This window comes from Parasaccharibacter apium (assembly GCF_002917995.1).
In the GTDB taxonomy this organism is placed as follows: Bacteria; Pseudomonadota; Alphaproteobacteria; order Acetobacterales; family Acetobacteraceae; genus Bombella; species Bombella apis.
In genome coordinates, this window is the sequence record NZ_LMYH01000009.1 from 1 (window position 1) to 57,205 (window position 57,205).

At 61.2% G+C, this 57,205-nt stretch carries 48 protein-coding genes and 1 pseudogene (1 of these 49 cut by a window edge); 26 read left to right on the top strand and 23 right to left on the bottom strand.

What is annotated here, in order from left to right; all coding sequences use genetic code 11:
- From ASO19_RS09225 to ASO19_RS03875, 7 genes and pseudogenes are all read right to left on the bottom strand, one after another.
- Positions 1-285 (bottom strand): annotated as a pseudogene (locus tag ASO19_RS09225) (Tim44 domain-containing protein); the annotation flags it as partial.
- 7 nt (positions 286-292) lie between these two features.
- Positions 293-1,642: a TldD/PmbA family protein gene (locus ASO19_RS03850; RefSeq protein ID WP_103765438.1), complete on the bottom strand. Its 1,350-nt coding sequence runs from the start codon at positions 1,640-1,642 to the stop codon at positions 293-295.
- A complete protein-coding gene (locus ASO19_RS03855; RefSeq protein ID WP_086431190.1) occupies positions 1,639-2,907 on the bottom strand; it encodes a M16 family metallopeptidase in 1,269 nt (422 codons plus the stop codon). Before ASO19_RS03855 ends, ASO19_RS03850 begins: the two co-directional genes overlap by 4 nt.
- A gap of 163 nt (positions 2,908-3,070) precedes the next feature.
- Positions 3,071-4,468 (bottom strand): threonine synthase, encoded by a 1,398-nt coding sequence (gene thrC, locus ASO19_RS03860; RefSeq protein ID WP_043560577.1) that lies wholly within the window; start codon positions 4,466-4,468, stop codon positions 3,071-3,073.
- Positions 4,469-4,494: 26 nt separating this feature from the next.
- Positions 4,495-5,532, bottom strand: a complete 1,038-nt coding sequence (locus ASO19_RS03865) for a hypothetical protein (protein WP_081563035.1) — start codon at positions 5,530-5,532, stop codon at positions 4,495-4,497.
- Entirely contained in the window at positions 5,529-5,849 is a 321-nt protein-coding gene (locus ASO19_RS03870; RefSeq protein WP_103765439.1) for a hypothetical protein, read from the bottom strand. The genes ASO19_RS03865 and ASO19_RS03870 overlap by 4 nt, the downstream gene beginning before the upstream one ends.
- A complete protein-coding gene (locus ASO19_RS03875; protein ID WP_181005194.1) occupies positions 5,846-7,300 on the bottom strand; it encodes a PepSY-associated TM helix domain-containing protein in 1,455 nt (484 codons plus the stop codon). Before ASO19_RS03875 ends, ASO19_RS03870 begins: the two co-directional genes overlap by 4 nt.
- A 205-nt stretch (positions 7,301-7,505) precedes the next feature.
- Between ASO19_RS03875 and ASO19_RS03880 the strand changes: the two genes are divergently transcribed.
- Entirely contained in the window at positions 7,506-9,767 is a 2,262-nt protein-coding gene (locus ASO19_RS03880; RefSeq protein WP_103765441.1) for a TonB-dependent receptor, read from the top strand.
- 46 nt (positions 9,768-9,813) lie between these two features.
- On the opposite strand, the gene ASO19_RS03885 is transcribed toward ASO19_RS03880, so the two are convergent.
- Together ASO19_RS03885 and mutS are read right to left on the bottom strand one after the other, a co-directional pair.
- Positions 9,814-12,690, bottom strand: a complete 2,877-nt coding sequence (locus ASO19_RS03885) for a [protein-PII] uridylyltransferase (RefSeq protein ID WP_103765442.1) — start codon at positions 12,688-12,690, stop codon at positions 9,814-9,816.
- Positions 12,680-15,397, bottom strand: coding sequence for a DNA mismatch repair protein MutS (mutS, locus tag ASO19_RS03890; protein WP_258036071.1), 2,718 nt, complete (start codon positions 15,395-15,397; stop codon positions 12,680-12,682). The genes ASO19_RS03885 and mutS overlap by 11 nt, the downstream gene beginning before the upstream one ends.
- Positions 15,398-15,582: 185 nt before the next feature.
- On the opposite strand from mutS, the gene ASO19_RS03895 reads away from it, so the two are divergent.
- Positions 15,583-16,050, top strand: coding sequence for a GAF domain-containing protein (locus ASO19_RS03895; RefSeq protein ID WP_081563459.1), 468 nt, complete (start codon positions 15,583-15,585; stop codon positions 16,048-16,050).
- A gap of 18 nt (positions 16,051-16,068) precedes the next feature.
- Here ASO19_RS03895 and murJ read toward each other — a convergent pair whose 3' ends face one another.
- The 4 genes from murJ to tsaD are packed head-to-tail and all read right to left on the bottom strand — an operon-like array spanning position 16,069 to position 20,230.
- Positions 16,069-17,625 carry a murein biosynthesis integral membrane protein MurJ gene (gene murJ / locus ASO19_RS03900; RefSeq protein ID WP_043560565.1) on the bottom strand — a complete coding sequence of 519 codons (1,557 nt, stop codon included), beginning with the start codon at positions 17,623-17,625 and terminating at the stop codon, positions 16,069-16,071.
- 3 nt (positions 17,626-17,628) lie between these two features.
- Positions 17,629-18,126, bottom strand: coding sequence for a glutathione peroxidase (locus ASO19_RS03905; RefSeq protein ID WP_103765443.1), 498 nt, complete (start codon positions 18,124-18,126; stop codon positions 17,629-17,631).
- Positions 18,127-18,134: 8 nt separating this feature from the next.
- Positions 18,135-19,106 carry an NAD(P)H-dependent glycerol-3-phosphate dehydrogenase gene (locus tag ASO19_RS03910; RefSeq protein ID WP_043560562.1) on the bottom strand — a complete coding sequence of 324 codons (972 nt, stop codon included), beginning with the start codon at positions 19,104-19,106 and terminating at the stop codon, positions 18,135-18,137.
- On the bottom strand, positions 19,103-20,230 hold the full coding sequence (gene tsaD / locus ASO19_RS03915; RefSeq protein WP_103765444.1) for a tRNA (adenosine(37)-N6)-threonylcarbamoyltransferase complex transferase subunit TsaD: 1,128 nt from the start codon (positions 20,228-20,230) through the stop codon (positions 19,103-19,105). The genes ASO19_RS03910 and tsaD overlap by 4 nt, the downstream gene beginning before the upstream one ends.
- A gap of 69 nt (positions 20,231-20,299) precedes the next feature.
- Between tsaD and hemC the strand changes: the two genes are divergently transcribed.
- Positions 20,300-21,349: a hydroxymethylbilane synthase gene (gene hemC / locus ASO19_RS03920; RefSeq protein ID WP_043560559.1), complete on the top strand. Its 1,050-nt coding sequence runs from the start codon at positions 20,300-20,302 to the stop codon at positions 21,347-21,349.
- A 5-nt stretch (positions 21,350-21,354) separates the two neighbouring features.
- A complete protein-coding gene (locus tag ASO19_RS03925) occupies positions 21,355-22,035 on the top strand; it encodes a uroporphyrinogen-III synthase (protein WP_103765445.1) in 681 nt (226 codons plus the stop codon).
- Between the two features lie 69 nt (positions 22,036-22,104).
- Here the strand turns inward: ASO19_RS03925 and secB are convergent, their stop codons facing one another.
- Complete coding sequence (secB, locus tag ASO19_RS03930; RefSeq protein ID WP_043560554.1) at positions 22,105-22,623, bottom strand: protein-export chaperone SecB; 519 nt, start codon at positions 22,621-22,623, stop codon at positions 22,105-22,107.
- 276 nt (positions 22,624-22,899) lie between these two features.
- Between secB and ASO19_RS03935 the strand changes: the two genes are divergently transcribed.
- The 8 genes from ASO19_RS03935 to galE all read left to right on the top strand — a co-directional run bounded on the left by ASO19_RS03935 (position 22,900) and on the right by galE (position 30,649).
- A complete protein-coding gene (locus ASO19_RS03935; protein ID WP_103765446.1) occupies positions 22,900-23,595 on the top strand; it encodes a Tim44/TimA family putative adaptor protein in 696 nt (231 codons plus the stop codon).
- A 95-nt stretch (positions 23,596-23,690) separates the two neighbouring features.
- Positions 23,691-24,926, top strand: coding sequence for a murein transglycosylase A (gene mltA, locus ASO19_RS03940; RefSeq protein ID WP_227449642.1), 1,236 nt, complete (start codon positions 23,691-23,693; stop codon positions 24,924-24,926).
- Complete coding sequence (locus ASO19_RS03945) at positions 24,923-25,762, top strand: DNA-methyltransferase (protein ID WP_086431081.1); 840 nt, start codon at positions 24,923-24,925, stop codon at positions 25,760-25,762. The genes mltA and ASO19_RS03945 overlap by 4 nt, the downstream gene beginning before the upstream one ends.
- Positions 25,763-25,766: 4 nt before the next feature.
- Positions 25,767-26,336, top strand: coding sequence for a Smr/MutS family protein (locus tag ASO19_RS03950; RefSeq protein ID WP_258036072.1), 570 nt, complete (start codon positions 25,767-25,769; stop codon positions 26,334-26,336).
- A gap of 155 nt (positions 26,337-26,491) precedes the next feature.
- Positions 26,492-27,631, top strand: a complete 1,140-nt coding sequence (locus ASO19_RS03955; protein ID WP_043560542.1) for an ABC transporter substrate-binding protein — start codon at positions 26,492-26,494, stop codon at positions 27,629-27,631.
- A 37-nt stretch (positions 27,632-27,668) separates the two neighbouring features.
- Positions 27,669-28,715, top strand: coding sequence for a FecCD family ABC transporter permease (locus ASO19_RS03960; RefSeq protein ID WP_052349086.1), 1,047 nt, complete (start codon positions 27,669-27,671; stop codon positions 28,713-28,715).
- 1 nt (position 28,716) lies between these two features.
- Positions 28,717-29,514, top strand: a complete 798-nt coding sequence (locus ASO19_RS03965; protein ID WP_043560539.1) for an ABC transporter ATP-binding protein — start codon at positions 28,717-28,719, stop codon at positions 29,512-29,514.
- A 148-nt stretch (positions 29,515-29,662) separates the two neighbouring features.
- A complete protein-coding gene (gene galE, locus ASO19_RS03970; protein WP_103765447.1) occupies positions 29,663-30,649 on the top strand; it encodes a UDP-glucose 4-epimerase GalE in 987 nt (328 codons plus the stop codon).
- Positions 30,650-30,687: 38 nt separating this feature from the next.
- Here galE and hemF read toward each other — a convergent pair whose 3' ends face one another.
- A complete protein-coding gene (gene hemF / locus ASO19_RS03975; RefSeq protein ID WP_103765478.1) occupies positions 30,688-31,593 on the bottom strand; it encodes an oxygen-dependent coproporphyrinogen oxidase in 906 nt (301 codons plus the stop codon).
- 261 nt (positions 31,594-31,854) lie between these two features.
- Here hemF and ASO19_RS03980 point away from each other — a divergent pair, with 261 nt between their 5' ends.
- The gene (locus ASO19_RS03980; protein WP_043560531.1) at positions 31,855-32,751 is read left to right on the top strand and encodes an S-methyl-5'-thioadenosine phosphorylase; all 897 of its coding nucleotides are present in this window, start codon (positions 31,855-31,857) and stop codon (positions 32,749-32,751) included.
- Between the two features lie 75 nt (positions 32,752-32,826).
- Here the strand turns inward: ASO19_RS03980 and ASO19_RS03985 are convergent, their stop codons facing one another.
- Entirely contained in the window at positions 32,827-33,615 is a 789-nt protein-coding gene (locus tag ASO19_RS03985) for an SDR family oxidoreductase (protein WP_043561370.1), read from the bottom strand.
- Between the two features lie 322 nt (positions 33,616-33,937).
- Between ASO19_RS03985 and groES the strand changes: the two genes are divergently transcribed.
- Positions 33,938-34,228 carry a co-chaperone GroES gene (gene groES, locus ASO19_RS03990; protein WP_043560528.1) on the top strand — a complete coding sequence of 97 codons (291 nt, stop codon included), beginning with the start codon at positions 33,938-33,940 and terminating at the stop codon, positions 34,226-34,228.
- A 54-nt stretch (positions 34,229-34,282) separates the two neighbouring features.
- Positions 34,283-35,944 (top strand): chaperonin GroEL, encoded by a 1,662-nt coding sequence (gene groL, locus ASO19_RS03995; protein ID WP_043560525.1) that lies wholly within the window; start codon positions 34,283-34,285, stop codon positions 35,942-35,944.
- A gap of 105 nt (positions 35,945-36,049) precedes the next feature.
- Here groL and ASO19_RS04000 read toward each other — a convergent pair whose 3' ends face one another.
- Entirely contained in the window at positions 36,050-39,031 is a 2,982-nt protein-coding gene (locus tag ASO19_RS04000; RefSeq protein WP_103765448.1) for an ATP-dependent DNA helicase, read from the bottom strand.
- 106 nt (positions 39,032-39,137) lie between these two features.
- Between ASO19_RS04000 and ASO19_RS04005 the strand changes: the two genes are divergently transcribed.
- Positions 39,138-40,760: a lysine--tRNA ligase gene (locus ASO19_RS04005; RefSeq protein WP_103765449.1), complete on the top strand. Its 1,623-nt coding sequence runs from the start codon at positions 39,138-39,140 to the stop codon at positions 40,758-40,760.
- A gap of 3 nt (positions 40,761-40,763) precedes the next feature.
- Positions 40,764-42,803: a lysylphosphatidylglycerol synthase domain-containing protein gene (locus tag ASO19_RS04010; protein WP_232317218.1), complete on the top strand. Its 2,040-nt coding sequence runs from the start codon at positions 40,764-40,766 to the stop codon at positions 42,801-42,803.
- Here ASO19_RS04010 and ASO19_RS04015 read toward each other — a convergent pair.
- A complete protein-coding gene (locus ASO19_RS04015) occupies positions 42,800-43,393 on the bottom strand; it encodes a 2'-5' RNA ligase family protein (RefSeq protein WP_052349085.1) in 594 nt (197 codons plus the stop codon). The genes ASO19_RS04010 and ASO19_RS04015 overlap by 4 nt on opposite strands.
- Positions 43,394-43,547: 154 nt before the next feature.
- On the opposite strand from ASO19_RS04015, the gene ASO19_RS04020 reads away from it, so the two are divergent.
- From ASO19_RS04020 to cyoD, 5 genes are all read left to right on the top strand, one after another.
- On the top strand, positions 43,548-44,312 hold the full coding sequence (locus ASO19_RS04020) for a Bax inhibitor-1/YccA family protein (RefSeq protein WP_043560517.1): 765 nt from the start codon (positions 43,548-43,550) through the stop codon (positions 44,310-44,312).
- A gap of 427 nt (positions 44,313-44,739) precedes the next feature.
- Positions 44,740-45,732, top strand: coding sequence for a ubiquinol oxidase subunit II (gene cyoA / locus ASO19_RS04025; protein ID WP_249103118.1), 993 nt, complete (start codon positions 44,740-44,742; stop codon positions 45,730-45,732).
- 14 nt (positions 45,733-45,746) lie between these two features.
- Positions 45,747-47,744, top strand: a complete 1,998-nt coding sequence (locus tag ASO19_RS04030) for a cbb3-type cytochrome c oxidase subunit I (RefSeq protein ID WP_043560513.1) — start codon at positions 45,747-45,749, stop codon at positions 47,742-47,744.
- A gap of 18 nt (positions 47,745-47,762) precedes the next feature.
- A complete protein-coding gene (gene cyoC, locus ASO19_RS04035) occupies positions 47,763-48,377 on the top strand; it encodes a cytochrome o ubiquinol oxidase subunit III (RefSeq protein ID WP_043561362.1) in 615 nt (204 codons plus the stop codon).
- On the top strand, positions 48,377-48,715 hold the full coding sequence (gene cyoD / locus ASO19_RS04040) for a cytochrome o ubiquinol oxidase subunit IV (protein ID WP_043560511.1): 339 nt from the start codon (positions 48,377-48,379) through the stop codon (positions 48,713-48,715). The genes cyoC and cyoD overlap by 1 nt, the downstream gene beginning before the upstream one ends.
- Before the next feature lie 163 nt (positions 48,716-48,878).
- On the opposite strand, the gene fdxA is transcribed toward cyoD, so the two are convergent.
- The 3 genes from fdxA to ASO19_RS04055 form a co-directional block, all read right to left on the bottom strand.
- Positions 48,879-49,211, bottom strand: a complete 333-nt coding sequence (fdxA, locus tag ASO19_RS04045; protein ID WP_043561359.1) for a ferredoxin FdxA — start codon at positions 49,209-49,211, stop codon at positions 48,879-48,881.
- A gap of 102 nt (positions 49,212-49,313) precedes the next feature.
- A complete protein-coding gene (locus ASO19_RS04050; protein ID WP_043560508.1) occupies positions 49,314-49,601 on the bottom strand; it encodes an RNA-binding S4 domain-containing protein in 288 nt (95 codons plus the stop codon).
- Positions 49,598-52,207, bottom strand: coding sequence for a helicase-related protein (locus tag ASO19_RS04055; RefSeq protein WP_103765451.1), 2,610 nt, complete (start codon positions 52,205-52,207; stop codon positions 49,598-49,600). Before ASO19_RS04055 ends, ASO19_RS04050 begins: the two co-directional genes overlap by 4 nt.
- A gap of 99 nt (positions 52,208-52,306) precedes the next feature.
- Between ASO19_RS04055 and ASO19_RS04060 the strand changes: the two genes are divergently transcribed.
- The 4 genes from ASO19_RS04060 to ASO19_RS04075 all read left to right on the top strand — a co-directional run bounded on the left by ASO19_RS04060 (position 52,307) and on the right by ASO19_RS04075 (position 55,914).
- The gene (locus ASO19_RS04060) at positions 52,307-53,713 is read left to right on the top strand and encodes a leucyl aminopeptidase family protein (RefSeq protein WP_103765452.1); all 1,407 of its coding nucleotides are present in this window, start codon (positions 52,307-52,309) and stop codon (positions 53,711-53,713) included.
- Between the two features lie 240 nt (positions 53,714-53,953).
- Entirely contained in the window at positions 53,954-54,355 is a 402-nt protein-coding gene (locus tag ASO19_RS04065; protein ID WP_043561353.1) for a MarR family transcriptional regulator, read from the top strand.
- 4 nt (positions 54,356-54,359) lie between these two features.
- On the top strand, positions 54,360-55,514 hold the full coding sequence (locus ASO19_RS04070) for a DegT/DnrJ/EryC1/StrS family aminotransferase (protein WP_249089457.1): 1,155 nt from the start codon (positions 54,360-54,362) through the stop codon (positions 55,512-55,514).
- Positions 55,498-55,914 (top strand): hypothetical protein, encoded by a 417-nt coding sequence (locus ASO19_RS04075; RefSeq protein ID WP_043560501.1) that lies wholly within the window; start codon positions 55,498-55,500, stop codon positions 55,912-55,914. The genes ASO19_RS04070 and ASO19_RS04075 overlap by 17 nt, the downstream gene beginning before the upstream one ends.
- Positions 55,915-55,927: 13 nt before the next feature.
- On the opposite strand, the gene ASO19_RS04080 is transcribed toward ASO19_RS04075, so the two are convergent.
- The gene (locus tag ASO19_RS04080; protein ID WP_086431072.1) at positions 55,928-57,130 is read right to left on the bottom strand and encodes an AI-2E family transporter; all 1,203 of its coding nucleotides are present in this window, start codon (positions 57,128-57,130) and stop codon (positions 55,928-55,930) included.
- A gap of 70 nt (positions 57,131-57,200) precedes the next feature.
- On the bottom strand, positions 57,201-57,205 hold the final stretch of the coding sequence (locus tag ASO19_RS04085) for an ABC-F family ATP-binding cassette domain-containing protein (RefSeq protein ID WP_086431071.1). 1,912 nt of this gene lie beyond the right edge of the window; the window shows 5 of its 1,917 coding nt (coding positions 1,913-1,917); its start codon lies off the right edge, out of view; the stop codon is at positions 57,201-57,203.

A 57,205-nucleotide genomic window follows, 5' to 3' on the forward strand; every position in this document is an offset into this window, starting at 1 on the left:
CCCCCAACTGGACCCGGCCCATGGACCGCAGCATGACGCCCCGCACGCCGTCCTATSCCTCTCCGGTGCCGGAGAGGCATAGGACGGCGTGCGGGGCGTCATGCTGCGGTCCATGGGCCGGGTCCAGTTGGGGGTGAGGCTGGTGCGGGGCGGGGGGCTATAGGTGCGGGAGCCCCGGCTGCCCAGGGAAGACCCCATGCCAGCTCTGGCATCGGCAGCCGGAGCAAGGGCAAAGAGTGGCAGGCACAGGGCTGCCGCTGCGAGGGGGAAAAGACGAATACGCATAATCTGGTCAGTCTCCAGCAAGACTCATCTGGTCAATACGGATGGTTGGGGCGTGATGACCCGTCATCAGGTTGAGGTCATTGGCGGGGATGAGCCGCGCAAACATGTCAAGCAGATTACCTGCCACCGTGATGCCTGATACAGGCTCGGCAATCTCGCCATTGCGGATCATGAAGCCTGAACCGCCCCGGCTGTAATCGCCTGTCAGCATGTTGATGGCGTTGCCCATCAGTTCGGTGATGAGCACACCCTCCCTGATATCACGTCTCAGTTCTTCAGGGGAGTGGGTGCCCGCATGAAGGAACAGGTTGGACGGACCGGGGTGGACATTGCCCCCGCCGGTCCGGCTGGCTCGACCATTGCTGGCGTGCAGACCCAGCCTGCGGGCACAGCGGCTGTCCAGCAGCCAGTGGCGAAGCTGCCCGTCTTTTACAAGGTCCAGCGGCAGGCAGGCCGTGCCCTCACCATCAAAGGGGCGGGAACCGGCAAGACGGGGCAGGGTCGGGTCATCGGTGATGGTGACGCCAGACCCAAATACCGCTTCATCCAGCCTGTCCTTGAGGAAGGAAGTCCCCTGCACGATGGCGGATCCATTGATCGCCCCAGCGAGATGCCCCAGCAGGGAGCCGGACACGCGGGGGTCGAACAGGACCGGATAGAGGCCCGTTCTGGGGCGGGTAGGGTTCAGCCGGGCAAGGGCACGGCGGGCCGCCTCATGGCCCAGCCGGGCAGGATTTTCTAGGTCGGCCTGATGCACGGCACTGTGCAGGGCATAATCCCGTTGCATCCCTGTTCCTGTTCCCGCCAAGACGCTGACGCCACAGCTGTGGCCGCTGCGCTGATACTGGCCGGCAAAGCCGGCACTGGTGGCCAGGGCGATGTCCTGAAGGGTCGTGCTGGTTGAGGCACCACTGCTGTTGGTGATGCCTGCATGTGAGAGGGCTGCGTCTTCCATCTCACGGGCTCTGTCCAGCAGGGCCGGCGTATCCGGCGTGCCAGAGGGGTCGAACAGGTCGAGCTTTGCAATCGTGCTGGCAGGAACAGGCATGAGCGGTTCGTCTGCCAGACCGTCATCAGGGGACGGAGGAACGACCCTGGCCATGGCACAGGCCCGTTCTGCAAGCTGTGAGAGGGCTTCCGGCGTTACGTCATTGCCGGAGACCGTGGCCACACGGCCCTGATGGAAGACACGCAGCCCGAGGGACAGGCTCTCCGCATGGCGGAGGCCTTCCGCCTGACCCTGCCGGATCATGGCGGAGCGGCTCCGGCCACGGAGCATGACCGCATCGGCATGGTCGGCACCGTGCTGGCGGGCAAACTTCAGGGCGGCCTCAAGATGGGGGAGCAGATCGGTCATGCGGATTTCAGTGCGGCGTGGATGGCATCTGGCCCGGGGATGTTGCGGGCTGGTCCCATGGTGGTCAGCGTCGGAGCCCCGTTGAAGATGGTCCGGGCCATGGCCAGGACGTCCTCTTCCGTTACGGCATCGATTTTGCGGATCATGTCGCTGGTGGAAATGATGCGGTCATGGACCTGGATCTGGCGGGCGATCTGGGCACAGCGGCTGCCTGTGCTCTCCAGCGACATGAGCAGCGAGGCCTTGAGCTGCGTGCGGGCACGGTCCAGTTCTTCCTTGCTGATTCCCTTCTGGAGGGTGCTGAGCTCAGTCAGGGCGGCAGGAATCAGTTCGTCCGTCTTGTCTGGCCCGGTCCCGGCATAGAGGCCGAACATGCCGCTGTCCGCAAAGGGGCTGGCAAAGGTGTAGACGCTGTAGACGAGCCCGCGCCGCTCCCGGATTTCCTGGAACAGACGGGACGACATGCCACCTCCCAGCAGGGTGGAGAGGATCATGGCACTGTAATAGCCTTTTTCCCGATAGCCGGGGGCGGGGAATCCCAGCAGGAGGTGGACCTGGTCCAGCTTGCGGTCCGTCTGCTTCATCCCGCCGACATACCGGCCCGGTACGGCCTGTGGTGGCGTGTGCGTGGGCAGGTCGGCAAAATGGGTACGGACGAGGTCGACAACCTCATCATGGTGGAGATTGCCCGCTGCGGCGATGACCATGTTCTGCGTGCTGTAATGCTCATGCATGTAGGCCATGAGCGTCTCCCGGCTCATGCTGGCGATGCCATCTTCCGTGCCAAGGATGGGGCGGCCCATGGGCTGATCGGGGTAGGCACATTCCTGGAAATGGTCAAAGACGATGTCATCAGGCGTATCATTCGCCTGACCGATTTCCTGAAGGATGACACCACGTTCCCGCTCCACTTCTTCTGGCAGAAAGGTGCTGTGGGTGAGGATGTCGCCGATGAGGTCCACGCCAAGTGGCAGATCATCCTTCAGCAGCTTGACGTAATAGGCTGTATTCTCCCTGGCCGTGTAGGCGTTGAGATAACCGCCCACATTTTCGATTTCCTCGGCAATGCGGATGGCAGAACGACGCCCTGTTCCTTTGAAGGCCATATGCTCGAGAAAATGGGCTGCTCCATTGGTGGCTTCGCTTTCATGGCGGGTGCCAGCAGCCACATAGGCTCCGAACGAGACGGTTTCGACACGCTCCATCCGTTCCGTCACGATGTTGAGGCCATTTTCAAGAGTCGTACGTCTGATCTGTTCGCTCATGCAGTTCTGCGTGTCCATGATGTGAGAAAAAGCGGAAAGTGTTTGCAATATGGGGTGCCGGGAGTCTTTTTCCAGTCCCCCCGTTTTTCACGGGGCAGACGGAAAAGGGGACAGCCTGACAGGGCCATCCCCTTTTGCCCATGTGTAGCAGCCAGCGCAGGACTCAGCGTCCGCGATGCGCCCGGACAGCCGCTTTGACCTTTTCGAGGTCGTTGGGAAGAACCTCATAACGTTCCTTGCGGGAGAAGAGGTCTGCCAGATGCGGCGGCAACTCCGGATGGATGCCGGTTGCTTTCTTTACGGCATCGGGGAATTTGGCCGGGTGGGCCGTGGCGGCGGCCACCATCGGCACGCCCGCTTCGCGGAAGCGCCGCCCCGCTGCCAAGCCGATGGCGGAGTGAGGGTCTGCCAGATAATGGCTTTCAGCGTAAAGTGCCTTCATCGTGGCGGTCGTCTGCTCGTCACTCAGGGCAACGCCGTGGAAAGTTTCCCGGATCTGCTCCCAAGCGTCATGTGGCACGGCCATGCAGCCCGTCTGCCGGAACTCTTCCATGATGGCACGGCAGCGGTTGGGATCACGGCCCAGCATCTCGAACAGCAGACGCTCGAAGTTGGACGAAACCTGAATGTCCATGGAGGGGGAGAGGCTCGGCTCCACCTGCCGCTTCGTCATGTCGTTGTTCAGAAGGAAGCGGGTCAGGATGTCGTTCCGGTTGGAGCCGACACAGAGATGATCGACAGGCAGCCCCATCTGGCTGGCCACCCAAGCGGCCAGGATGTTGCCGAAGTTGCCGGTTGGCACGGCGAAGGAAACCGGGCGGTCCGGCCCACCAAGAGCGAGGGCGGAGCGGACATAATAGGGAATCTGGGCTGCAATGCGGGCCCAGTTGATGGAGTTGACGGCGGAGAGGGCGCAGTCCGTACGGAAGGATTCATCGGCGAACATGGCTTTGACCATGTCCTGACAGTCATCAAAGTCGCCTTCCACGGCGATGTTGAGGACGTTGTCCTCCAGCACTGTGGTCATCTGGCGGCGCTGGACTTCCGACGTCCGGCCATGGGGATGGAGAATGACGATGGACACATGTTCCCGGCCACGGAAGGCCTCGATGGCGGCGGATCCTGTATCGCCCGATGTGGCACCGACAATGGTCACATGGTGGTTGCGCTGTTTCAGTACATGTTCGAAGAGGCGGCCAAGCATCTGCATGGCCATGTCCTTGAAGGCGAGCGTCGGGCCGTGGAACAGCTCCAGCGAAAAGAGACCATCCTCCACTTCCACCAGCGGTGCTACGGCGGCGTGGTCGAATTGTCCGTAGACGTCGTGCGCCATGGTACGGAGTGTGTCACGGTCTATGCTGCCCTCGGTGAACAGGCCGATGACCTCTGCCGCAAGGTCGGCATAGGAGAGGGTGCGCCAGCCTGTCAGGGTCTCGCGGGGGATATGCGGCCAGTGATCGGGCATGTAGAGCCCGCCATCACCAGCCAGACCGCTGAGCAGAATATCGGAAAAGTCGGGGGCAGCGGCATCCAGTGTGCCGCGGGTAGATCGATAACGCATGCCCCCACTATATCACCGAAACGCCATCAGGGCAGGGTAATTTCCAGAAGATGCTGGTGATTGGTTGTTGGGGCCGGATTCATGCCGTTTTCCGGCATGGCGGAACCGGTCAGGACAGCCAGCCGTCCCGGCACGCCTGAGCGGCCTTTGAGCAGTGTGACGGCCTGGGCATCATAGAGTTTCTCATCATGAAGCAGACGCCAGGGCAGGCGGTCGGCACCAAAGGCGAGCAGGTCTCCATGTTCGATGTCGATCATGTAGATCGTGTCATCCCGGCTGATGGTCATGCCGCCAAGGCTGGGGGTACGGCGCCAGTTTGTCATGGCTTCTATCCGTTCCGCCGGGCCAAGGCTGGAATCGGTCAGAATGTCAGTTCCGATTCGGTAAAGTGGCCCTGTCGGGGTCTGATAAAACAGCCAGTTTTTGCCGTGGTCCAGTAGGAGGAAGCGCACGTTGCCCCCCGTTTTGGGCTGCCCCTGTGCCGTCGTGACGGGCTGGCCATGCCGGATGAGAGGGGCATGGCTGCTGAGGGAGGGGGCGCCTTCCAGCAGACGCTCTGCATGACCGCTCCTGAGGTCGATGATGACGAAAGCCGGAACGCCGTCATCGACCAGAAAAGCCTTGCTGTCCGTGACCTGAAGGGCCGAAATGTGGCTGCCGACGGCCAGGGCGTTGCTGAAGCCGATATGGTTGAGGATGACCCCTGTATCCGGTGCGATATTGAGCAGTGCGGGCGTGGGCGCCTGTGTTACGGCCCAGAGGCCCTGGGATGTCGCCGTCAGGGCCGTGATGGCGGGCAACTCGTCCATCAGGAGAGTGAGGCGGCTGTCCACGGGGTCCAGACGATAGATCTTGCCCGTCATACCCAAGGCGAAGGGGGACCCATCGGGAAGGGAATTCAGCGAGGGGGCCAGCGGCAGGCTCAGCTCATGTTCGCCAACAATCCGGGCCTGCACATGGGCGTCCTGCCAGGGGCGGTCTGCTCTGGCAGCGGGGCTGAGCCCCAGAACGGCGGCCGACATGATAAGGGCTGAGGTCAGCAGTGAGGACAGACGTATTTTCATGGCAGGTATCTGGGTGTTCCCCGATGGTTTTGCAAGTTCCGGCCTTTGGGAGCTGGTGAGTGTGGCAGATGGGGGAGGGTCAGGCCGAGCAGAAAGCCCGTGGCTGGAGCTGTGAAGACCCAGAGGAACAGTCCGTCCAGTCCTTCCAGAAGGTAGGCTCCGGTCAGGCCGGCGGCAGGCAGGGCCAGGCGGAGAAGCGTCTGTAGCGTTCCGGCAGGGGGAAGATGGCAGGGATTCTGTCGCCTGTAGGTGGGCAGTCTGTTGAGATGGAGCAGCCAGACAGCAGCCCAGAGGCCCATGAGGAACAGGATGATCATGCCGCCTGCTTTCGGAAAAGATGCAGAAGAACGGACAGGGCAGCCAGTCCAAGGCAGGCTGCCAGAAGGTCCACGGCGCCGAAGAGGAGAGGTCGCCCCGTATGAAAAGGGCGAGTCAGCAGGTCGAGTCCTGTAGTGCCAGTGCCCATAACAGCCACAAGGGCGAGCTGCTGGCAGGTTGCCGGTCTGATGATGAAGGCATGGAGCAGTGAGAGGCTCCAGAGACCGAAGAAAACACTTTTTTCCCAGAGAATGGGCGACAGGGAAAACGGCGTGGGGAGGCGTGTGCTCCAGAACAGGGCCAGCGTGGCCAGGGGCAGCCCCAGTGTGGTGGCGATGGTGACGGCCTCATGACTGCGCTGGAGGCGCTGCCGGATTGTGGAGGAAACAGGGTGATGGGTGATGCTGTTCCTTTCCGACTGCAGGAAGAGGACCAGGCCGGACCCGATGATGATGCAGCCCATCAGACCGCTGAAGCAGTAGAACCAGCGTGTTGCCAGTCCGGCCCAGCGCAGGTTGTGCAGTCCCACGAAGAAGCTGTGTACGGTCGGGCAAACGGACCGGGGCGGCAGGGTGGGGTGGGAAGGTGTCAGGGCCTGCCTCTGGAGGCAGAAATGCAGGGTGTCAGGGCCATAAAGGCCGATTTCCCTGCCGGTCTGCATGAAGAATCCATCTGCTACCGTGCCCCACTGCCGCAGGCCGTTTTCGGTCAGGCTGCTGATGATGGCGGGAGACAGGGACGGTGGTATGGCTGTGTGGGCCTGATGGCGACTGGCATGGCCTGCGGGGTGATGGGGCGGGTTCATCATGTGGATGAGCTTCTGGGACTGAAGGATCACGCCGGACAGGCCGATGATGAACAGGACGGGCAGGCTCAGCGTGCCGCACAGCAGGTGCAGGTCCAGCCAGCGGCGTTGGGAGGCAGCCCGGGGGCGGAAAAGCAGCAGGTCCGGCAGGAAGCGGCGCAGCTGGAGCCACAGGCCGGTCAACAGTGTCACGAGCAGACCGATGCCTACGGTGGTTGTCAGTATCTGCCCCCATGGGTTGGGCAGGTGAAGGCTGGCATGGAGGGTCACGAAAAACGTGCCGCCGGTGACGTCATGGTCTGTCAGCGGCAGGCCCGTGTCAGGCGCAAGGGCCGGGCCGAGGAAGATGCGCCCATCATAGTGCCAGAGGCGGAAAACGGGGTCCCGTGGAGAGGGAAGTTTCAGGAAAGCGAAGATGCCCGTGTCGAGCTGTGTCTTCAGATTCTGTCCGGCCTTCAGCAGGCCGGTGCGTGTCATGGCGGGCAGGGGACTGTGGAGGGCGGTGCGGGGCTGCATCCAGCCCTGTATTTCCGGAGAAAAACAGGCCAGCGAGCCGGTGAAGCAGAGAACGAACAGGAAAAGGCCAGCCGGGAAGCCGATCCAGCGATGGAAAAGGCGTAGTGCGGTGCGGAGCCTTGGAGACATGATGGACGCAACACGGCATAAATGAGAATGATTCTCATTTATTACGAGGTTTTGGCAGTTCTGTAAATGGGGCAGGACGCAAAAATGACAGGGGTGTAAAAAACGGTAAGAGAAAAAAGGTTTTTTTATGAAAAAAAGTTGAGAATAATTATCGTTAACATATAAAGCGGCACTCATTCAGTTTCACAGTTCAGGATGGGCACGCATGGTTATTCCTTTCCGTTTTTCCCGCAGAACCGTCACTCTCTGGTGCCTTCTGGCAGGCAGCACGCTGACGGGGCATCCCGTCTGGGCTGCCGGAGATGAGGGCAGAGAACAGACGGCAAAGGGCCAGATGGCCCGGCCCGGCCAGCCGGACGGCAAGGCTGACATCAGGAAGAAGAGCGTCGGAAAGGACCGCCAGCAGGCGGACGCCCCCCCGGTGGAAACCATCCTCGTCAAGGCACGGCGGCGGGAGCAGATGGAAGTGAAGCTGGGCGGGCAGGCCGGCGTGCTGGGCAACAAGAAGGGGCTGGACCTGCCCTTCAACCTGCGCAGCTATACGTCCAGCATGATCCTGAACCAGCAGTCCCAGACACTGGGGCAGGTGCTTCAGAACGACCCGTCCGTGCGGACGACATATGGTTTTGGCAATTTCTCGGAGACGTTCATCATCCGGGGGATGCCGGTTTATGGGGATGATGTGGCCATCAACGGCCTGTATGGAATCAGCCCCCGCCAGCTGATCTCTCCCCAGCTCTATGATTCGGTGCAGGTGCTGAATGGGGCAAGTGCCTTCATCAACGGGGCCGCTCCGGGGGGAACGTCGGTCGGTGGCAACATCAACCTCCAGTTCAAACATGCGGGGAGCGAACCGCTCGCTCGTCTGACGGGCGACTATACCAGCAGGGGGCAGGGAGGCGGCAGTCTGGATGTGGGGCGTCGCTTTGGCAGGAATGACCAGTTCGGCATCCGTTTCAATGCGGCGGGCATGGATGGCCAGACCTCCATTTCTGGTGAGCGGCGTCATTCCGTTGCGCTGGGCCTGGATACGGACTGGCACAATGACGACACCCGGATCAGCCTCGACATCAACTACCAGAACCAGAACGTCCAGCAGGGGCGGGGGTCCGTGGTGCTGAATTCCGGTCTGACGGCCGTTCCCAGACCCACGAGACCGGGGCGCAACTGGAGCCAGGGCTGGAGCTATGAGGACATGCACTATGTGTTCGGGCTGCTCAATGTCGAGCATGACCTGAACAGCCATGTCATGCTCTATGGCACGTTCGGGGGCATGACAGGCCATGAGGAAGGCAATTACGATACGGTCTATGTCTCGGACGGGCTGAAGGGCACCGGCTTCGGATACGGGTCCTACGTCCCCTACCAGCAGACCAATGAAAGCACCCGGGGTGGCGTGCGGGCGCATTTCAGGACAGGTTTCCTGAAGCATGAGGTCAATGCCGGTGGGTCGGCCCTGTGGTCGGAGGCCTCCACGGGCTATGCGGGCGGAATGGTCGGCGATACGAGCCTGTATGCTCCCGGGGTCCAGGCCAAGCCGGCGTTGGTCCATCACGTTTCGGCAACGCCAGCCACGAAGACGCAGCTTTACAGCCTGTTCTTCTCGGATACGATGTCTTTCTGGCACGACCGCATCGCCCTGACGGGAGGCTTCCGGTACCAGCACATTCTCCAGAACAGCTACCAGTACACGCCGACCCATTATTCCCGGGATGCCATCACGCCTGTGGTCGGGCTGGTGGTGCATGTGGCCCGCCATGCTTCTCTCTATTTCAACCGGGTGGAGGGGCTGAACCAGGGGCTTCAGGCCCCGGCACGGAGTTCCCTGTATCCCAATCTGGTCAATGCGCAGCAGTTCCTGTCACCCACACGGACCGTCCAGTATGAAGTTGGCGGGAAATATGACATTGGCCGTTTCAGTGCGTCCCTGGCCTTCTACCGGTTGGACCGGCCGACAGGGCTGGTCGAGGATTATGGGACGGAACAGATATTCAAGGCCAGTGGCAGGCAGCGCAATCAGGGCATCGAGCTGAACGTCAATGGTGAGATCATTCACGGGCTGCGCTTCAACGGGGGCAGTGCCCTCATCCAGGCCAAGCAGGTCAAGGGGGACTATGTCGGCAACAGGGCTGTCGGCATTCCCGGTTATACGATCAACGGGAATCTGGAGTATGACATTCCTTTCGTGAAGGGACTGACCCTGACGGGGCGTGTCACCCATACGGGCCATCAGTGGGTCAATGTCCAGAACTCCCTGCGGATTCCGAACTGGACGACCTACGATCTCGGAGCCCGCTACACCTTCATGATGACACCGAAACGCCCGATGACCTTCCGTTTTGGTGTGGAAAATCTCACCAACAGCCATTACTGGGCTTCATCCTACACGGCGTTCAGCAGCGTGAACGGTTATCTGACCCAGGGGCTGCCACGGACCTTCAAGGCGTCTTTCTCGACCGACATGTGAGTCGAACCGGACGGGGCCATGCCATGCAGGCATGGTCCTGTTCCCGTCAGGAGATGTCCGCCTCCGTGTGGCGGAGCGTTTCCAGCAGGGCCGTCTGAAGGGCCTCTTCCTGCTCTGGCGTTGCCAGCTTGTGACCCTCCGCATCCGTCACATAGAATACGTCCACGGCCCGCAGCCCGTAGGTCATGATGTGGGCGGAAGAAATGTGCAGTTTCAGGCGGCTGAGCGTGGCGGTGATGTTGTACAGCAGGGCCGGTCTGTCCCGCCCGTTGACCTCGACGATGCTGTGATTTTCTGACGCATCATTGTCGATGAGAACACGGGAGGGAATGGGAAGGGCTTCCAGCCGCCGGACGAGGGGGAAGCTGGCGGCACTGAGCGTCTCGTCCAGATTGACATCCCCTTCCATGACCTGCGTGATTGTCTCACGCAGGCGTTCTACATGTTCCGGCTCCAGAAAAGCCTCGCCGTGGGGGGTCTGGAACCAGAATGTGTCCAGCACCATGCCATTGTGGAGCGTATGGATGCGGGCATCGGCGATGGTGGCCCCGCAGAGGGCCAGTGCCCCCGTGATGCGGGAGAAGAGGCCCGGCTTGTCCTTGCAGAAGACGGTCAGCTCCGTGATTCCCCGGCTCGGGAGGGGGACGATGTCCATGATGATGGCGTTGTCACGCCCGTCCTCACGGTGTTGGCTGATCAATCCGGCATGGCGGACATGGCTCTGCGGGTCGAAGCTCAGCCAGTAGCCGGGGCTGCCAAGCTTCATGAAGGAGGCGATGTCTGCGGGGGCCATGTCTTTGTCCATCAGCTCCTGCCGGACGAAGGCCTTGTTGTGTTCCACCCGTTCATCATCTTCCCGGGCCTGCAGGCCGCCTTCCAGCACATCGGCTATGCGGGTATAGAGGCGGCCCAGCAGGGTGGCCTTCCATGCGTTCCATGCCCGTGGGCCAACGGCCCGGATGTCGGCAATGCTGAGCAGGAGCAGCATCCGCAGCCGCTTGGGTGACTGGATGATGTCGGCCAGGTCCAGGATGGTCTGGGGGTCGTCAATGTCCCGGCTGAAGGCGGTGCGGGATAGTAGCAGATGGTGCAGGACCAGCCAGGAGACCGTGTCCGTGTCGCTGGCGGAGAAGCCGAGCTGCTGGCAGATGGTGGTGGCGATGTCGGCCCCGATTTCGGAATGGTCCCCGCCATGTCCCTTGCCGATGTCATGCAGCAGGGTGGCCAGATAGAGCAGGGGCCGCTGTGTCATGGTGCGGGCCAGCCTGTAGGCCAGCGGCAGCTCGTCCGTCATGCGGCCCTGCTCGATCATCCGCAGGACACGGACGGATTCGATCGTGTGGGCATCCACGGTATGGATGTGATAGCCATCAAACTGCGTCCGGCCGAGGATGCGGGACCAGCCAGGCAGGAGATGGGAGAGGATGCCCGTCTCGTTGAGCAGTGGCAGCCAGAAGAGGCGGTCCTGCCACTGCTCGGGATATTGCTCCGGTACAGTAGCTGTGCCTGGTGCCGGAAGTTCAGCAGCCGGTTCGCAGAGCAGCCTGATGAAGAGGGCGGAGGCCTCATCATCATGGCGGAGGAAGGCGCTGTGCCGTTCAAAACGGATGATATGCTGTATGGCAGCAGGGTGCAGAGCCAGTTGATGGCGGCGTGCACAGTCCAGAAAACGCAGGACGGTCACAGGTTCCCGGACAAGGGCTAGCGGGTTGGGGAAACTGAGGCAGCCATCAATGCGCTGGAACCCGTCTGGCCCCGGTTCCACCCGCGGGGGGCGCTGCTGGAGCTGGTTGCGCAGGTGCAGAAGGATGGCAGGCTGGAAGACATGGGTCAGCCGCATCACGGCCCGGGCCATGAGGAAATGGTGGCGCATGAAGCGCTCCACCCCTCGCTGATGACCATGATTGCCATAGCGCATCCTGGCCCCGATAATGGGCTGGACATCAAATGTCAGACGTTCTTCATTCCGGCCGGTGATGTAATGAAGGTTGAGCCGCACCGTCCAGAGGAAGTTCCAGAGGCTGCGGGTACGGGATATTTCCCGTTGTGTCAGCAGGCCGAGCAGGGTACAGGCCGGGGCCAGCCCCTGGGCACGCTGGAGGTTGGATTTTATTGAAAGACCATTTCCCAGCACGGCATAGCCAATCCAGTTCAGGACCTGAAGGTCCCGCAGCCCGCCTTTGCCTTCCTTGATGTGTGGCTCGACCAGATAGGGTGTATCACCAAACCTCTGGTGCCGCTCCTCCCGCTGGGTGATGGCCTGGAGGACAAAGCGCTCCAGTGCAGGGCCTTTCAGATAGGCTTCCAGCTTTTCCTGGAGAGCCAGGACGAGTGATTTCTGTCCGTGGAGAGGGCGTATGTCCAGCAGGGTCGTGCAGGAGGTCTGGTCTGTTCTGGCCATCTCCATGGCACTGTCGATGGTGCGTGTGGCATGGCCGACCCGCAGCCCTAGGTCCCACAGTGTATAGAGGATGTACTCGATGGCTTTGATGAGGTTCGCAGAGGGAGGGGCCTCGGTCAGGAAGAGCAGGTCCACATCACTGAAGGGAGCCAGCAGTCCCGCACCATGTCCGCCCGTGGCACAGAGGCAGAAGGCCTCACCTGTTCCATCTTCCTGTGGAGCAGAGGGCAGCCCGGCATGGCGGGCCAGTTCTGCAATGACATGGTCCATCAGCAGGGCGAGGTTGCGGGCTGTTTCCACACCGCTCGTTTCCCGTTTTTCAAACTGCTGGCGGATACGCTCCCGTTGCAGGCCGAGTTCTGTTCTCAGCCGTTCCAGAGCTTCCTGGCGGGGCACGACGGGCTGCCAGGCCTGGCTCATGTGTGATGGAGGGGTGGAGGTGAGGGGAGCAGACATGACAGCTCTCTTGTTGGCGGCAGGCTCTGGCAGGTTTTGCAGGGTACCCGTTGCGTCATTCTGCATCCGCAACATCCTTTTTGGCAAGGCCATCCATCAGGCTTTTCAGCTGATAGAGGGCTGAATGGGCCTCCCGGGGGGAGAGGGAGTCCGGGTCCAGCCCTGCCAGTTCGTCACGCAGGGCATGGAGGGTGGCCAGTCCGTCGGTGGAGGTATGGCCAGTGGGCAGGGGGGCATCCGGTGGAGGGGTTTCCATGGCGGCCTGTTCAAACAGGGGCAGGCTGGCAGGCTGGCGGGTCTGTCCCCGTTCGTTTTCGAGGCGTGCCAGCAGGACCCGTGCCCGCTGGAGGACGGAAGCTGGAATGCCCGCCAGCTTTGCCACATGCAGGCCCCAGCTTTTCTGGGCCAGCCCGGGTCGGACCTCGTGCTGGAAGACGACATGCCCCTTCCATTCCCGCACGGCCATGGTGCAGGGGGCCAGCCGGGGGAGGGTTTCCAGCAGGGCACCGAGCTCATGAAAGTGCGTGGCGAAGATGGTGCGGCAGCGCAGCTGGGAGTGCAGGGCCTCCAGCGTGGCCCAGGCGATGGAGAGGCCATCCAGCGTCGAGGTGCCCCGCCCGATCTCATCCACCACGACAAGGGAGCGTGGCCCCGCCTGATTGAGGATGGCGGCGGTCTCCGTCATTTCCACCATGAAGGTGGAACGCCCACGGGCCAGATCGTCGGCCGCCCCCACACGGGAGAAGAGCCGGTCCACGATGCCGATCGTTGCCTCCTGTGCCGGGACGGGCAGCCCGGCCTGTGCCAGAATGACGGCCAGGGCGTTCTGGCGCAGGAAGGTCGATTTCCCGGCCATGTTGGGGCCTGTCAGCAGGATGGCGTGTTTTTCCGGTGGCAGGGTGCAGTCATTGGCGATGAAGGCCGTGTCATGGGCGGCCTGGTCGTGCAGGGCGGCTTCCACCACGGGGTGACGGCAGGAACGGAGCGTGAAGTCCTGCCCGTCCGTCATGGTGGGGCGGCACCATGTGCCACGGTCCATGATGCGGGCGCAGGAGATCAGCGCATCCAGCTCGGCCAGGGCACGGCCGACATCATCAAGGGCAGGGGTGTTGAGGCAGTGCTGGGCCAGGTCGGCAAAAAGGTGACGTTCCAGCTCGTCGGCTTTTTCCGACGCTTCCAGAATGGCCTGGTTGAGCGAGGAGAGTTCTTCATTGGAGAAGCGGGCGAGACTCGCCGTGCCCTGCCGCAGGCTCAGCCCCTCATGCTGGCGCAGCTTCCGGCCTGCCGCCGCAGGAACCTCGATGACGTAGCCGAGCTGGTTGTGATGGCGGATGCGCAGGCTGGAAATCTCATAGTCTTCCGACAGGCGGACCTGCAGCTGGGCGATCAGGCGGCGGCTGTTGTCCCGCAGGTCCCGCTGGCGGTCCAGCTCGGCATCAAAGCCGGGAGCGATGACCCCACCATCCTCGATCTTGACGGGCAGTTCGGCAATTAGGGCGGCCTCAAGCCGTTCCAGCAGGGCGTCGGCCCGCCCGTACAGGCTGGCTCCGACATGGCGGATGCGCTCGGGCATGCCGGTTTCTGTCAGTCCGCCGAGTATCCCGGTGATCTGATCCGCTGCCCGGAGCGTGTCCCGGATGGCGGCAAGGTCCCGTGGCAGGGGACGGCCGCTGGAGATGCGCCCCAGGGCACGGGCGGAATCGGGAGCCTGCCGGAGGATGTCCCGCAATGTTCCCGTGGGCTGGGGATGCTGGTGAAGCCAGCTCCAGCCCTCCTGCCGTTGCGTGATGAGGGTGAGGTCCGTGCTGGGGGTGCTGACCCAGTGGGACAGAAGGCGGGTACCGGCCGCTGTGGCTGTCTGATTGACACTGGTGAAGAGCGTGTGCCTGCTGCCGCCATCCCGGGACTGGAGAATGTCGAGACTGCTGCGGGTGGCCGGGTCCAGCCCCATGATGCTGTCCAGCCCGTGGTCGATGGGAGGGGCCAGCCGGGGCAGCCTGCCCGCCTGGCTGCGGCGGACATAGTCCAGCAGCACGGCACAGGCGATGATCTGTTCATCCCGGAAATCCCCCAGCGCATCCATCTGGGCGACCTGATAGGCGTCTGTCACGGTGCGTTCTGCGGCCTCCCGGCTGGGGGCGGCCGTGGAGGGGGTGATGATTCCGGCATGGTCCGCCGGGATCAGGGCCGGGTCGGAGAGAATTTCCGAGGGGGAGAGGCGGGCCAGCAGCTCGGCCAGGGTGTCTGCCTCCAGCCGGAGCAGTTCCAGCGTACCGGTGGAAATGTCGATCCAGGCCGCCCCGAGGCAGTGCCTGCGGCGTCTGTCCGGGGCGACGATGGCCAGGAGCGTGTTGGCCCGTCCGGCTTCCAGCAGCTCATCTTCCGTCAGGGTACCGGGCGTGATGACACGGACGATCTCCCGGCGGAGCGGGCCTTTCTGGCCCTTGCGGGGGATTTCCGTCTGTTCGGCCACGGCTACCCGGAAGCCCCGGCGGATGAGCCGGGAGAGGTAGACCTGCGCCGTGCCCACGGGCACGCCACACATGGGGATGGGTTCCTCATCATGAGTTCCCCGGTGGGTGAGGGTGATGTCCAGCGCAAGGGCGGCCGCATGGGCATCGCCAAAGAAAAGCTCGTAGAAGTCTCCCATGCGGAAGAAGAGCAGGGCATCAGGTTCCTGCTTTTTCAGGGTGAACCACTGCTCCATGGTCGGCGTGACCTTCCCCGTTACCTGCGGGGGAATGGGAGGGACGGATGGTTTCTGGTCGACCATGCAGAAAAAAGACCTCACCGCTTTGTCGTGGCTGGGCAGCCCATGAAGATTAATAGAAGGTTAAGTTGAGATGCGATGCTTCTTATTATCATGAAATGGTGAGGGGAAGGCCAGAGTCATGATGGCAGGGCAGGGTAGAGTGGTTTCCCTTGCCACAACCTGCCCCGGGGCGGCATGGTGGCCTCATGAGTACTGCACCGGAAAATCATGTTGTTTTTGAAGATGTTCTCCCGATGGCTCAGGGACTGCTGGAAGCCGAACGGGACGAAATCGCCAATCTGGCCAATATTGCTGCCCTGCTGTTCGAGGCAATGGCGCAGGTCAACTGGGTCGGTTTTTACCTGATGAAAGGTGGTGAGCTGGTCCTTGGTCCGTTCCAGGGCCGGGTGGCCTGCACGCGGATCGCCGTGGGCAAGGGCGTCTGCGGGGCTGCCGTGGCAGAACGGGCCGTGCAGCGTGTGGCGGATGTCCATGCCTTCCCCGGTCACATCGCCTGTGATGGAGCCTCGGAATCGGAGATCGTCCTGCCCATCATGAAGGGTGGGGAAGTGCATGGCGTGCTGGACATCGACAGTCCCGTGAAGAATCGCTTTTCGGCAGAAGATCAGGCACAGCTGGAAGCCCTTGTCCGGCTTCTGGAATCGCATCTCTGAAATTGTTTTTCCGCCTGCCTAGCGCCTGAAACGCCGGAGCAGGCGGGTACGGAGTTCCTCCAGTCCCAGCACCCGCAGGGCCACGAGCAGCCCGCCATAAAGTGCGGCGCTGCTGCCGATCAGGATGATCAGGGCGCAGAGTCGGGGCAGGGCGTGCCATTCCGGCAGGCCGGTGGTCAGAAAGCGGGCACAGCCCCAGGCCCAGACGCCCATGATGAGAGCGGCCACCATGATGCGGATGGCCCGTGACAGGCTCGTGACGGTGGGGCGGAACGAGTCCCGTCTCCAGAGCAGCAGGGCCAGTGCCCCCATGTTGACGATGGCGGCCAGCGTGCTGGCCAGTGGTGGAGCCAGATGGGCCAGCGTGCGGTACAGCAGCAGGTTGAGGGCCAGATTGATCCCCATCGTGACGAAGCCGATGCGGACCGGTGTCGTGGTGTCGCCTTCGGCAAAGAAGGCCGGAGCCAGCAGCTTGATGATGATGAAGGCGGGCAGCCCGAGCGCATACATGCGGAGGGCTGCGGCGGAATTCTGCACGTCATGGGGTGTGAAATGCCCATAGCCGAACAGGGTGGCCATGATCTCCGGTGCCAGGCTGAACAGGCCGATCATGGCGGGGAGGCTGAGCAGCAGGGCGTAGTTCAGGGCCTGGTTCAGGCTGGTCTGGAGGGCAGAGCGGTCATTGGCAGCGACATGACGGGTGAAGAGCGGCAGCAGCGTCGTGCCGAGGGCCGCCCCCAGCACGCCAAGAGGAAGCTGGTTGACCCGGTCTGCAAAATAGAGCCACGAGATGGAGCCTGTTGGCAGCAGGGTGGCGATGATGGTGTCGATGGTCAGGTTGATCTGCGTGACGCCGGAGCCGACCAGCCCCGGCAGCATCCGGCGGAGTAGCAGCCGGATGTCGGGCGACAGCGCCGGGCGGACCAGTGGCACCGTCATTCCGGCCTTTCGGGCTGCCCAGAGCAGCCCGGCAAGCTGGGCGATACCGGAGAGGGTGATGCCCCATGCGCTGGTCGGGGCGACATGCTGGTGCCCCCAGAAGGCCCCCACAAGAATGGCGGCGATCCCGACGATGTTGAAGGAAATGTACGCCGCCGAGGCGGCTGCGAAATGGTTGCGGGCATTGAGGATGCCGGCGACCAGGGCTGCCCCGCAGATCAGCACCGTATAGGGCATGGTGATGCGGGTGAGCTGCACGGCGATGGCGAAACGGCCCGTGCCGTGGGAGCGGAAGCCGGGGGCGATGAGGTCGATCACCCACGGCATGAAGATTTCTGCCAGAATGGTCAGCAGGCTCAGCCAGAGCAGCAGGAGGGAGAAGGCCTGCCCGGCCAGCAGAAGGGCAGCCGGTGGGCCTTCCTTCTCATAACGGGATGTGAAAAGCGGAACGAAAGCGGCGTTCAGGGCCCCTTCTCCGAAGAGGCGGCGGAACATGTTGGGCAGGCGGAAGGCGATCTGGTACGCATCCTGCACGGGGCCGGCCCCCAGAAACATGGCCAGAAGCTGGTCCCGCACCAGCCCCAGCAGGCGGGACAGCATGGTCCAGCTGCCAACGGTGAGAAGGTGACGCAGCATCGTTCAGGCGTGTTTCCGGCTTACCCGGCGGATCTCCTCCAGCAGGCGGGGGGCCTGGGGGTCTGTCAGCGGGGTGAACCAGCGGTGCAGCTTTCCCTGACGGTCGATGAGATATTTGTAGAAATTCCAGCGGGGCAGGGAGAGGAAGCCTCCTTCCTTCGCCAGCCAGTGGAACAGCGGAATGGCTTCCGTTCCCCGGACGACGGAGCGTGCTGCCAGAGGGAAGCTCACGCCATAACGACGCTGGCAGAACTGGCTGATCTGCTCCGATGTCCCCGGCTCCTGTCTGCCGAAATCATTGCTGGGCACGCCAAGCACGATGAGGCCATCCGGCGTGGAATGTCCCATGTCACGCCACAGGGTCTGGAGGCCCTCATACTGTTTGGTGAAGCCACATTCGGAGGCTGTGTTGACGACCAGTACGGGGCGGCCCCGCCACTGGGAGAGGTCAATCTCGCCGCCTTCAAGGGCGGGGAGCCGGAAATCATAAAAGCTGGTCATGATGGGGCCTATTCAAAACGGGTGGGGCGGTCCAGCAGCTCGTCACGGGCCTGATGGGGGGTCAGCTCCCCGGACAGGAGACGGGTGATGACATTGATGATGGGGGTTTCGATGCCGAAACGCTGGCCAAGCTCCTGCAATGTCGGGGCTGTCAGAACGCCCTCGGCCACCGTGTCACGCTGGGCGAGGATGTCCTGTATGTTCTCGCCTTTCCCCATGGCCACGCCCAGGCTGTAATTGCGGGATCCAGCCCCCGTGGCGGTCAGGATCAGGTCGCCCATTCCGGCCAGGCCGTACATGGTACGGCCCTGCCCCCCCATGGCATCGACAAGGCGGGCCGTTTCGGCTAGCGCACGGGTGATGATGGCGGCTCTGGCATTTTCACCCATCCCGGCACCGACACTGATGCCCGCCCCGATGGCGATGACATTCTTGGCTGCCCCGGCGATCTGCACGCCCAGCGGGTCCGTGCTGGCATAAAGGCGCAGGGTGGGGGTGGTGAGGCGTTCGGTCAGCGCCGTGACGAAGGCGAGATCATGCGCGGCCAGCGTGGCTGCGGCGGGCATGCCCCGGGCCACCTCGATGGCGAAGTTGGGGCCGGAGAGAACGGCAGCCGGTCGGCCGGGCATGGTCTGCTCCACGATCTGGAGAGGGAGCAGGAAGGTGCCCCGCTCCATCCCCTTGCAGCATGTGATGACCGGCACGTCGGGCTTCAGATGCTTCTGGAGGGCCATGGTGACATCCCGCAGCCCCTGCGTGGGGACAACAAGCACCACGATGTCGGCTTCCGTCGGCAGGTCGCTGGTGACGGTGACGGCCTCTGGTAGGGTGACCTGTGGCAGGTGCGGCAGGGCACGGATGCCTGCCGGAACGGGAGTGCGTGTCCAGAGGGTGATCCGGGCGATGTGGGAGAGGGTGCAGGCCAGAGCGATGCCCCATGCTCCGGCACCGATGACGGCAATATGTGGCTGGACGGTCATGCGGATGGTTCCATCAGAGAGCTGTGTCCGGTGGAGGACGTTTCCTGTGTGGCCTGTGGCCGGTAGGGCTGGCGTTCACTCAGCGGCCAGCGGGGGCGGGGGGCCAGGGTGATGTCGTCCGGCACTTCACCCTGTTTCAGCCGTTCCAGCGCAGCCCAGCCGATCATGGCGGCATTGTCGGTGCAGAGACGTAGCGGGGGCGCAAGGAAGGTGATCCCGTGCTGGCTGGCAATTTCTTCCAGCCTCTGGCGCAGCACGCTGTTGGCCGCCACGCCACCGGCCACCACGAGTGAGGTGACCTGCGGTGCCAGAGCCAGAGCATTGAGGATGCGGTCCGCCATCACGTCCGTCACGGCCTGCTGGAAGGAGGCGGCGAGGTCGGCGGCCACCTGCCGGGGTAGTGCCTCACGTCCGTATGGTTCGATGTGGCGGGCGACGGCCGTCTTGAGGCCGGAGAAGGAAAAATCGCAGCCGGGGCGGCCTTTCAGCGGGCGAGGCAGGCTGTAGGCCTGCGGGTCGCCTTCTCTGGCGAGCTTCTCCAGTGCCGGGCCGCCGGGCCAGCCCAGTCCCAGCATCTTGGCCACCTTGTCGAAGGCTTCCCCGGCGGAATCGTCAATCGTGCCTCCAAGGCGGCGATACTGGCCGGTATCCTCCACGGTGATGCACTGGCAGTGCCCGCCAGAGACGAGCAGGGCGAGATAGGGGAAAGCCGGGGCCGTTTCATCCGGCCGCAGGACCGCAGGCAGGCGGGGGGTCAGGATGTGGCCTTCGATATGGTTGATGCCCATGAAAGGCTTCCCGCAGGCCATGGCCAGCCCCTTGGCGTAGGAACTGCCAACAATCAGCCCGCCAATCAGGCCGGGGCCGGTCGTGGCGGCAAAAAGGGCGATGTCCTCCAGCTCCAGTCCGGCCCGCTGGAGGGTCAGCTCCACCAGTTCCGGCAGGGCCTTCAGGTGGGCACGGGCGGCCAGCTCCGGCACGACACCGCCCAGGGCAGCATGATCCTCCTGCGAGAGGACGCTTTCCCCGAGCAGGGCTCCGTGGGCGTCCAGAATGGCGCAGGCGGTGTCATCGCATGAGGTCTCGATGGCCAGAAGCGGCGTCAGGTGGGAAATGTCAGACATGATTGGTTCATTATGGCGGATTCTTCGGAGCATGACACCCCTTCCAGAATCGGTTATGGAGGGAACACCATGAATGCTTCAAACTTTTCCTCCGCAGCACTTCAGAAAATTGCTGCCGAAGCGGCTCGCCGCTCCCATGCGCAGGCTCCACCGGACCGGCGCAAACTTCCCCTGCGGGTCGGGACACGGGCGTCCCCGCTGGCACTGGTGCAGACGCGGCACTTCCTGACCCGGCTGACCCGTTTCTGTCCCGTTCTGCGGGACATGGGGGCCTTCAAGGAAGAGCAGATGCAGACCTCCGGGGACCTGAACCTCAAGGACCGTCTGGCCGAGATCGGTGGGAAGGGGCTGTTCTCCAAAGAGATTCATGAACTTCTGGCCGTGGGCGGGATCGATTTTGCCGTCCACAGCCTCAAGGACCTTGAGACCCACCTGCCGCCGGGACTGGTGCTGGCCTGCACGATGAAGCGTGAGGATGCCCGTGATGTGCTGATGCTGCGCAAACGGGGCGTGACGGTTGATCCTGAAAGGCCGTTCGACTGTCTGCCAGAAGGAGCACTCGTGGGCTGTGCGTCTGTCCGCCGCCAGGCGCAGATGCTTCATGTCCGGCCGGACCTCCGCTTCACCCTGCTGCGGGGCAATGTGCAGACCCGGCTGGACAAGCTGGGGGCGGGACAGTGCGATGCGACGCTGCTGGCCTACGCCGGGCTGAAACGCCTCGGCATGGAAGACCGCATCGACGTGCCGCTCTCCCCCGAGGTGATGCTTCCGGCCTCCGGGCAGGGCATCGTGGGCGTGACGGTACGTGAGAGCGACCATGAGCTGAGGGAGCTGCTTTCCGCCATTGAGGACCCGGAGGCCCGTGCCGTGGCCACGGCGGAACGTGCCCTGCTGGCGGAACTTGATGGCTCCTGCCGGACTCCGATTGGCGGTTATGCCCAGCTGAAGGAAGGGCGGCTTCATCTTTCCGGCCTCGTGGCCAGCGAAGATGGCACCTTCCTGCTGCGCCGGGAAACTGAAGGACTGCCGGAAGATGCGGCTCGTCTGGGCTATGAGCTGGCCTGTGAGCTGCGGCGGGATACACCTCCTGCCATCTTTGCGAAGATCGTCCAGCCATAACGACCATGCGTCAGACTGTGCTGGTAACCCGGCCTGAGCCGGGGCTGAGCGAGACAGTCGGTGCCGTGCAGGCGCAGGGCTGGCGGGCTGTTGCCAGCCCTGTCATGACCATACGTCAGGAACCGCCAATGGCGGACCGGCCCTGTCACGCTCTGCTGGTAACGAGCGGTCAGGCCCTGCCTTTTCTGGTCCATCAGGACCGTGACAGGCTGCTGCTGACAGTGGGGCACCGTACGGCGGAGCGGGCTGTGGCGATGGGGTTCCGGCGTGTCGAGGCGGCATCAGGGACACAGGCCGGTCTGGAAACGCTCTGCCGTCAGAAAGGGTTGTCTGGCTCCGGCCTTGTGCTGGCCTGCGGGCGGGGGCGGCATGGACAGCCCTACGGGGCCGATCTGGCGGTCAATCTGGGGGCGCAGCGTGTTGAGGCCTATCAGGTACAGCCTGTCAGACAGCTTGCTGCGGCGGCAAGGACCGCCTTGGCGAGCAAAGAGGTGAGTGCTGTCCTTTTTTATTCCAGTGAGACGGTTTCCCTGTTCATGGAGCTGTGCCCGCCGGACCTGTACCGGCAGCTTGGCCATTGCAGGGCCATCTGTCTCTCCCAGGCCATCGCCGGGCGTGTCGGGGAGAGCGGCCTGTGGGGGCAGGTTGAGGTTGGTCCTCCCCTGAGGTTGCTGGGAAGAGGATAAGAAAAAAGGCGAACCCTCATTGGGTCCGCCTTTCCTTGTTGTGGTCTGGCCACAGCGTGTTTCCCGGCTTCAGGCTTCGCCTTCCGGCTCGGGGAAATTCTGCTCCTGCTTGGCCTGCCACAGAGCGGCAAAGTCGATGGGCTGGAGAGCCACCGGCGGGAAGCCGCCATCCCGTGTGACATCGCTGATGATGGCCCGGGCGAAGGGGAAGATCAGGCGGGGTACTTCAACCAGCAGGATCGGCTCAATGATTTCCTGCGGCGGGTTGTCCAGCGTGACGATGGCGGCATAGGCGAGCTCCGTGATGAACACCACTGGCCCGGGGGTCTGGCTTCCTTCTGCCGGAGCCTCGGTGGCCTCGGTGCGGATGATCAGCGTGACCTCATAGATGGACTGTTCTTTTTCGATGCGGTTCGCCTGCACGTCGATGTTCACGCCAACCTGCGGCGGAGCCTGAAGGGAGGTGAAGGTTGACGCACCACGGGGAACTTCGAAGGAGAGATCCTTGGTATATTGCAGGTTGATGGCCAGCGGCAGGGAGGGAGGGGTGTTGTCCTGCGGGGCCTCAGGGTTTGTCTTGTCGGACATTCGGGATCATCCTTGCGTGAACGTAACTCTAGATGGGGCGCCCGCAGGGATGAAGCCGCTTTCCGACGGGGGGATGGGCCCGCCTCCTGCGTACGCACGTCTTTTATGGCGGTAGCATGTCTTGAAGAAGGGGCCAAGCAGATGCGGTTCTTCTTTTGCTGCTGCGGTGCGAGAGGGTGGTCACTCTTGAGATTGCCGACGGGGCGGCCTACCTTTAGGGCATGATGAGGAGAGGGCCGTGCAGGCCGGCTCCGGGTGTGATGATTGGGACTTGAGATGACGGATTTCCCCTGGGATATCGTTTTTTGGGCTCTGCTGGCCGTGGCCGTGGGCAGTGCCGTGTTTTTTGTTCTGGGGCGCCGCATGGGGGCGCAGGCCATCCGGCAGGAACAGATGCCGGCAGCCCGTGCTGTTGGCCAGCGGCAGGAGGGGAGCGTGGCCGATGCCCCCAAGCCACCGCCGTTGCCCGGCCGTGTCGGCGGAGAGCAGAAAGCGACGGAATACAGGCTCCCGGAGGCGGATACACAGCTCGGACAGGCTCTGGCCCGAGTCGGAACGGATGTCAGTGGGTTCTCGGCAGAATATTTCCTGAAGAAGGCTGAGGATATTTTCGCCCGTACCATCAAGGCCTTTGCCTGCGCTGATCTTCCTGCGCTGGAGAAGGTTCTGTCCCCCGCCGTGCTGGAAACGTTCAGTCACGTTCTGGAGGAGCGGAAGAAGCGTCATGAGCAGGTTCATCTGGAACTGCGACGGATCGAGCGGCTGGATTATGCATCCGTGCATCCGGGAGATGGGGAGGGTGGTGCCTGCCGTCTCGGTGTCCGCATCGTGTCGTGGCAGGTCAGCTACTGCCGGGATGAGAAGGGGATGCTCGTCGAGGGAACGGAAGCCCTGACGGAGTTTCGTGATCGCTGGACCTTTGAACAGGGCGAAAATGGCCAGTGGAAGGTGGTTGCCACAGAAGCGGACTGAGGCTACCCCGCTGGGTAAGGTTGGTCTCCCGCACGGGGAGGCCGGGTATGATGAAGACCCGGTGCTTGTTCATGCCGGGGTGGGGTAACTCTGTCATGATGAAACGTCGTTTCTCCTCTGCTGGTCTGGTGCTGGGCCCTCTGATGCTTCTTCTTGCCGGGTGTATGCCCGGCGCTCCCAAGGGCAGGATGGATGTTGCTCCTGTCAGCTTCAGCCAGCTCCCCGGCTGGGAGGGAGAGGACCATACGGCGCTGGTCAACATGGTGCGGCTGGAGTGCCTGCGTATCGCCCATCTGCCTGCGGGGACTTCTCTTGGAGGCGCCGTTACCCTGCCTTATGGCCGTGACATGAAAGACTGGAAGAATGTCTGCGTGGCAGCCTCGTCGGTGCGGAGTAACAGGACGGAGGCCAGACAGTTCTTCGAGAGCTGGTTCCAGCCCTACCTCGTCCAGCAGGATGCTTTCTATACGGGGTACTATGACCCTGAGGTTTCTGCCTCGCTTACACAGGGTGGAGAGTATCAGATTCCTGTTTATGCCCGCCCGAAAGACCTCCTGCGGGGGCGGGATGAAAATGGCGAGCTGGAATATGGCCATTGGGTGAATTCCGTGTTCCGGCCCTATGATGACCGGGCAACCATCAATTCTGGTTCTCTGGAGGGGAAGGGGCTGGAGCTGGCCTGGCTGAAAAGCCCTGTCGATCTGCTGTTCCTGCAGACGCAGGGCTCTGGCCGTTTGCGCCTGCCGGACGGCCAGCAGGTGTTTCTTGGTTATGATGGCCGCAATGGGCGGCCTTATGTTCCGATTGGCCGCGTGCTGGTCAAACGTGGGCTGATGAAGTCGGAAGATGTGGATGCCCAGAGCATCCGGGACTGGCTGGCCAACAATCCGGATCAGGTTGCTTCTGTCCTGGAGGCAAACCCCAGTTATGTCTTTTTCCGCCGTACGCAGCGCACGGCTGATGAAGGACCGACAGGGGGCTTTGGCCTGCCGCTGACTCCTCAGCGTTCTCTTGCCGTGGACAGGCGCTTCGTGGGGTATGGGATGCCTGTCTGGGTGAATATCAGTGGCAAGGATGCGCAGGGGCGTTTCGTGACATGGTCCCGGATGGTCTTTGCGCAGGATACCGGGAGCGACATACGGGGTGCAGCGCGTGGGGACCTGTTCCTCGGGTGGGGTGAGAAGGCCGCCAGGATTGCTGGGGACATGAAGAATCACGGTCAGATGATGGTTCTCGTCCCCCTGCCTGAGGCAAAGCAGGCTGGTGAGCAGCCGGTCGTCGGTACGGCAACGGAGGTCATGGCAGCAGGGGCGGGGCAGACAGCCAGATGATTCGTGCGCGTCGTGAGACGCTGGGGATGCATACGCTCATCCGGGGAGACTGTCTGAGTGTCATGCGGCGTATGCCCGCAGGCAGTGTGGATGTGGTGGTGACATCCCCTCCCTATAATCTGGGGCTTGCTTATCGCAGCTACAGGGACAGCCTCTCCGAGGAGAGTTATCTCGACTGGATGGAGATTATCTGCTCCAAGGTAGCCCGTGTGATGCGGGATGATGGGTCTTTTTTTCTCAATATAGCCGGGTCATCTGCCCAGCCATGGTTGCCATTCGAGCTGATGGTCCGGTTGAGGAAGCTGTTTACCCTTCAGAACCATATTTCATGGATCAAGTCCGTATCGGTAGGGGAGGTGACGCATGGGCACTTCAAGCCGGTCAATTCACCTCGCTACGTCAACCGGAACCATGAGCATATTTTCCACCTGACCAAACAGGGAGATGTGGAGCTGGACCGGCTCGGGGCGGGTGTTCCTTTCACGGACAAAAGCAACATCCATCGTCGCCAGCACAGGGAGGACCGGCGGTGTCGGGGTGATACATGGTTCATCCCCTATGAAACGGTACGGAGTCGTTCAGCCCGCTACAGCCATCCGGGGACCTTCCCCGTTGCCCTGCCGGAGCGTTGCATCCGCCTGCATGGGGTGCATCCTGAGATGATGGTGCTGGACCCGTTCATGGGAACGGGGACGAGCCTTGTGGCCGCAGAGTCGCTGAAGGTCCGCTCCATCGGCATTGAGGCCGATACGACCTATGTCCGGTTTGCACGCAAGCGTCTGCGTGCCATGATAATGCAGGGTGATACCGGCGCAGTGACGGAAGACGGGGCATAACAAGGTGGCAAGACGGACTCTGGGTGATGATGAAGCGGCGCTGTGGAAAGCTTTCGTCCGGGATGTTGCCCCGTTGCGGGGGCGAAGGGAGGCTGCGGGCAGGTTTGTCCGGGAGGAGACTGGCAAGACGGAGAGTACGGTAGCCCGCCAGTCGGAAGGGGGGCGGAATACAGGGATGATGACGGTCAGGCTGGTGATGGCCCAGCCGGCCAAGGCACCCCGTCCCCGTCCTGCCCCGCATGTGGGGGTCCGTGCTCCTGGCCTTGATGATACGCAGTGGCGTCGTCTGTCCCGTGGGCAGATGCGTGTGGATGCCCGGCTCGACCTGCATGGCTACGTCGTGCAGGAGGCTTTTGAGGAGTTTCACCGCTTCATGCAGCGCAGCCGTGTCATGGGGTGGCGCTGCGTCGAGGTCGTTACCGGGCTGGGCAGTGGCATCCGGGGAGGGAGCATCCGCCGGGAATTGCCTCATTGGCTGCATCGTGCCGACATAGCGCCCATGGTGCTGGGTGTGGTGCACAGCCATCAGGGAAATCAGGGTGCCTTGCGGCTTCTTTTGCGGAAAAAACGCTAGAAGAGGAAAGGGAGGATCATTCCGATCTTGGAGAAGGGGAAGAGGTTTTCTATAACATTAATGTCGAGAATGATTATCAATTAAAGCAGGAGGTTTCATCCATGGGGGGGCACGGTGTCCCTGCGGGATGACCTTTCCGGGAAAGGCGCAAGATCATGGTTTCATTGAAAGCCCTGTTTGGCTCTGCCGGCGTCATGCTGGCAGCCCTGGCTGGCGGTATGTGGCCAGTCCATCAGGCTCAGGCGAAGGATGTGCGGGACATCACGGGGGCGGTCGTGTCCGTTCCGGATCATCCCCAGCGCATCATTCTGGGAGAAGGGCGGCTGATCTACGCCCTGGAGCCTCTGGAGGGAAAGCATCTGTTTGACCGTATCGTCGGCTGGCAGGGGGAATTCCGGGAGGCCGACAGACAGAATTATGAGCAGATGCTCAAGACATTTCCGGAGGCTGACAAGGTCGCCGTGATAGGACGGACAACCGCTGATACGATCAGTCCGGAAAAGGTGCTGGACCTTCATCCTGATCTCGCCATTTTCAGCACGACCGGCCATGGTCCCGGGCAGACTGGTGATGTGACGGCCAGGCTGCGGGCAGCGCATGTGCCTGTCCTGTTTGTGGATTTCCGGCAGGACCCGGTAAAAACGACCGTTCCCAGCATGGTCATTCTCGGCCAGGCCCTCGGGCGTGAGGCAGAAGCAAAAGCCTATACGGATTTTTATGAAAGCCGCCTGAAGGCCATCCAGTCTGTCGTGGAGACAATCCCGGAGGCCCAACGCCCCAGCGTGTTCATCAACATGCTGGCCGGGGCGCGGCAGAGCTGCTGCCATACGGCAGGGCGAGGCAACATGGGAGCCTTTATCGAGGCTGCCGGGGGGCGCAACATCGCAGCCGATCTTCTGCCGGGTTATATCGGCGATGTTTCGGCAGAGATGGTCATCGCCAAAGATCCCGACGTGCTGATTCTGGATGGCACCCGGGGGCCGGGCAACAGCGGGCCGGGCCTGAAGATGGGATCACAGGTGACGCCGGAGATGGCGCAGGCCTCTCTTGCTGCCCTGCTGAAAGCGCCTGAACTTGCCGGGCTTGGGGCGGTCCGCAATGGACGTGCCTATGGTATCTGGCACACGTTCTATGACAGTCCGTTCAATATTCTCGCCATTGAGGTCATGGCAAAATGGTTTTATCCCGAACGCTTCAGGGATCTGGACCCGGATGCTGACCGCAGCCTGGTACAGAGCCGTTTTACAGTGATGCCGAACAGCGGGACATATTGGATCAAGGCGAATGCCCATTAAAGAGACAGAGACCAGAACAGACGGGCCATCAGACGAAATGGCCCGTCTTGCCGCACGATTGACAGGCATACAGGCATCCTATGTAAAGCTGACCCGCCACAGGGTGGGTGTCCTCTGCCTGATGGCAGGGCTGATCCTTTTTTCCATACTGCTTGATTTTTCCCTGGGCCCGGCCGGTCTTGGCCCGGCGGCCTTGTTTCATGCGCTCATGCATCCCTCATCCGGGACGAATGCCGTCATCGTATGGCATATCCGCCTGCCTTATGCCCTGATGGCGGCCCTGGTGGGCGTTGCTTTGGGAATATCCGGTGGGGAGATGCAGACGGTGCTGGATAACCCCCTGGCCAGCCCTTACACGCTGGGTGTGTCGGCGGCGGCGGCATTTGGGGCCTCTCTGGCCATCGTGCTGCATTGGCATATCCCTTATGTGCCGGAAAACTGGATGGTCCCGCTGGAGGCGTTCGTGTTTGCTGTGGGTTCGGCTGGTCTGCTGGAGCTGGTGGCCCGGGCACGGGGCCATTCCACGGCCATGGTGGTGCTGTTCGGTATTGCGCTGGTATTCACTTTTCATGCCTTCGTGGCCTTGATGCAGTTCATCGCTGATGAGGATGCTCTTCAGGACCTTGTTTTCTGGACGATGGGTAGCCTGACCCGGGCTGACTGGGGCAAGATTTCCGTCATGAGCCTCGGTTGCCTGTTGGTGCTGCCGTTCTGCTTCCGGGCGGCTCCGGCCCTGACAGCCCTGCGGCTGGGAGAGGACCGGGCTGCAAGCTATGGTGTGGATACGAAACGCCTGCGGATGATGTCTCTGCTGCGCATCAGTGTGCTGTCTGCCCTGGCTGTATCCTTTGTCGGGACGATCGGTTTCGTGGGGCTGGTTGCGCCCCACATTGCCCGCCGCCTGCTGGGGGAGGATCATCGTTTTTATCTGCCCGGGGCTGCCCTGTGCGGTGGGCTCATCATGTCGCTGGCCTCCATCGCGGCCAAGAACATTCTGCCGGGGGTCGTGATTCCGGTGGGGATTGTTACCTCACTGGTGGGAATTCCTTTCTTCCTTGCCGTGGTTCTGAGAAAGGGGGCCTGAAATGGGGAACTGTCAGACACATCAGCTGGAAGTTGAAAATTTCAGTGTCCATTATGGGCGGCGGCAGGTCCTGCATGACATGACGCTTGCCCCCATGCGGGCCGGGCGTGTGACGGCCCTGCTGGGGCCGAATGGCTCGGGCAAGTCCACCTTCATGCGGGGGGTTGCCGGCCTGACCCGAGCGGAGGGATGTGTTCGCCTTGCCGGGCAGGATCTTTCAAAACTGGGGGTTGGTGAGCGGGCCAGGCTGGCTGCCTATCTGCCACAGAGCCTGCCGCCTGCCGTTCATCTTCAGGTGATCGAGGCGGTGATGGTGGCCCGTCGGGCGGGGGAGGCCGTGTCTGCCGAGTGTGCCCTGCGGGAAAGCACCGACGTTCTGGAGGAGCTGGGTATCGGTAGGCTGGCCCTGCGCTACATGGATGAACTGTCCGGTGGTCAGCGGCAGATGGTGGGACTGGCGCAGGCCCTGGTGCGCCGTCCGGCCATGTTGCTGCTGGATGAACCCTTGAGTGCGCTGGACCTGCGGTATCAGTTTGCCGTCATGGACGTCGTCCGTCGTGAGACACGGAAACGTGATATCGTGACGCTACTGGTTGTTCACGATCTGAACATCGCTCTGCAACGTGCTCATGATGTTGTCTATATGCGGGATGGTCGGCTTGTGGCACAGGGGGCTGTCATGGCCGTGACAACACCTGCCGTGCTGGGAGATGTCTATGGTGTCCAGACCCGTCTGGAGGTCTGTCCCCGTGGGCTGCCCCATGTGCTGGTGGATGGCATTATTGGGAGTGATGGCTGAGGCACTGTGCTGCCGGAAAGTCCCATGATGACCCGCACGGATACCATGGCGTGTTTGTCAGGTAGGGACAGGATGAGCCATTGCCCAGTAACGGACTGTTTTCAGATGTCGTGAGTTCTTTCGGGGCTTTTCTGGTCAGGAGGCCCCGATGCGTTATCTCGTGACGGGTGGTGCCGGTTTTGTTGGCAGTCATGTCGTGCTTGCCCTGCTGGATGCAGGGCATGAAGTTGCTGTTCTTGATGATCTGAGCACAGGGCATCGGGCAGCCGTGCCACCTGACGTCCCTTTCTTTCTGGTCGATCTGGCCAGTCAGGAGGCCACAGCGGGTGTGATGGCCCAGGGGCCGTGGGATGGTGTGCTGCATTTCGCTGCCCTGTCCCGTGTTGGTGACAGTGTGAGAAGGCCCCTCCATTATCTGAGGCGGAATTATCTCACCACGCTCAATCTCATCGAAGCCTGTGTGGCCCATGGCGTGAAGAAATTTGTCTTTTCCTCCACAGCGGCACTGTTTGGAGGAACGGAGCGCACTGGCCTCATTTCAGAAGCGGCATCTGTTGATCCCGGTTCCCCCTATGGGGAAAGCAAATTCATGATCGAACGTGTCCTGCATTGGGCTGACAGGATATACGGCATGAGAAGCGCCTGCCTGCGTTATTTTAATGCTGCTGGGGCCGATCCCGCTGGAAGGGCAGGTGAAGATCATCGCCCTGAAACGCACCTGATTCCTTTGACGATCGAGGCTGCGTTGGGAATGCGGCCAACGCTGAAGCTGTTTGGCCTGGATTATCCAACGATGGACGGGTCCTGTATTCGTGACTATGTGCATGTCGCCGATATTGCCGAAGCCCATCTCAGGGCGCTGGAGCAGATGGAGCAGGGCAGCATATGCTACAATATCGGGACCGGGTGTGGTTATTCCAATCTGGAGGTTATTGCCAGTGTTGAAAGGGTAAGCGGCCGGTCGGTACCTTGGGAGCCTGCTCCAAGGCGGGAAGGAGACCCTGTCAGACTGGTGGCAGACCCGGCACGACTGCACGCCGATACAGGCTGGACGCCCAGATTTGCAGGGCTTGACATGATTGTTGAAACAGCCCTGCGCTGGCGGCAGGCTCATCCGCAGGGCTATGCTGACTGATCATTCTCCAGCTCCGTATGGAGCTGGACATGAATGCTTCAGGGCCAGATGACTTCTGGTGGCATGGACATCAGGATGGCCTCGGTATTGCCGCCTGTTTTCAGGCCGAAGAGCGTCCCCCGGTCATAAAGGAGGTTGAACTCCACATAACGGCCCCGTCGCCTGAGCTGGGCCTGACGGTCTCCATCCGTCCAGGGAGTGAACATCCGCCCCCGGACGATGCCGGCATAGCTGTTCAGGAAGGCTTCTCCCACATCCCGGGTGAAGGTGAAGTCATTGGCGAGGTTCTGGCTGTCCAGCCAGTCATAGAAGATGCCGCCCAGCCCACGGGGTTCGTTGCGGTGTTTCAGGAAGAAATACTCATCACACCATTTCTTGAAGCGGGGATAGTAGTCCGGGTCGTGTCTGTCGCAGGCCTCCTGAAAGGCCCGGTGGAACGTGGCCGCATCTTCGAGGGCTTCCGGGCTTTCAGGGAACATGGGCGTGATGTCGCCACCCCCACCGAACCATCCCTTTGAGGTGATGATCATGCGGGTGTTGAAATGCGCCGCACTGACATGGGGGTTGCAGGGATGGGCCACCAGAGAGATGCCTGTGGCAAAGAAGCGTGGGTCCTCCGCCGCACCGGGAATGGTCTTGCGGAATTCTGGTGAAAATTCCCCCCAGACGGTTGAGACATTCACGCCAACCTTCTCAAAGACACGCCCCTTCATGACAGACATGACGCCACCGCCACCTTCAGGCCTCTCCCAGGCCGTACGCTGGAAACGCCCCGGCAGCTCATGCCCGGCCAGAACGGGAGCGTCCCCGGCTGCTGCCTCGTCTTCCAGAGCCTCATAGGCGGCGCATATCCTGTCACGCAGGCTTTCGAACCAGCGGCGGGCCTCGTCCGTCAGGCCGACATGGGGCAGGTCGGGCAGGGCAAAAGGCGTTGAGGATGGCATGGGCATCTCCTGATCTGTGTGGGGCAGAAATGGATGGTTTGTCACTCTGGGTTGTCATGTTGTTCATAGGCCAAAAGGCTCATTCTGGCTTACTGGCTTTTCCTGATGTTGTAAAAAGGGCAGGCAACCCTGCCTATTGATTTTTGGGTTGGTCTTCTGAAAGACTGTCCGCTATCTGATGAGAGGACTGCCGGAAGGGTTGTGCGGGACTGTGTGCCCTGCGAGCGGCGACCGGGTCGAGGCAGGATGGAGTGAGGATTTATGGTTGCAGACAAGATGATCGAACCTGTCATTGGTGTCATCGGGGGCTCAGGCCTTTATGAGATTGACGGGCTGGAAAACCGGGAGTGGCGGCGTTGTGAATCCCCTTGGGGCGCTCCTTCCGATGAGCTCCTCTTTGGCACGCTGGAGGGGGTGCGCTGCGTGTTTCTGCCCCGTCATGGCCGTGGGCATCCCATTCCGCCCTCACGTCTGAATTACCGTGCGAACATTGATGCCCTCAAGCGGGCCGGTGTGACGGACATCATCTCTCTCTCTGCCGTGGGGTCTCTGAAGGAAGAGCTGGCTCCGGGCCATTTTGTGCTGGTGGATCAGTTCATTGACCTGACACAGGGGCGCCCCCGGACCTTTTTTGAGGAAGGCTGTGTGGCCCATGTCAGCATGGGTGAGCCGGTTTCCGCCCGCATGGCCACCACGCTGGCTGATGAGGCCGAAAAGCTGGGTATCACGGTTACACGGGGCGGGAGCTATGTCGTGATCGAGGGGCCGCAGTTTTCCACCCGGGCCGAGAGCGAGCTTTATCGCTCATGGGGGGCGTCGGTCATCGGCATGACGAACATGCCGGAGGCCCGTCTGGCCCGTGAGGCAGAAATGAACTATGCCACCGTTGCCATGGTGACCGATTATGACTGCTGGCACGAAGAGCATGAGCACGTCACGGTGGATGCTGTCGTCCGTACCATGAAGAGCAACTCCAAACATGCCCGGGAGCTTGTCCGCCGGGCCATTCCGGCCCTTGGCAAGGCCCGCCCCATCTGCACCGGTACCGGTGCAGCCGAGCGTGCGCTGGACAATGCCATCATCACGCCGCCGGAAGCCAGAGACTTCTCCGTTCTGGCCCGTCTGGACGCTGTTGCGGGGCGTGTGCTGTTCAGCTGAGCGCCAGCCTGATGGCTTTGTGAAGGGAGGGCCTCCCTGCCGGATGGCGGGGAGGTCTTTCTGCATGCAGGGCTTTCAGAAACCGTGAAGCAGGCCCCCGTCAACCGGGATGCGGGTCCCGGTGATGTAGGCCGCCAGAGGGCTGGCCAGAAAGGCGGCCATGTGCCCCAGCTCTTCGGGTTGGCCGTAGCGGCCTGCGGGCACGCCGTTTTCTTTCTGCCTGCGGAACTCTTCGAGCGGAATACCAGCCTTTTCAGCCCGTATTCTGTTCAGGGTGGCGACGCGGTCCGTCTCGAAGCGGCCGGGCAGCAGCGTATTGACCGTCACGCCATCATGGGCGACCTCCCGGGCGAGGGTTTTGCCCCAGCTGGCCAGTGCGGAGCGGAGTGCGCTGGAGAGAACGAGGTTGGGAATGGGCTCCACGATACTGGTGGAGGACACCATGATGATCCGGCCGAACTGTCGTTGCCTCATGCCCGGCAGATACTGGCCGACAAGCTGCATGACAGGCAGAAGCATCGTGGCGGTTTCTTTCTGCCAGAGTGCCGGATCGCAGGCCGTGGCAGGCTCCAGGGGCGGTCCGCCGCCATTGCCGATGATGATGTCCGTCTCCGGCATGATATTCTGGAGGGCTGTCAGGCAGGTCTGTACGCTGTCTGGTGCCGAGAAATCCACGGCATGCCAGTGCGGGGTGATGCCGGTATCGGCTGCCAGATCATGAGCGGCCTGCCGCAGTCTGTTTTCATCACGGGCCAGCAGACAGGGGCGGACGCCTTCCCGTGCCAGGGATCGGGCAATGCCCAGTCCCAGCCCCCGGCTTCCTCCCATGATGATGGCTGTTCGTTCTTGCAGATGCAGGTCCATGATGGCCTCTCCTGATCCTGTAAAGACGCCCCTTTTCAGGGAATGGAAAAGAGAAGTTTTCACCTCTTCGTGGTCAGGAGCAAGAGGGAATGAAACGGTGTGGCTCATGACAGGATGCGCCTGTTCATGAATGTTTGTTTGAAAGTAAGAACGATTAAAAAATCTCCGGTGCCTCGGAGGGGAGTTCTTGACGCTACAGGGGGGCGTCACTATCTCTCATTCGCCCCGTTTGATCGGGGAGTTTACTGGTGCGCTGCTAGGATGAGCGCAATAACCCGGCTGCGCTGCTTTATGGAAGGGCCAGCCTAAAATGGAGTGATCCATGACGAAGTTTCGTCCCCTTCACGACCGTGTAGTGGTCCGCCGTCTGGACGGTGAAGAAAAAACCGCCGGTGGCATCATCATTCCTGAAACCGCCAAGGAAAAGCCGATGGAAGGCGAGGTCCTGGCCGTTGGGTCCGGTGCCCGCAATGAGCAGGGTCAGGTCGTGCCGCTGGATGTCAAGGCTGGCGACCGTGTCCTGTTTGGCAAGTGGTCTGGTACCGAGGTGAAGATCGGCGGTGAAGACCTGCTGATCATGAAAGAGAGCGACATTCTGGGCATCGTCGGCTGAGGCCACATTCCCGGACATTTTTCTCTCTGACCATCTTTGAAGGAATTAGGTGTTATGGCTGCTAAAGACGTGAAATTTGGTGCTGATGCCCGTGAGCGCATGCTCCGTGGTGTTGATATTCTTGCCAATGCCGTGAAGGTGACGCTCGGTCCGAAGGGCCGCAATGTCGTTCTGGACAAGAGCTACGGTGCCCCCCGCATCACCAAGGACGGCGTTTCCGTCGCCAAGGAGATCGAGCTGGCCGACAAGTTCGAGAACATGGGCGCACAGATGGTGCGTGAAGTGTCCTCCAAGACCAACGATGTGGCTGGTGACGGCACCACGACCGCTACCGTTCTGGCCCAGGCCATCATCCGTGAGGGTGCCAAGGCTGTCGCCGCCGGCATGAACCCGATGGACCTGAAGCGTGGCATCGACAAGGCCGTGCTGCGTGTCGTGGAAGAACTGAAGACCCGCACCAAGAAGATCTCCTCCCAGGATGAGATTTCCCAGGTCGGCACGATCTCTGCCAACGGCGAGTCCGAAGTCGGCAAGATGATCTCCGAAGCCATGGAGAAGGTCGGTCACGAGGGTGTCATCACGGTGGAAGAGGCCAAGGGCCTGCACACCGAGCTGGATGTCGTGGAAGGCATGCAGTTTGACCGTGGCTACATCTCCCCGTACTTCGTGACGAACACGGAGAAGATGACGGCTGATCTGGAAAACCCCTACATCCTGATCCACGAGAAGAAGATCTCTTCTCTCCAGCCGATGCTGCCGCTGCTGGAAAGCGTCGTGCAGTCTGGCCGCCCGCTGCTGATCATCGCTGAGGAAGTCGATGGTGAGGCTCTGGCCACGCTGGTCGTCAACAAGCTGCGTGGTGGCCTGAAGATCGCTGCCGTGAAGGCTCCGGGCTTCGGTGACCGTCGCAAGGCCATGCTGGAAGACATCGCCATCGTGACCGGTGGTCAGGTCGTCTCCGAGGATATCGGCATCAAGCTGGAATCCGTCACGCTGGACATGCTTGGCACGGCCAAGAAGGTGCATATCGACAAGGAGAACACCACCATCGTCGAGGGTGCCGGTGCTGCCGAGGGCATCAAGGGCCGTTGCGCCCAGATCCGCTCTCAGATCGAAGCCACGACATCCGACTATGACCGTGAGAAGCTCCAGGAGCGTCTGGCCAAGCTGGCTGGTGGCGTTGCCGTCATCCGCGTCGGTGGCAGCACCGAGGTCGAGGTGAAGGAGCGCAAGGACCGCGTTGATGATGCCCTGCACGCAACCCGCGCCGCTGTTGAGGAAGGTATCGTCCCGGGTGGTGGTACGGCTCTGGCCCGTGCAAGCCTGCTGTTCGATGACCTGACCTTCGAGAATGACGACCAGCGTGCTGGTGCCCAGATCGTCCGCAAGGCTCTTCAGGCTCCGCTGCGCCAGATCGCCCACAATGCTGGTGAAGATGGTGCCGTGATTGCTGGCAAGGTGCTGGAACTGAGCAACTACAACGAAGGCTTTGACGCCCAGAAGGGTGAGTACAAGGACCTCGTGGCTGCCGGTATCATTGACCCGACCAAGGTCGTCCGCACGGCCCTTCAGGATGCAGCCTCCGTGGCTGGCCTGCTGATCACCACCGAAGCCATGGTTGCCGAGCGTCCGGAGAAGAAGTCCGACGATGCTGCTGGTGCCGGTATGGGTGGCATGGGCGGAATGGGTGGCATGGGTGGTATGGGCGGCTTCTGATCGCTCATCCTTCCCCATCCCGGTCACTCTGGCCGGGATGGCCTCCTGTCCCGTACAGGCAGAAAGAAAAGCCTCGCTCTTTCGGGAGCGGGGCTTTTTTGTGTTTTACCTGTTCAGGAAGTCGTCAATGTCTGTCAGTGCTTCGCTCAGCGGTAGACGCTGGACAGGTACGCCATCAGGGAAGGCGGAGAGAAGGCGGGACGGCATCCGGCTGTCCAGAATGATGAACACGCCCCGGTCATCAGCCCGGCGGATGAGGCGCCCGAAGGCCTGGCGCAGGCGCATCCGGGTGATGAGGTCGTCATAATCGCCCGGCCTGCCGCCGGAAAGATGGCGGCGGCGTTCCCGGTGAAGAATGTCGGGCCGGGGCCAGGGGGTACGTTCCATCACCACCATGCGGAGGGCCTCTCCAGGGACATCCACGCCATCACGCATGGCATCCGTGCCCAGCAGGCAGCTGTTCGTCTCGGTACGGAAGACATCCACCAGCGTGGCGTTGTTCATGGCGTCCACATGCTGGGCGTAGAGGGGGATGTTCTTCATCCCCAGCGGCTCATGGATGCGGCGGTGGACCTCTTTCAGCCGTTGAATGGCTGTGAAAAGCCCCAGAGCTCCTCCATTGGCTGTTTCAAAAAGAGCCTGAAAGGCCTGCGCCTGTGCTGCCGGGTCCCGTGAGACATCCGTGATGATGTAGGCCCGTGTCTGGTGGGCATAGTCGAAGGGACTCATCAGGGCAGCCCGCATGGGGGGCTTGAGGAAATGCGCCGTGCCCAGTCGTCGCTCAGCCTTTTCCCATCCGGCTTCCCCGTCTTCATCCGGGCTGCGGTCCCGCAGGGTGGCGGAGGTGATGAGCAGCCCGTGCGTGGTGCTTTGCAGGGTGCTGGCGAAGGGAATGGTCGGGTCCAGCCAGTGGCGGTTCAGGGCAATGTCGTGTCCTCCCTGGAGGAGCCGTGTGGGGGGTAAAGGCTCCCGGTGGATGAAGTCCACATAGGTCGGCAGGCTTGTCTGGGCAACGGGTTGCTCCATGATGGCCCGTACCATGCTGATCCACCCTTGAAGGCGGGAGAGGGCACGGCGATGCAGGCTGCGTATGGTTCCCTCCAGCCGTTGCTGGAAGGCTGTATCGGGGTCTTCCTCCTGCGCTTCCAGAGCTTCCTGAAGGTGCCGGATGATCCGGTCCAGCGGGGTGACGATGTCCTGAAGGGCCGTGAGCAGGGTTTCGGCGTGCTCACGCAGCGGGGCGGGTATGGGGTGCAGGTCGCATTCCTGGCGAGGATAATGGCCCTGCTGGCCGCGGGTCTGCATCTGTATTTCCGCTATGCGGGCATCCAGATGCATGTCCAGCATCTGGAGGAACGCCTCGGCCGGTTGGGGGAGGGACGCTTCCTCGACCATGGCGAGGGGGAAAGGGTCTTCCTCATCGTCATCAGGCGGGGTGGCAGGCCTGTCTTCCAGCGGGGGGACGTCTGGTGGCGGCGGGGCCATGCGGGCCTGCCGGGCCTCATGCAGGCGTCCGCTCCAGCCGGGGCGTGGCAGGCCTTTCTGTGTGGCAAGGACAAGCTCCTGAAGGGCATCCTTGAGGGCTGGCAGGCGCTCCATCAGGTCTTCCATGCGGCGCATCAGGCCACGGGCACGGGAGCGGCTCCCCTCAGCCCCGAGTATCCAGCGGCGCAGGTCGGCTGCTTCCAGCCCGGAGAAGACCAGAGAGAAGGCACTGTCTGCCGCATCAGGGATGTGATGGCCTTCATCAAAGACATAACGGGTGGGGACGCCATTTTCGTCTGCCAGATTGCCGGGTGCCATGTCCTGCGGCAGCATGGCGTTCCACGCTGCCTGGGACAGGACGAGCGCATGGTTGGCGATGACGAACCGGGCATGTTGTGCACGGCGTATGCCATGCTCGATGAAGCAGCTCTGATAATGCGGGCAGGCGGAATGGATGCACTCGCCCCGCCGGTCGGCAATCATGTTCAGCAGCCCGGGCTGGAACAGGTCCCCGAACCAGCCGGGAAGGTCGCCCCCCATCAGGTCGCCATCTTCCGTGGTCTCGGCCCAGAGAGCGAGAAAGACCAGCGGGATGAGGCCAGGCTGCGCCTGTGGCTGGCGGTTGAGAAGGGCGGTGGTGATATCTTCCAGGTTCAGGAGGCAGAGATAGTTTTCCCGCCCCTTGCGGATGACGGCAAGCTCATGCCGTTCTGTCGGATCGGGGTAAAGACGGGTCAGTTCCTGTTCGATCTGCCGTTGCAGATGGCGGGTATAGGTACTGACCCAGACAGCTCCGTCATTCTTTTCGGCCCAGAGGCTGGCCGGGGCGATGTAGCCCATTGTCTTGCCCGTGCCGGTACCCGCCTCGGCCAGCATGATGTTGGGGGCATTGGCGACATCCCGGGGGGTGAAGGCGTAGCTGGTGGCCGAGGCAAAATCGGCCTGACCGGGGCGGGGTTCTGCATGCCTGCCCAGCAGGGCGGAAAGACGCCTGCGGGCTTCCTGCTGGCTGACTGGCTGGCTGCCAGCAGGGGGACGGGGCGCACGCTCCTCCCACTGGGGCAGGCGCCGCCATATTTTCAGGGCATCAATTTCTCTGGATCGTCCCGAAGATGCAGAGGGAGGAGGCAGGGCCTCTTTCACGATGTCGTGCCAGCTCCATCCGGCCTGGTCCAGAGTGGGCAGCAGAAGGTGGAGCGTGGCGATTTTCTGGGAAGGCTGTCCTGACAGCTCATCCAGAAGGTGCTGGGCAATACGGTAGAGACTGTCGGCCTGTAGGGGAGCTGTATCCGTCGGTTCTGCAAGGCCCAGCTCCAGGGCGAGGCCACGGGCTGTCGGGGTCACGCTCCGGGCCGGATGGACGAGAAGGAAGAGTTCCAGCAGGTCCAGCCAGGGAGCGGGAAGAGGTTCCGGGGGCAGTTCCAGCAGACGGAGCGTGGCAGGCCCGTGGATGAGTAGCGGCGGCGGCAGCTGGCGGAGCATGTCCCGGACTTCGGCAAGGGGAATGTCCAGCACCTCACCATCAGGCGTGATGAGGGAGGAGAGGCCATGTCGTGCGATCAGGGCTGGCGCATCAAGGTAGGAGCGGAACAGGCTGGGCATGCTCCAACTCATACACAGGAAGTCCTCCTTCTGCGAGGGGAAAGCAGTGCACGCCCCGCCTGCATACTTGACCAGAGGGGGGAGGGTTCATAATTAACGTAGTCTTATGCAGAACAAAACGCCTTCTCCCCAGAATGATTCGTCTTTCCCCAAGCTCTGGCCGTTTGAGGAAGCCCGTAAACTGGCTGCCCGTGTGGCAGACAGGGACCCCAGCAAACCGGTTCTGATGGAGACAGGCTACGGGCCTTCCGGCCTGCCGCATATCGGTACGTTCGGCGAAGTGGCCCGGACGACATGGGTCCGGCAGGCTTTTGAGAAGCTGACAGGTCGCCAGACCCGTCTTCTGGCCTTTTCTGATGACATGGATGCCCTGCGCAAGGTGCCGGGCAATGTCCCCCAGCAGGAGATGCTGGCTGAGCATCTTGGCCTGCCGCTCTCCCGTATTCCCGATCCGTTTGGCACGCATGAGAGTTTTGCGGCGCACAACAATGCCCGCCTGCGCCAGTTCCTTGATGCGTTCGGGTTCGATTATGAATTTGCTTCTGCAACCGATTACTACACGTCCGGCATCTTCGATGCGGCCCTGAAGCGTGTTCTGGAAGAGCATGACCGCATCATCGAGGTGATCGCTCCCACGCTGGGCAAGGAACGGCGGGCGACCTATTCCCCTGTGCTGCCGATCCATCCCGAGACGGGCCGTGTCATGCAGGTGCCCATCATCAGCGTGAATCCGGATGCCGGAACAGTCGTCTGGAAGGACGAGGACGGGAAGAGCTTTGAGACATCCGTCTATGGCGGGCAGGCCAAGATGCAGTGGAAGGCCGACTGGGCCATGCGCTGGTATGCTCTGGGTGTCGATTATGAGATGTCCGGCAAGGACCTCATCGACAGTGTGAAGCTTTCCTCCAGGATATGCCGCATTCTTGGCAGTGAGCCACCGCTGAACCTGACCTATGAGCTGTTCCTCGATGCCAATGGGCAGAAGATCAGCAAGTCCAAGGGAAATGGCCTCTCCGTGGAGGAATGGCTGCGGTACGGCCCGTCGGAGAGTCTGGCTCATTACATGTTCCAGCAGCCGACCCGTGCCAAAAGGCTCTATACGGACATGATCCCCAGAGCCACGGATGAATATCTGGCCCTCGTGCAGAAGGGTGAGCAGCAGAGCGCAGAGGAGTTCCTTTCCAACCCGGTATGGTTCATCCATGAAGGGAAACTGCGCCCGCAGGATACCAGCCCGGTTTCCTTCACAGCCCTGCTGAATCTGGCCAGTGTGGCCAATGCCAGGGAAGTGGAGACACTCTGGAAGTTCCTGCGGCGTTATGATTCCAGCCTGTCGCCAGAGACACATCCTTATGTGGCACGGCTGGTGCAGCACGCTCTGGATTACTTCAATGAGCGTGTCCGTCCGACCAAGGTGTTCCGTGCTCCGACGGAGACAGAGCGCAAAGGTCTGGAAGACCTCGCAGCAACGCTGAAGACGGTGCCGGACAATGCGACTCCGGATGATGTGCAGAATGTCGTATTTGAGGTCGGCAAGCGTTACTTTGCCAAGCCGGAGCTGCGGTCCTGGTTCGGGTGCCTGTATGAGGTGCTGCTGGGGCAGAAAGAGGGCCCCCGCTTCGGCATTTTTGCGGCTTTGTTTGGCCTGAAGGAGACTGTTGCCCTCATTGATGAGGCTCTGGCACGTCCTGTTGAGCCTGCCGGGGCAACGGAGGAAACCAGAGGCTGAGGCATGACGGCTCCCTCCGGTATGCCAGATGGTGCGGATGCCTCTCCGTCACTTGCTGACGGACGGCTGCGGCGTTTTCTGACGCGTCTGCCGGCCATGGTGGGGCTGGTCCTGCTCATTTTTGCGGGGCTGGTGATCTGGCGGGAGCTTCAGCATCTGTCCCTCCAGCAGGTGATGGCGGGGCTTCATGCCATTCCTGCCGCCGCCTTGTGGAAGGGGGCCGGGGCAACCATTCTTTCTTATGCCATCCTGTCTTTCTACGATGGTCTGGCCTGTCATCATGTGCAGGCGGGCATTTCGTGGCGGCGGTCAGCCTTTGTGGCGTTCTGTTCCTATGTCCTGTCCCATAATCTTGGGTGCGCAGCCATTTCGGGCACGGCTGTGCGCTACAGGCTCTATCGTAACTGGGGTGTGCCGGGGATCAAGATTGCGGCCATCGTGGCGTTCTGTTCCGTCACCTACTGGCTGGGGATGCTGGGGCTTGTGGGGTTCATCCTGCTGGCCCAGCCGGGCATTATTCCTTATGTCCGTCATCTGCCGCCCTGGGTAACTGATCTTGGGGGAGCAGCCTGTTTCTCTGTCCTGCTGGCCTATGTGCTTCTGCCCTGCTGGAAGCAGGAAGTGCATATTGGCAGGTGGACATTGCGGTTTCCAGACTGGCGGATCGGGCTGGGGCAGATCCTGTCCAGCATGGCGGACATGTCTGCTACCGCCCTGATCGCCTGGTGTGTGCTGGATACGCTGCCCAATGGGAGCGGCCTGACATTTGGCGGGTTTCTGGCCATCTATATCGGGGCTTACACGGCCGGTCTGCTGGCCAATGTTCCGGGTGGGCTGGGAGTGTTCGACAGCACCATGCTGCTGGCGCTGTCCCCGTGGTTTTCCGTGCCGCACATCATGGCAGGGATTCTGGTTTTTCGCCTGTTCTATTACATCATTCCCCTGCTTCTGGCGGGTGCCATGTTTGCCGGGCATGAGCTGTTCATAAAAGGGGCACCTCTGCTGGCCCGGTTTGGCAGGACCGTGGAGCACAGCCAGAGTCTGCGTTCATCTGAAGCGGATTTCGCCACGATCGTTGCCACGGGCAGTCAGGCCGTGCTGGGCATCGTCATCGTGGTTTATGCCCTTCTGGCACCATTGCCTCCGTTCCATTCTTTCTGGAGTGCGGTCCTTCTTCAGGGCGCCGCTTTTCTGCTGACCCTCATCGGGGTGATGCTCGTCGGCCTGTCTCTGGGGCTGTCCCAGCGGGTGGCGTTGGCCTGGCGGCTTTCTGTCGGGGCTCTGTCCATCACGCTGTTGATCCTGACCGTAAGGCAGGCCCATTGGGTGGCTTTTCTTGTCGTGCTGGCCGTGCTGTTCGTTTTGCTGCCATTCCGCAAGACCTATTACAGGCAGGCTTACTGGCGGGTAGAGCCGTTTTCTCCTTTTGTTCTGGCGCCATTCTCGCTCTGGCTGTGCGGGTTGGCCGGTGTCAGCTGGATCGCCCGTCAGCGGCATCTCGGGCATGTCTGGTGGCGTTCTATGGTTCATGATGCCCATACGGCGGTCGGGCGCTGGTTTCTCGGTGGTGCGGCCGTGTGCTGTCTGCTGGGGCTGTGGTTTGCCCTGAGGAAAGCACGGCTGCATCTTCTCCCATGGAACATGGATGCCCGGGTGCAGTACGCCTGCCTTCAGGATTCAGCAGAGGCTCTTTCCCTGCCGTGTGAGCGCCTTTTCGTGCCTGATGGCATGTTGTCGGATGCAACAGGGAAAGCTGCCTGCGCGGTGGTCCGGCTGAAGCCTTTCTTGCTGTCGGAGCCAGTGCTCCTGTGTCTGGGCGGAGCTGTGGGAGCACGGGGACAGCGGGGTGGTGCTGTCTGGCGGCTGCGGGATTACGCCGTGCAGGAAGGGTGCCAGCTGGCCGTCCTTCAGCAGGGAGCACGGCAGGCGGACATCTACGCCTCTTTCGGCCTTGGTCTTTTTTCTCTTGAAGGCGACGAGGGATGGTTTCTTGTCTGCCGGCCGGAAGATTATCACGCCCTGAAGCTGCTGCTGGGCCTTTAGAAAAACCCGTTTTCCTCATCAGCCAGAAGAGGGCTGACGTGCGGCAGGGCAAGCCCCGGCTGGGCCGGGTAGGCTTCCAGAATCTGGAGATGGGGGCCGGTGCCAGAAGGCAGATGCTCTACCAGACTGATGTGGTCTACTGTCATTTCGGAGCTGTGAAAGAGGTTGTGCCGCTGTATCCATGGGATGAGATCGGTCGGGGAGGCTGGTTCCAGCCAGGCAATGGTCACTTCCGGGACGACGGCACGGCGGGGCAGGGAGAGGCCTGCGCGGCGGAGGGTGCTGGCAAGCCGCTTCTGCAAGGCAAGTAGCGGGGCCTGCGGAGTGAGGCTGACTGTCAGCCGGTCTTCCATCTCTCCCATCTGATGGCCGACCTGATGGAGGGCCAGAGAGAAAGGTTCCCATCGCAGGTGGGACAGGGTCATGTCCAGCTCCTCCATCTCGTGGCGGCTGTTTAGGTGGCCAAGGGGCTGGAGGGGGATCAGACACTGTTCTGCCGGTGACCAGCGGACATCATCCAGACTGCCACGCAGCAGGCCAAGTTCTGCCTGTATGGTGGGAGACAGCGTGAGGGCGAGGGAAAGATTCATGGGGCCTCCCGCAAATCAGGGAGATTAACAAAAAGAAAGTCAGGGTCTTGTCCTGAATTCTTGACTTGGGAAGAAACTACCCCACATTCTACGGGAACGATAGGGGCGGGCCCAGTGAGTCCCCCCTGAAGACTTATCGCAGCAAGTGGATATCATGGCTTTCCATTCCGATTACGAGACAACACGAGGACAGGCGGCTGCCGCTTTTGATGCGGGTCTGCGGGCTTACATGCTGCGTGTCTACAACTGGATGGCTCTTGCTCTGGGGATAACGGGGGTGACGGCCTATGCCGTGGTCCATACGTCGCTCCGGGCGCTGTTCTTTCATGTCGTGCAGAGAGGGGATGCTTTTGCGCTGGCTCCGACCGGTCTGGGGATGGTGAGTGTTTTCGCCCCTCTGGCCTTTGTCATGGTGCTGTCCTTTGGTGTGAACCGTCTCTCCCGTTCGACAGTGCAGCTTCTGTTTGTGCTGTTCAGCGTGGCCATGGGCGTCAGCATGGCATCGCTGCTTCTGGCCTACACAGGGTCTTCTGTTGTCCGGACATTCTTTATTGCCGCCTCCCTGTATGGCGTCATGTCTCTCTGGGGGTATGTGACGAACCGGTCCCTCATGGGGATGGGGTCGTTCCTGACGATGGGGCTGATAGGTCTGGTGATCGCTTCTCTGGTCAACATGTTCATCCCGGCCCATGGGCTGACAGTGGCCATATCTTTCATCGGGGTGCTGCTGTTCACGGGGCTGACAGCTTATGACACCCAGCGCATCAAGCTTTCCTATCAGCAGTATGCGTCTGTCCTTCCGGCTGAAGAGACGGGGAAGATGGGGATCTATGATGCCCTGACGATGTATCTGAATTTTGTAAATCTCTTTCAGTTCCTGCTGCAGTTTACAGGAACAAGATCTGGTGGGCGTGATTGATCCACTGATGAGTCGGGTCAGTACAGGAAGAGGAGCCTCCGGGCTCCTTTTTTGTTGCGATTTTTTGCGGTTGAAAGGAAAATGGAAAATTAAGCGATCATCTTCTTGTTTTTGATGAAAATATGATGTTTTCTCAGAAATGGCAGATAACCGGTCTTTTTTTTAAAAAGACCGACGGGGTTCCTTTTTTTTATGAGGCTTGCCCCCTTGTAATCTCCGTTATTCGGGAAGAATAAAGTGGGCGGCACTGGGGTCTCAGGGCTCCATATTTCATATTGAGTACGGAGGGAGTTCCCTTCTGTTGTCAGGATACGAACGGGAAAGGCACAAATAAGATGACAACGTTCGGTGGCGATCGCGCTGTCCTGACTGTGTCAGAAAGTGTTCCGGCCTTTTTACGGCGGAACAACAGATAGAGGCAGGATCCATGAAAAGACTCTGGCGATTTTTCCCGGCGTTGCCTGCATTGATGCTGTCGGGCTGTACGGTTGATCTTCTTCAGCCAGCCGGCCCGATCGGGGAAGGTAATCGCGACATGATGGTGCTTGAATGGGCCGTCATGATGTGCGTTGTGGTTCCGGTGATTATTGCGACACTCGTATTTGCCTGGAAATACCGGGCTTCCAATACGAAGGCGGAATATCTGCGGAACTGGTCACATTCAAACAAGATTGAAGTGTTCATCTGGGGTGTCCCCATTCTGATCATTCTTGTTCTGAGTGTCTTCAATTACTGGAGCACGCATTATTACGACCCGTACAAGCCCATCTCCAAAGAGATGCAGGTAAAAGTTGGTGCGCCTGATGCAAAGCCGCTCCATGTGGAAGTTGTTTCCCTGGACTGGAAGTGGCTGTTCATTTACCCAGACCTTGGGATTGCAACCATCAACGAGCTGGATGTCCCCACAAAGACACCTCTGGATTTCCGGATTACGTCTGACAGTGTGATGACATCGTTCTTCATTCCGCAGCTGGGGTCACAGATCTACAGCATGGCCGGGATGGAAACACAGCTCCACCTGATGGCAAGCCGCCCGGGCAACTTCCAGGGTGAGGCCGCCCAGTACACGGGGCCGGGCTTCTCCGACATGCGCTTCCGCACGATTGCCATGCCGCAGGAGCAGTTTGACGCCTGGGTACAGAATGTACGCAGTGGCGACAATCCGCTTGCAGCCAAGGAAGCCCTGGATGCACAGACGTACCTGAAATATCACGCCGCACCGGCTGCCCCGCATGATGAGGCACCCAAGCCGGCTCCGGTCGTGTATTTCTCCAACGTACAGTCTGGGCTGTTTGAGAGCATTGTTGCGAAATACAATGTCGGCATGACCCATGAGAACCACGGCACGAGCATGGGCGACAAGTCCATGGACATGCCTGCTGAGTCTCATACGGCTGCACCTTCCAATACCGGCATGTGAGGACTGATCTAAAGATGCTCGGAAAACTTACCCTTTCGTCCATACCGTATGATGTGCCGATTCTTGTCGGTACATTCATCGGTGTGGCTGTAATCGGGATTGCCGTTCTTGCGGCGGTCACCTATTTCAAAAAATGGGGTTATCTGTGGCGCGAGTGGCTGACCACGGTCGACCACAAGAAGCTCGCCATCATGTATGTTGTTCTCGGTCTCGTCATGCTTGTGCGTGGCTTTGCCGATGCGCTGATGATGCGTACACAGCTTGCCCTTGCCTACGCAGGTAACCCCGGTTATCTGCCTCCGCACCATTATGACCAGGTCTTCTCGGCCCATGGTACGATCATGATCTTCTTCATGGCCATGGTGATGATGCAGGCCCTGTTCAACTTCGTGGTGCCATTGCAGATTGGTGCGCGCGACGTTGCGTTCCCGCTGATCAACTCGATCAGCTTCTACATGACGCTCGTCAGTGCCATTCTCATCAACATCTCCCTCTTCATTGGTGAGTTCTCCAATGTTGGCTGGCTCGGCTACCCGCCGATCTCCGAACTGCAGTTCAATCCCGGCGTCGGTGTGGATTACTACATCTGGTCGGTGCAGATCTCCGGTATCGGTACTCTGCTGACAGGGATGAACTTCCTGACGACGATCATCAAGCTGCGTGCCCCCGGCATGAAGTGGATGCACATTCCCGTCTTCACATGGACGGCTTTCTTTGCCTGCATCATGATCCTGACGACCTTCCCGGTTCTGACGGTTTCCATGGCTCTGCTGGCTCTGGATCGTTACCTCGGCATGCACTTCTTTACCAATGATGGTGGCGGTAGCGTCATGCTCTACCTGAACCTGATCTGGTCCTGGGGTCATCCGGAAGTTTACATCCTCATCCTGCCTGCCTTCGGTGTGTTCTCCGAAATTGCAGCGACCTTCTCCGGCAAGCCGCTCTTCGGTTATGCCACGATGGTCATCGCAACGGGTATCATCACCTTCCTGGGCAGCATCGTGTGGGTTCACCACTTCTTCACGATGGGTGCTGGTGCTGATGTGAACACTTTCTTCGGTATCATGACGATGTTCATCGCCGTGCCGACGGGTGTGAAGATCTTCAACTGGCTCTTCACCATGTACAAGGGGCGTGTCCGCTTCGAAGGTCCGATGCACTGGATCGTCGGCTTCATGATCACCTTCTCCATCGGTGGTATGACCGGTGTCATGATGGCCATGCCGGCAGCAGACTGGGTGATCCACAACTCCCTGTTCCTGGTGGCGCACTTCCATAACGTGATTATTGGTGGTGTGTTCTTCGGTTACGTGGCTGGTCTGAGCTACTGGTTCCCGAAGGCTTTCGGCTACAAGATGCGCGATGTCTGGGGTAAATGGGCGTTCCGTTTCTGGTTCGTCGGTTTCTACCTCTCCTTCATCCCGCTCTATGCTGTTGGTCTGGAGGGCATGACCCGTCGTATGAACCATTACGACAACCCGAACTGGCACCCCTGGCTGCTCGTGGCCTGTGTTGGCGTGTTCGTTCTGGCTGCCGGTCTGGCCTGCCAGGTCATCCAGTTCGTGCTGGCTGCGTTTGACGCCGTCAACAAGAAGCCGGATGCTCTGGATCTGACGGGTGACAACTGGGGTTCTGGCCGTACGCTGGAATGGTCCCTTCCATCTCCGGTTCCGCACTACAACTTCGCACGTCTGCCGGTCATCCGTGGCCTGGATACGTTCCATATCGAGAAGGAGCTGGGTCGCCCGGCACCGGTCTCCGAGCTGGAGCCGATCCACATGCCGAAATATTCGGCGGTTGGCCCGATGCTGGGTGCCTGCGGGCTGCTGATCGGCTTTGCGCTGGTCTGGCACATCTGGTGGGCTGTGATCGTAGGGCTGGTCGTAGCCTTCTTCACCATCGTTCACCGCAGTGCGAACCTGGATGTTGATTTCTACGTCACCGTGGAAGAGATCCGTGCTGATGAAGAAGCTTTTGCCCGGCGGCTTGCCGCTGCCAAGGCAGCAGAGTAAAGGGAGGCGATGAAAACCATGTCTTATGACGTAATGCACGCGCCCTCTGCTCATCACGATGAGCATGAGCATCATCAGCAGGAAACCACGATCTTTGGTTTCTGGATCTACCTGATGACAGACTGTATCATTTTCGGCACGCTGTTTGCCGTCTTTGCTACACTCTGCCATCACTTTGCTGGTGGGCCGACGGGGAAGGACCTGTTCGATATCAAGAATGTTGAGATCGAAACAGCCATCCTGCTTTTCTCCTCCATCACCTACGGCTTTGCTTCCATCAACGCCCACAAGAAGAACAAGGGTGCCGTGCTGGGTTGGCTGCTGCTGACCTTCGTGCTCGGCGTGTCCTTCGTCGTTCTGGAGATCAACGAGTTCCACGAGCTCGTGGCTCACGGCGCAGGGCCGGACAAGTCCGCCTTCCTGTCTTCTTTCTTCACGCTGGTAGGGACACATGGGCTGCATGTCACGATCGGTCTGATCTGGATGCTGGTCCTGTTCTTCCAGATCATGGGCAAACAGGGGCTTAGCACCCGGATGCAGACGAAACTGACGTGCCTGAGCCTGTTCTGGCATTTCCTTGACATCGTCTGGATCTGCGTCTTTTCCTTCGTTTACCTGGGGAGTGTTGTCTAATGAGCGGGAATCATACGACATCGCACGAAGGTGAAAATCACGGCTCCTATGGCTCCTACATTGTAGGGTTCATCCTTGCCGTGGTCCTGACAGTGGCATCCTTTGCCACTGTTCTCAGCAAGGCCTTCTCCTTCTGGCAGACGATTGCCATTCTCGGTGTGCTGGCTGCGGTCCAGATGGTCGTCCATCTGATCTTCTTCCTGCACATGGGTACGAAGAGCCTCTCCCAGCGGCAGAATCTGGCAGCTTTCATCGTGACGGCCCTGATGGTCCTGATCGTGGTTGCCGGGTATCTGTTCGTTCTCTGGGACGCTCAGGCGAACATGATGGCTGGTTGATAGACCGGCCCATCATGTCAGCGACATGAAGAAACCGGTGGGGGGAAACCTCCACCGGTTTTTTTTATGTGTGATGCAGCCGTGGCAGCCATGCAAAGAAAAACCCCCGGAGGGACAATTCCCCCGGGGGTTCTGCTCCGTTCCAGCAGGAAGAAGGCTGGCGTCAGTCCTTGTGTGGCTCTTCGGAGAGCATCTCACGCTTGCCTTCCTTGCCGTTCCATTCCTCACGGTCGGCCGGGGGCGTGCCCTTCTGGCTCATGTTCGGCCAGATGGCTGAATATTTGGCATTGATCTCCATCCAGTCAGCGGCACGGGCATCACTGTCGGGGAAGATGGCTTCTGCCGGGCACTCAGGCTCGCACACGCCGCAGTCAATGCATTCATCAGGATTGATGACGAGGAAGTTCTCACCAGCGTAGAAGCAGTCAACGGGGCAGACTTCCACACAGTCCATGAACTTGCAGCGAACACAGTTTTCTGTGACCACATAGGCCATTATTGCCGTCTCCGGTTTGGTGTTGCAGGCCAGCCAAACGGCCCATTTCAAAGATTCCAGCACTGATATGCCGAAAGCGGAGGGCCTTTTGCAAGCCTATTGTCAGAAATTGGCCGTCTTTTCCTCGATCCGTTCATAAAGGAGGGCGGCCTCTCTGGCAGGACCACGTCGCTCTCCCAGCTGCATGACACGCCATACGCAGACCTCCCCCTGACGGTGGGGAGAGGCGAAGCTGACGATATCTCCCAACCGGAGGCGGGCATGGGTCTTGTGGGTCCGCTGCCCGTTGATGCGAACCCGTCCCTTGCGGATGAAGGCGGCGCAGAGACCACGGGTTTTGGCCAGGCGGGTGTAATAGAGCCAGAGATCAAGTCGCTGTCCGTCCATCATGATGATCTGCCAGATGATGACCAGTTCCGGAGGGCTGCGAATGGTGAGTCGGCCTGCTTCTGGGCGGCTTTCTGTTCCCTGCGGCCAGCAGACGGTTTCTGTTGCCGGTTCCTGCGCCGTTCGGTGCCTTTCTGGCGGCCGGAAGGCCGTGTGTCCCTGCGGCCCGTCCGACCCAGAATGATGAGGGGCGAGGCGACGCCATACTGCCCGGCCGAAAGCGGCTGCGGCGCATGATGGGGAATGTTCAGGCTCTTGAGCAGGGCGGGCAGCAGGGTCGCCTTTATCCCGAGGGATGAAGCCAGTGTGTCGGGAGTCACGATATTGCGGCCGGGCTGCCTGCCATGAGGGCGAAGGGTGGAGAGCAGGGCATCCAGTCTGTCCAGACGGACATGCACGGGGCCGGCCTTTTCCCAGCCCGGCGGGGGGATGGGATGGCCATCGCTTGTGAGACAGATGCGGGCGGCATCGGGTGTGGCCTGCTGGCGGTCATGCCAGATGTTGTGCAGCAGGACCATCATCGGCAGGCAGGCCGGGCGGAACAGCTGCGGGCAGTAGACCTGCCGCCAGCCGATGCGAACCCCGCTGCGGTGCAGGCGTTTTCTCTCGGCAGGGGTAAGGGTGCGGTCTTCGGGCAGGGTAGGGGTGGTGCCGCCATCCTCCCGCAGGCGGTAATAGAGGCCACGCAGGATGGGACTGTCCTGCAGCTTGTCTTCCAGACGGAAAAAGAATTCCAGAACGGTGCTGATCCGCTCCGTCATCAGGGCCTGAAGATGGGTCTGTACCTGTCGGCTCTGGTGGTTGTCCTGAAACTCACCGGGCAGAAGCTGGATGAGGGGATGAAACAGGTCATCGCCCCGCACGAGGGTGGCAATGGGGGCACCTTCCCAGTGAATCTGCCTGTCATCGGTCAGGGTGAACCGGCTGATGTCCTGTGTGAGGAAATGGCGTATCCGGGCGGGCATGGCCTGCCGCAGGGCACGCCTGCCTGCCCGGCGCAGCAGGTCACCCTCCCGGCTGTCGGCGGGCGTGTCGATCTGCATGGTGAAGCCCACAATCTGCCCGACCTCGTGCCCTTCCACGATGATGCGGTTCTGGGGTGTGACGGCATGGAGAGCCTCGGAGGCCGCCCCGGGTTCAGGACGGCGGAGCAGGGCGGTGGCCCGCCTGTTGACGAAGCGTTCCTTCAGCCGTTCATGCAGCGTGTCGGAGAGGCGGTCCTCCACGGCACGGCAGCGTTCCTGCCACTGGCGGCTCTGGTGCATCCAGCCCGTCCGGGCAGCCACATAGGCGCAGACCCGTACGCCGGAGAGCCGGTGCATCAGTGTGTCCATGTCGCCATCCAGCCTGTCCAGCCCTCTCAGCTGGCTTTCCATCCACGCTGGAGGGATGCGGCGATGTTTCAGGAGGTCAAGGAACAGGCGGGCACAGAGGCGTGTATGGCTGCCATCGCCCAGCTTGCGGAAGTCCGGAATCTGGCAGACATCCCAGAGCAGTTCCGTTGCCCTGTGGCCACGGGCCACCTCCCGGATGTCGTCCATCTGCATGAGGCCGGTCAGGACATCCAGATCGGAGGCCGTACGCCCGGTGATCAGGCCGGGGCGGGGAGGCTTGCGCATCAGGCTGTTGAGAAGCGTCTCGGGCGAGGTGTAATCCAGAGCCGTCTGCCGCCAGTAGACGGCCTTGATGGCCTCGAACTCATGGTCTTCCACTGCCTTGACGAGCTGCTGGCTCATGGGCGGGCAGGAGGCCGTCGTGCCGAAGGTACCATCCCTCATGCCCCGGCCAGCCCGACCGGTGATCTGGGCGACTTCCTGCGGCGTGAGGGCACGGGAGTTCTGGCCGTCAAACTTGTGCAGGGCGGCGAGGGCGACATGGTCCACATCCATGTTCAGCCCCATTCCGATGGCGTCGGTAGCCACGAGATAGTCCACATCCCGGTTCTGGTAGAGGGCGACCTGTGCATTGCGGGTACGGGGGCTGAGACGGCCCATGATGATGGCACAGCCACCCCGTTTCTGCCGGATGGCCTCGGCAATGGCATATACCTCCGTGGCGGAGAAGGCCACGATGGCCGAGCGTGGTGGCAGACGGGTGAGGTTGACCGGCCCGATGTTCGTCAGCCGGGAGAGGCGTTCCCGGGTCTCGATCGTGATGCCGGGAACCAGCTGCCGGAGCAGCCCCCGGATGGTCTCAGCCCCCAGAAAGAGCGTTTCTCCCTTGCCACGGGCATGGAGGAGCCGGTCGGTGAAGATGTGGCCACGGTCCGGGTCTGCGGCGAGCTGTATCTCGTCAATGCCGACAAAATCCACCTTCCGGTCCAGCGGCATGGCCTCCACCGTGCAGGAGAACCAGCGGGCCCCCGGTGGAATGATTTTTTCTTCCCCTGTCAGCAGGGCGACATGGCGCTCGCCTTTCAGCTTCACAAGGCGCTCGTAATTCTCCCGGGCCAGCAGGCGGAGGGGAAAGCCGATGATGCCGCTCTGGTGCGCCATCATGCGGGTCAGGGCGTAATGGGTCTTGCCGGTGTTGGTGGGGCCAAGTACGGCATGGATCACCCCCGATTGCCGGGAAGTGGCTGGGGCAAAGGCTGGATGTGGTCCCGTCATGGCTGGAATGATCTTGCCTGAATCGGATAAAAGCAAGACATTCCATGCAGTTTTTCAGGAAGGCCAGAGTCACGCTCTGGATGATGGGACGGTATCCATATGTCTGACGCTCCGTTTTTGCCCCTCTGTACCTCTGGCGATGGTGGGGTGGCTCTCCCCCTCCATCTGGTCAAGGCGGGTGATGAGGCGACCCTTGCCCACCTGCTGGGGGAGCATGAGGCCTTCCTGCGGCAGCAGGGCTTCGAGGGGCGTGCGGGGCAGTTCACCTTCCTGCCGGGTGGTTCCGGTGTGGCCGGGGCTGTGTTCTGCGTGGAGGAGGGGCGAGGCCCCATGCCTTATGGTGCCCTGCCTGCCCATCTGAAGGAAGGATACTGGCAGCCGCAGCCTGAAGGGCAGGAGGACGCCGCTCACGACGCCATGCTGGAGGAGCTGGTTCTGGGGTTCTGCCTTGGGGCGTATGATTATTCGCTGAAGCATGAGGGAGGCAAAGACCAGAAGACGGGGCCAAAACTCTGCATTCCGGCCAGCCTCGGGAGAGAGGCCCGGATTCTGGCCCGGGCTGCCTGGCTGGGGCGGGACCTTATCAACATGCCTGCCAATCTCATGGGACCGGCGGAGCTGGCTACTGCTGCCCGCAGGATGCTGGAGGAGCGGAAGGTTGCGGTTGAGCTGGTGGAAGGTGAGGCTCTGGAGAAAGCCTATCCCTGTCTGGCGGCGGTGGGTGCCGGGTCGGACAGACCAGCCGTGGTCGTGATCGGCCGCCGGGATGGCCGGAGCAAGGATGCTCCCCGCCTGTCCCTCGTGGGGAAGGGCGTCTGCTTCGATACGGGCGGGTATGACATCAAGCCCGGCTCCTCCATGGCGAAGATGAAGAAGGACATGGGCGGGGCTGCCCTGATGCTGGCACTGGCCTGTGCCCTGCTGGATGCCGGAACCGACATTGCGCTGGAAATCCGCCTCGGCTGTGTGGAGAACAGCGTCTCCGGCCATGCCATGCGCCCGGGGGACGTGCTGACAACCCGCAGGGGGCTGCGTGTCGAGGTGGGCAACACGGATGCGGAGGGGCGTCTCGTTCTGGCAGACCTTCTGGCGGAGGCTGCCGAGAGCCAGCCTGACGTCCTGCTGGATGCGGCGACGCTGACGGGGGCCGCCCGTGTGGCTCTGGGGCCTGACCTGCCCGCCCTTTTCAGCAATGACGAGGAGCTGGCGGACCATATCCTGACCTCCGGCAGGGAAGCTCACGACCCGCTCTGGCAGCTGCCGCTCTGGGCAGATTATGACGGCTGGATGGACAGCTCCATTGCGGACTGCAACAACCTGTCATCCCGCCCGATGGCCGGGGCGATCACGGCAGCCCTGTTCCTCCAGCGTTTCGTTCCGGAAGGGCAGAGATGGGCGCATGTGGATACCTATGCGTGGAATGACACGGCCCGGCCCGGTCGTCCCGCAGGCGGGGAGGTGCTGGCCCTGAGGGCACTTTTCCGTGCGTTCTCGGAAAGTTTCTGAAAAGAAACAATTTGTAATTTTGTGTGCAGCAACCTGTTTTTTCTTGCCTTTTGCAAGGGAAACGGGTTTTGGAATGGCTGCCTTGCGCTGAGAGTGCTTGTCATTTCGATGTGAAAACGTCACAGAGTGGATAGTAGAATGAAATCCCTATACAGGTGCGTCTGATACCACAGCCGGAAGGCTTGCTGGGCCGGCAGGATGATAGGGTGTGTGAAACCGGGAAACGATGGGGCTTTTGTTATGAGTCGGAATGCTGATAATCGCATGCTTCAGTTGCTGCGTGATACGATCGTTTCCACAGTACGTGGTGAGGGGCCGGATCTTTCTGCCCGTCAGCTGGCTGTGTTTCTGAGCTGCTATCTGGAAGATGGCGCCCACACGGTGCGGGGCCTTGCCCAGTCTCTCAATGTGTCCAAACCAGCTATTACCCGTGCGCTGGACCGATTGAGCGAGCTTGATCTGGCCCGCCGCAAGGTGGACCCGCTGGACCGTCGTTCCATTCTTGTTCAGCGAACCCTGAAAGGCTCGGCCTATTTGCGGGACCTGCGTGGCGTGATGGAAGAAGCCTGCGCTGATGATGTGGTCGTCCGTGCGCCTGTTCTTTCATCCGTGGCGTCTCTCCAGACCCGTCGGGCTGGCTGATTTCTTGTCCGGGCCTGTTTCTTTTCTCGACCTGCCCGCCCAGCAGAGGCGTCTTGGGGCGGCCCTGCGGGAGCGGCTGGATCGGGTTCTGGCTCATTGCCGTTTCGTAATGGGGCCGGAAGTGGCGGAGCTGGAGGAGCGTCTGGCCCGTCATGGTGGTGCCAGACATGCTGTCGGCGTGTCCTCCGGGACGGATGCTCTGCTGATGGTTCTGATGGCGGAGGGCATTGGCCCCGGCATGGCGGTTTTTCTGCCAGCCTTTACCTACACGGCCACTGCGGAGGTGGTGCTTCTGCTGGGGGCGGTGCCAGTTTTTGTGGATGTGGACCCGCATACCTTCCAGATCAGCCTGCCATCTCTGGAGCAGCGTCTGGCGGATGTCCGGCAGGATGGTCGTCTGAAACCTGTAGCCATCATGGGGGTGGATCTGTTCGGGCAGCCAGCCCCATGGGATGAGCTGAACGACCTTGCCACCCGGGAAGGGCTTTTTCTTGTTGCGGACTGCGCCCAGTCTTTTGGCGCTTCTTACAGGGGGCGCCGGCTGGGGCATGAGGCCAGAGCCACGACTTTGTCCTTTTTCCCTTCCAAACCGTTGGGATGTTATGGCGATGGCGGGGCCGTCCTGACGGACGATGACGACAGGGCCGCACTTTATCGCTCTCTGAGAAGCCATGGGGAAGGGTCGCAGCGTTATGACGTGCAGCGCATCGGGCTGAATGCCCGGCTGGACAGTCTTCAGGCAGCTGTTCTGTTGGCCAAGATGGATGTTTTTGATGAGGAGCTGAAGAGGCGTGAGGCTGTGGCCTGTGCTTATGATGCTGGTCTGCCGTCGCTGGTCCGTCCGCCAGCACGGGTGCCGGAAAGCCAGAGCGCTTGGGCTGTCTATTGCGTGACCCTGCCATCCCGTGCCCTGCGGGACAGTCTGCGGGCCCGCCTTGCCGAGGCTGAAATCGCCACGGCCATCTATTATCCCATGCCGTTGCATCAGCAGCCAGCGTACCGGGCGGTGCATGATGGCGTTGCCCTGCCTGTGGCAGAGAGGATAGGAGAGCATGTGCTGGCCCTGCCGATCCATCCTGATCTTTCTGATGAGGCGGTTGCGCATGTGCTGGCTGTGACTGGAACATGGGCGGAGGAGCAGGATGAGCCGCAACAATAAGTTTCTTCTGGTTTTTGCGGTGGCGGTGATCGTGCCGGTCGTGCTGATCTGGACGGTGGCGTGGCCCATTCTGCGCCCCTGGTCCCTGCCGGACATTGCCCGTGGGACAGTGCAGGAAGCTGGAGAAGAGCGGAACCTCATGGCCGATGAGATCACGGCCATGAACCAGTGGCTGCACCAGCACCAGACAGGCTGGGGAATTTCTGGCGAGGTCCCCCCCAAGGATACACCGGCGGAGGCTGTTTATCAGCTTTCCAGTGCCGATGGTCAGGCCGTCATTCTGTCAGCCTGGCACTTCCGGCATGGTGCCGATGTGGTGGGTATCCAGACAAAGGCAGGTGGGGCGTACCGGATGCGTTCTTTCGAACGTGGGACACTCCATCTGCCTGATCTTCCCTGAGGGGGAAAGTCGCTCATTTCTTGGGCGGAGAGGTTGAGCCATCCGTCTCCTTTTTTGTGCTGTCAGATTGTTCCTGCCTGTTTCTGGCCATTTCCAGCTGGGTCAGCTCACTGGTTTCCAGCTGGGTTTTTGTAGCATCCGCCAGTGGTGGAGTCGCCTTGTCAAACACGGCCAGCAGAGCGGCCGTGATGGGGGACGCCAGCACAAGCCCTGGCACACCAAGGATGGAGCCGAAAACACTCTGTGACAGGATGGCCAGAGCAGGCGGCATGTGAACGGCCCGCCGCTGGATGAGGGGGGCCAGGATGTTCCCTTCGCAGAACTGGATGATGCTGTAGAGAATGGCCACGAAGAAAGCCTCTCGTGTGCCGAGGGACAGGCTGATGAGCAGGGCGGGCACAGCCCCCAGGATGGCCCCGATATAGGGTATGAAGTTGCAGAGCCCGGCCACGACACCCAGAGCAAGGGCCAGCGGAATGCCGATCAGATACAGGCCGAGGCCGGAGAAAAGACCGACAGCCAGCATGTCCAGAGCCTGTCCGGCGGTCCATGCCCAGAGAGTGTTGCCTGCACTGTAGAGGAGGTTGCGGGCGGTTTCCCGCTGGTCGGGCGGTACGAGCCGAAGAAAGCCGTTGATGTAGAGGGACGGGGAGACGGCAAAATAGAAGGCTGAAATCAGCACGACAAAGAGCGTACCAACCAGACCGAAAGCGCTGCCCAGCAGGCCGGTGACGGACCCGGCAAGACCAAAGCCAAAGCTGCTGAGGGGGGTTGTTGCATCATTGCCGCCCAGCGAGACGGGCAGGTGGTCCAGCACCATCTGCCCGATGGTTGTCTGGGAGAGATGCTGGTGCATGTCACCGGACTGTGCAACCAGGGCGTTCTTGAGGGCAATGAACTGTTCCCCGATGGCCGGGCCGTTGCTCCAGACCAGAGCCGTCATGATGCCAATGACAGCGAGGGCGACAAGGCTGACAGCAACCGGATAGGGAATGAATTTCATGTGTCGCCGCAGGATGCGGGCCAGCCCGTGCAGAACAATGGCCATCAGCGTAGCAGCAAACAGGACCGCCAGTACCTCGCCCATGAGCCAGATGGCCAGCATGATGAGGGAAAGCCATAACGTCAGGCGAATGATGCCGTAGATACGGTCCAGCGCATTGGCGGGAGTCTGCTGTGCCGCAGGAATGGGAGGGCGGTTGAAGAAAAAAGACATCGGGCGGGGCAGTTCCTGTGAGGGGCGGCGAAGATGACGAAAGAGATAATGTGGCTTATTTCACGGCAGGTCAAT

Excerpts from the sequence above, each read along its gene's own strand:
- ASO19_RS03850 (WP_103765438.1), bottom strand. The coding sequence starts at position 1,642 with ATGACCGATCTGCTCCCCCATCTTGAGGCCGCCCTGAAGTTTGCCCGC.
- ASO19_RS03855 (WP_086431190.1), bottom strand. The coding sequence starts at position 2,907 with ATGAGCGAACAGATCAGACGTACGACTCTTGAAAATGGCCTCAACATC.
- thrC (WP_043560577.1), bottom strand. The coding sequence starts at position 4,468 with ATGCGTTATCGATCTACCCGCGGCACACTGGATGCCGCTGCCCCCGAC.
- ASO19_RS03865 (WP_081563035.1), bottom strand. The coding sequence starts at position 5,532 with ATGAAAATACGTCTGTCCTCACTGCTGACCTCAGCCCTTATCATGTCG.
- ASO19_RS03870 (WP_103765439.1), bottom strand. The coding sequence starts at position 5,849 with ATGATCATCCTGTTCCTCATGGGCCTCTGGGCTGCTGTCTGGCTGCTC.
- ASO19_RS03875 (WP_181005194.1), bottom strand. The coding sequence starts at position 7,300 with ATGTCTCCAAGGCTCCGCACCGCACTACGCCTTTTCCATCGCTGGATC.
- ASO19_RS03880 (WP_103765441.1), top strand. The coding sequence starts at position 7,506 with ATGGTTATTCCTTTCCGTTTTTCCCGCAGAACCGTCACTCTCTGGTGC.
- ASO19_RS03885 (WP_103765442.1), bottom strand. The coding sequence starts at position 12,690 with ATGCAGAATGACGCAACGGGTACCCTGCAAAACCTGCCAGAGCCTGCC.
- mutS (WP_258036071.1), bottom strand. The coding sequence starts at position 15,397 with ATGGTCGACCAGAAACCATCCGTCCCTCCCATTCCCCCGCAGGTAACG.
- ASO19_RS03895 (WP_081563459.1), top strand. The coding sequence starts at position 15,583 with ATGAGTACTGCACCGGAAAATCATGTTGTTTTTGAAGATGTTCTCCCG.
- murJ (WP_043560565.1), bottom strand. The coding sequence starts at position 17,625 with ATGCTGCGTCACCTTCTCACCGTTGGCAGCTGGACCATGCTGTCCCGC.
- ASO19_RS03905 (WP_103765443.1), bottom strand. The coding sequence starts at position 18,126 with ATGACCAGCTTTTATGATTTCCGGCTCCCCGCCCTTGAAGGCGGCGAG.
- ASO19_RS03910 (WP_043560562.1), bottom strand. The coding sequence starts at position 19,106 with ATGACCGTCCAGCCACATATTGCCGTCATCGGTGCCGGAGCATGGGGC.
- tsaD (WP_103765444.1), bottom strand. The coding sequence starts at position 20,230 with ATGTCTGACATTTCCCACCTGACGCCGCTTCTGGCCATCGAGACCTCA.
- hemC (WP_043560559.1), top strand. The coding sequence starts at position 20,300 with ATGAATGCTTCAAACTTTTCCTCCGCAGCACTTCAGAAAATTGCTGCC.
- ASO19_RS03925 (WP_103765445.1), top strand. The coding sequence starts at position 21,355 with ATGCGTCAGACTGTGCTGGTAACCCGGCCTGAGCCGGGGCTGAGCGAG.
- secB (WP_043560554.1), bottom strand. The coding sequence starts at position 22,623 with ATGTCCGACAAGACAAACCCTGAGGCCCCGCAGGACAACACCCCTCCC.
- ASO19_RS03935 (WP_103765446.1), top strand. The coding sequence starts at position 22,900 with ATGACGGATTTCCCCTGGGATATCGTTTTTTGGGCTCTGCTGGCCGTG.
- mltA (WP_227449642.1), top strand. The coding sequence starts at position 23,691 with ATGATGAAACGTCGTTTCTCCTCTGCTGGTCTGGTGCTGGGCCCTCTG.
- ASO19_RS03945 (WP_086431081.1), top strand. The coding sequence starts at position 24,923 with ATGATTCGTGCGCGTCGTGAGACGCTGGGGATGCATACGCTCATCCGG.
- ASO19_RS03955 (WP_043560542.1), top strand. The coding sequence starts at position 26,492 with ATGGTTTCATTGAAAGCCCTGTTTGGCTCTGCCGGCGTCATGCTGGCA.
- ASO19_RS03960 (WP_052349086.1), top strand. The coding sequence starts at position 27,669 with ATGGCCCGTCTTGCCGCACGATTGACAGGCATACAGGCATCCTATGTA.
- ASO19_RS03965 (WP_043560539.1), top strand. The coding sequence starts at position 28,717 with ATGGGGAACTGTCAGACACATCAGCTGGAAGTTGAAAATTTCAGTGTC.
- galE (WP_103765447.1), top strand. The coding sequence starts at position 29,663 with ATGCGTTATCTCGTGACGGGTGGTGCCGGTTTTGTTGGCAGTCATGTC.
- hemF (WP_103765478.1), bottom strand. The coding sequence starts at position 31,593 with ATGCCATCCTCAACGCCTTTTGCCCTGCCCGACCTGCCCCATGTCGGC.
- ASO19_RS03980 (WP_043560531.1), top strand. The coding sequence starts at position 31,855 with ATGGTTGCAGACAAGATGATCGAACCTGTCATTGGTGTCATCGGGGGC.
- ASO19_RS03985 (WP_043561370.1), bottom strand. The coding sequence starts at position 33,615 with ATGGACCTGCATCTGCAAGAACGAACAGCCATCATCATGGGAGGAAGC.
- groES (WP_043560528.1), top strand. The coding sequence starts at position 33,938 with ATGACGAAGTTTCGTCCCCTTCACGACCGTGTAGTGGTCCGCCGTCTG.
- groL (WP_043560525.1), top strand. The coding sequence starts at position 34,283 with ATGGCTGCTAAAGACGTGAAATTTGGTGCTGATGCCCGTGAGCGCATG.
- ASO19_RS04000 (WP_103765448.1), bottom strand. The coding sequence starts at position 39,031 with ATGCCCAGCCTGTTCCGCTCCTACCTTGATGCGCCAGCCCTGATCGCA.
- ASO19_RS04005 (WP_103765449.1), top strand. The coding sequence starts at position 39,138 with ATGCAGAACAAAACGCCTTCTCCCCAGAATGATTCGTCTTTCCCCAAG.
- ASO19_RS04010 (WP_232317218.1), top strand. The coding sequence starts at position 40,764 with ATGACGGCTCCCTCCGGTATGCCAGATGGTGCGGATGCCTCTCCGTCA.
- ASO19_RS04015 (WP_052349085.1), bottom strand. The coding sequence starts at position 43,393 with ATGAATCTTTCCCTCGCCCTCACGCTGTCTCCCACCATACAGGCAGAA.
- ASO19_RS04020 (WP_043560517.1), top strand. The coding sequence starts at position 43,548 with ATGGCTTTCCATTCCGATTACGAGACAACACGAGGACAGGCGGCTGCC.
- cyoA (WP_249103118.1), top strand. The coding sequence starts at position 44,740 with ATGAAAAGACTCTGGCGATTTTTCCCGGCGTTGCCTGCATTGATGCTG.
- ASO19_RS04030 (WP_043560513.1), top strand. The coding sequence starts at position 45,747 with ATGCTCGGAAAACTTACCCTTTCGTCCATACCGTATGATGTGCCGATT.
- cyoC (WP_043561362.1), top strand. The coding sequence starts at position 47,763 with ATGTCTTATGACGTAATGCACGCGCCCTCTGCTCATCACGATGAGCAT.
- cyoD (WP_043560511.1), top strand. The coding sequence starts at position 48,377 with ATGAGCGGGAATCATACGACATCGCACGAAGGTGAAAATCACGGCTCC.
- fdxA (WP_043561359.1), bottom strand. The coding sequence starts at position 49,211 with ATGGCCTATGTGGTCACAGAAAACTGTGTTCGCTGCAAGTTCATGGAC.
- ASO19_RS04050 (WP_043560508.1), bottom strand. The coding sequence starts at position 49,601 with ATGATGGACGGACAGCGACTTGATCTCTGGCTCTATTACACCCGCCTG.
- ASO19_RS04055 (WP_103765451.1), bottom strand. The coding sequence starts at position 52,207 with ATGACGGGACCACATCCAGCCTTTGCCCCAGCCACTTCCCGGCAATCG.
- ASO19_RS04060 (WP_103765452.1), top strand. The coding sequence starts at position 52,307 with ATGTCTGACGCTCCGTTTTTGCCCCTCTGTACCTCTGGCGATGGTGGG.
- ASO19_RS04065 (WP_043561353.1), top strand. The coding sequence starts at position 53,954 with ATGAGTCGGAATGCTGATAATCGCATGCTTCAGTTGCTGCGTGATACG.
- ASO19_RS04075 (WP_043560501.1), top strand. The coding sequence starts at position 55,498 with ATGAGCCGCAACAATAAGTTTCTTCTGGTTTTTGCGGTGGCGGTGATC.
- ASO19_RS04080 (WP_086431072.1), bottom strand. The coding sequence starts at position 57,130 with ATGTCTTTTTTCTTCAACCGCCCTCCCATTCCTGCGGCACAGCAGACT.